This is a genomic window from Mesorhizobium sp. M1307 (genome assembly GCF_040318155.1).
GTDB lineage: Bacteria > Pseudomonadota > Alphaproteobacteria > Rhizobiales > Rhizobiaceae > Mesorhizobium.
The window spans coordinates 1-56,269 of sequence record NZ_JAMYLR010000008.1; the positions used below are offsets into that span (position 1 = coordinate 1).

Consider the following 56,269-nt stretch of genomic DNA (forward strand, 5'->3'; position numbering starts at 1 on the left):
GTTCCCATCAGCCATCGCATCAAGAAATGCGCCTGGAACGACGACTATCTCATCAATGCCATCACTCATATGCGATAGCCCTGCCCTCAAGGGGGAGATTGGCAGCTTCGTTCTTGGCACCTTTCTTGCACCGTTAGAGATTGGCGAAGGCATTCGCGAAATCCAATCTCCCCCTTGCGGGGGAGATGTCCGGCAGGACAGAGGGGGTGCTGTCCCGCCAGCGTTAGCAAAGATCCTGCACCGCAACGACGCTCTTGCGTTACTCCCGAGCCGAGCGCAGGCGCAGCGCCCCTGAAAGCTCCCCTCAGTGGCGCTTCTTGGCCCTGCCGGCGAACGGGTTGTCCGAGGTGCGCAAGGCGATGCGGATCGGCACGCCGGGCATGTCGAAAGCCTCGCGCAGGCTGTTCGAGAGATAGCGGACATAGGATTGCGGCATCGCATCGGGGCGAGAGCAGGAGACGACGAAGCCCGGCGGCCGCGTCTTGGCCTGCGTGACATATTTGATCTTCAGCCGACGCCCGTCATCGGCGAGCGGTCTCTTGCTTCAATGAGGTTTTTCGGTGGCGTGCTGCGGTCAGGGGCTAATTCCCCGAGGGCCCCGGCGTAGCTGAATCTGGCGGGTACCGCAGCATTTCTTGAACTTCATACCTGAACCGCAAGGACATTGATCATTGCCGCCGCGTTGCAGCCGGCCGACCAGGGGCAGCAGCGCTGCGGAAGGCAGGAGCGCTGCCGCAAGGGCAGCCAACTTGGCCGAGATCCCCGGTACGACGAGGCGACGACCGGATTTGAACCCTCGCCACGCCCGTTCAGCCACATACTCCGGATCCACCTTGGGCAAGATGTTGAAGAGCACCGTCTGATTGGCGCCTGACCTTGCGAGAAACTCCGTCGACACCGGGCCTGGTGCAACGCATGTGACCGTCACACCGGTTCGGCGCAATTCCTGGTGAAGCGCCTCTGAGAAGAAGCGCACGAAAGCTTTGCTAGCGAAGTACAGAGCCATATAAGGCCCGGGAACGAACCCGGCCACGGAACTGAGATTGAGCACCCCGCCCCGTCGGCGCGCCACCATTCCCGGCAGAAAATGGAGGGTCAGTTCTGTGAGGGAATGTATGTTGAGATCGATGATGCCGAGTTGACCATCAATAGGCAGCGCCGTCGTCGCGCCCCGCAGGCCATAGCCGGCGCTGTTGACCAGGACATCACAGACCAGGCCGTGTGCGGACAGGAAGCCCTCCAGGCGCGTTGGCGCATCGCCTGCCACGAGATCCAACTCGAGCGTGAATGCCTCGCCACCCCTCTCCCGAACCTCAGACGCCGCAGCGGCCAAACCCTCGGGCGAGCGGGCAACCAGCACAACCGCACCGCGCTCCCGTGCAGCGACGCTCGCAATTGCCCGGCCAATTCCACCCGAGCCGCCAATCACGACGACGGCTGGCCGGAATTCACAGCGCGAAATCATGTCGCGTTCCTCTGTCCTGCAGGAGCGGCAACACTTTGATCGAGCAGCATCACTTCATTGGCGACAATGCCGTTCAGGATCTTTTCGAATCTCTCCAGTGCTCGTGCAACGTTCGCTCCATCCATGACCCGGTGATCGTAGTGGATGCGGACATTCACCGATCCGTCTTTGCCGATGGGACCGTAGTTGAGAAGCGTGGTCAATGGTGTCAGCGGGTTGAGTGATTCCGCACCGAGACCAGAATAGACGGACAGTTGGAAGGTACCGAAGTAATTTGACCTTTGCCGGGCGATGTTCAACCCTAGCCACATAAGCAGCCACCTGACTGGCGCGGGCGCACCTGCCATGCGCAAGGCACGCCGGAACTCCGGGACCTCCAGGATCGGCCGTGATCGAGCCGCGTGGATGGATCCCTCAAGTTCCGTGATGGAGTAGCGTTCCGGGCGCTTGATGCAGCTCAGCAGAACGGCCGGCTCGCCATCATATTCGCGCTCGTGGGCAATCGAGGCTACGCTTGCCGGATACTCGTAAAGCTGCGGCCAGGGCAACTTGACATAGGCGCGCCGCAGCTCCGGCATCTCTAGGGCGAGAAGCGCATATCCTTTCAGGAAGATCGCGGTCCACGAGGGCCTGGCCTGCTGCGCCATCCTAGCCCTTACGAGTGGGCCGAGGTTCATCTGACGCTGCACCGCGACCCGTGGCACGCCGATCGAAAACCTCATCAGATCGCCAACAAGGCGCCGGGGCGCGGAAAGCTTGAGGGCTCGGCCTCGCATCAAACGTACCTCTAATAAAGATAAGGGAATATTCGCTTGGTCTTTTCCATATAGGCACGGTATTGCGGACCGAAATTCTCCAGCATCATACGCTCTTCCTCGTCCACTCTCAGCAGGAAAAGGACTGCGAACCCAATCAAACCCGATATGCCCGCAATCCAGTTCGGCAGCAGAAAGACCTGGCCGAGCCCCATAAGCAGGAAAGAGGTGTACATAGGGTGACGGACCAAGGCGTATGGCCCGGCGCTGACCAGTTCATGCCGTTCGCGGATCTCCAGCGTAATCGACCAGTTCCGGCCAAGTTCCTTGTGGGACCTGCGAAAAACCCATAGCGCGGAGCAGAAGATGATTGTGCCGAGAGCCACGGCCCACGCGCTGGCCGGGTGGTCAGCCGCTGCGGGCATGCCGGTGACAACATAGAAGGCAGGCAGGATTGCGAGGCCAAACAGAGCAGATGCAAGCCCGACGATGTCGGAACGTGAGCGGTAGCCAGTTACAATTCGCACGCGCCTTGCCCGGCGCTCGAAGGGATACCGGATCACGTACCAAGCAACGATGCCGATTACCCAAATGACCTCGCCAAGTGAGGCTGCCGCAATGCTCACTTCAGGTCACCAGCGCCCTTTCTGCGATCGCGACTGTAGCAGCTGCCCCTGAGTATGGCCAGTTCACCCATCGCCTCGATTTCGTCACCGGCCGACCTTCAGGCGCAGCGATCCTCTCCGAGTTAGTCCGCAGACGCGAAAGCCGGAGGGGCAGTACCGATCGCATTCGGTCCCATTCATCCCTCGAATCTTGGTTATGTATTCATCTCCCGAAGCTCGGTTATGAATTGTTGCGGCCGGAGCTGAATGGCGGGAGTCTTATATCCCATGGAATGAGCGATGTCCGCCACGAAGCCGTTGCAGTTCAAGACCGTCGCCTGCCAGACATGCGAGCTCGCCTGCAGCTTGCGGATGTAGGCAACGACTTTGTCGTATTCGGCCCGGGTCAATATGATTTGCCAGCTTGCGGATCTGTATGGTTCTTCCAGATCACCGTCGCTCCACCCGGTTTCGGCTGGCACCGGCACGATATGGCCCAGAACATAGGGAACCGCACTGTTCGAAGCCGGGTGAAGGCCCGCGACTTGGGGATCGATCATTCTCCCGGCCCGGTCCAGGCGCCCAAAAACTGCGTAGGTGTGGCCGTAGCTTAGGGCGTAGCGGGAGCGGAACTCGATGAAGTACCGCTCGTCGTTTTTTTGAGGCGCAGCTCCGCCATTGGCATAAGATACGAAATTCGGCTGGGGCGGCAGGTCTTTCGTCTGACATGCCGCTGCCGGGAGGGCCACCAACGCCACAAGCAAGAGACGGCTACTTACAAGCGTCATCGCCGCGTCCATTCCCGAACTTCACGAAGCACAGACCTAATAACGGCCTATGCCCGCCAACCGCGCCGTATGCTATGAAGCCGGCCAAAGCCCCGGCTGCGTATGTATGGGGAAGGGCTTGGCACCCCTTCCCCATACAAGCCGGTCCTTACTTAATCACTGGTTCCTCTACCGGAGCGGGTGCCGGAGCCTTACCCTTTCCTTTGCCGATCCAGTCGTTCGCGCAGCCGCTCAGGCTGGCAACGGCGAGCACAGTAACCATTGCAATCAATATCCTGTTCATCAAGCAATCCTTTCCCCGGGGGCGGAATAGCCTATAGAATCGCCACAACTAGAACGATATGCAGCCCCACCAAGTTAGCTGCGATCTACACCAACGCCTAGTGCAGAAATGACACAGTTGGCACCCGGTTGCCGGCGGCACCTTTGCGGTGACGTGCTGGCAGGGTTCACCATCCAACGGAGATCAAGCCTGCCCACCATCAAACAACCACCACCGTCGTGCCCAAAGGAGTACGGTCGTAGAGGTCAATGACGTCGTCATTTATCATACGGATGCACCCGTTCGATACCGCTGTGCCTATCGTCCATGGCTCGTTTGTACCATGTATCCGGAAGTGGGTGTCGTGCCCGTCGCGATAGAGATAAAGGGCACGCGCACCAAGCGGGTTGTTTGGTCCGCCAGGGACCCCCCCTGCATACTGCACCAGGCGCGGCTTGCGCTTCATCATGCTGGCGGTGGGTGTCCACGACGGCCAGTCCGCCTTGCGGCCGACGGTCGCTGTACCCTTGAACGAAAGTCCCTGCTCGCCGACGCCGACGCCGTAGCGCGTCGCCCACCCGTCCGTCTCGACGGCATAGAGAAAACGTTGCGAAGTATCGACGACGATTGTTCCGGCCGGCTCGTTTCCGTCGTACCGCACATGCTGCCGTCGGTAACGAGGATTCAGGCCACGCCTTGGTCCGAACGCGGATGAAATCGACGTACATCCGGAGACCATCAGAGCCAGACTACCCAGCACGAGCCCCCGGCGCGCAATGTGGTGTTCTTCCATTTCTACCTGCTAGGAAACTGGTCATCTACCGCCGCCCTCGTCTCTACCATTCCAAGGGCTGCGGGCCAAGTCTCGCTGTGTGGTGGCAAAAATGAATTCACAGGATTGACAAGCGAATTGGAGCGAAACTTCTTGCGATAACCGTCTGCCTCTGTTTCGGTTATGTCAAAATGGGCATAGGACAGAGACGATGAAGCCTGACTTCCATAGTAAAGTCGCGATTGTGACCGGCGCAGGCTCCGGAATAGGAGCCGCTGTTTCACGGCAACTCGCGCAAGGAGGAGCCGAGGTTGTTGTCGCCGACCTTGACGCCGAGGCCGCGCAGTGCAAAGCCGCCGAAATAAGCTCGCAAGGAGGCAGGGCCTACGACTTTGCGGTAGATGTCACGGATGCAGCAGCCGTGGAAAAGCTGATCGAGTTCACTGTCCAGAAATGCGGCGGACTGGATATGGCGGTAAACAATGCAGGTATCGACGGCGTTCGAAAAGCAACGGCAGACTATCCGCTCGACAACTGGCACAAGCTGATAAACGTCAATCTTAATGGCGTTTTCTACAGCATGAAGTACGAAATCGCCGCGATGCTGGATCGAGGCGGAGGCGCCATCGTGAACATGTCCTCCGTTCTCGGTTCCGTCGGCTTGCCAACTGCGTCCGCATACACGGCAGCGAAACACGGAGTCGTTGGACTAACCAAAGTTGCGGCGATCGAATATGCCAGGATGGGCATCCGGATCAATGTAGTCGGCCCCGGCTGGATCGAAACGCCTCTTTTATCGGAGCAAATGGAGGCATTAGCCAGCCGGCGCATGGCAGGTCTTCAGCCGATGGGCAGGCGCGGGAAACCGGAAGAGGTAGCGGCTCTTGTATGCTTCCTCTTGTCCGACCAGGCCAGCTTTATCACTGGGAGCTACCATCTGGTGGACGGAGCTTACACCGCCCATTAGGTGCAGAGGCTGCCCCCACTCGCGCCGGCCACCGTCAGGGCGATGACGCCGGAGATCGCCGGGCTGCCCGCACTGCCTGAGATGGGCCTGTTGCCGCATCGCAAGGAAGGCCGAGCCAGACCCGGTGGCGGCGCGACTTGCCGACATCCTGCTGCAGGTGTCGGTGGAATCGCCTTCCCGAAAATGTGCAGGCGCTGCCCGCGAGCGGCCTGCGGAGCGTAGCCTGATGCTGGCGCCCAGAAGACGCGCAGCTCAGCGGCGCTTCTTCGCCCTGCCGGCGAACGGGTTGTCCGAGGTGCGCAAGGCGATGCGGATCGGCACGCCGGGCATGTCGAAAGCCTCGCGCAGGCTGTTCGAGAGATAGCGGACGTAGGATTGCGGCATCGCATCCGGCCGTGAGCAGGAGACGACGAAGCCCGGCGGCCGCGTCTTGGCCTGCGTGACATATTTGATCTTCAGCCGACGCCCGGCGACAGCGGGCGGCGGATGATGCGCCAGGATGCCTTCCAGCCAGCGGTTGAGCTTGCCGGTCGACACACGGCTGTTCCAAACTCGATGCGTCCGGATGACGGCATCCATCAGCTTGTCGAGGCCACGCCCGGTCTCGGCCGACACCGGCACCGCCTGCATACCGCGCGCCTGGGGAAGAAGCCGCTCGGTTTTTTCGCGCAGCTCGGCCAGCAGCTCCTGGGGATGGTCGACAAGATCCCATTTGTTGAAGGCGATCACCGGGGCACGGCCCTCGCGGATGATCAGGTCGGCGATCTGCAGATCCTGCTTCTCGAAGGGAATGGTGGCGTCGAGCACGATGATGACGATCTCGGCAAAGCGGATGGCGCGCAAGCCGTCCTGCACCGACATCACTTCGAGCTTTTCGTGGATCCTGGCCTTGCGGCGCATGCCGGCGGTGTCGAACAATTTTAAGCGGCGGCCATGCCAGTCCCAGTCGACCGAGATGGAATCGCGAGTGATGCCGGCCTCAGGGCCGGTCAACAACCGCTCCTCGCCGATTAGTGCGTTGATCAGCGTCGACTTGCCGGCGTTGGGGCGGCCGACGACGGCGATGCGCATCGGTTTGGTGTCGTCATAGCTCGGCTCTGCGTCCGGGTCGGTAACATCCTCGCCGATCAGCACCTCGCTGGCGGCGACCTCCTCCTCGCCGGCCTCTTCGTCCTCGCCGAAGGCGCGCGCCTCGCCCAGTGCCGCGATCACCGCGTCGCGCAAATCGGGCAGGCCCTGGCCGTGTTCGGCCGAGACCGGGATCGGTTCGCCAAGGCCGAGCTCCCAGGCCTCCAGCATGCCGCCCTGGGCGCCGCGCGCCTCGGCCTTGTTGGCGACGACGACAACCGGCTTGCCGGACTTGCGCACGATCTCGGCGAAGGTCTTGTCGTCGGGCATCAGCCCGGACTTGGCATCGATCGTGAAAAAGATCAGGTCGGCTTCGCGGATGGCGATCTCGGTCTGGGCGCGCATGCGGCCGGGCAGCGTCGAGGCGGCCGCATCCTCGAAGCCGGCGGTGTCGATGACGTCGAAATGCAGATCGTAGAGTTTTGCGGCATGGACGCGGCGATCGCGGGTGACGCCGGGCGTATCGTCGACAAGCGCCAGCTTCCTTCCCACCAGCCGATTGAAAAGGGTCGATTTGCCGACGTTAGGCCGGCCGATGATGGCGACTTTGAAGGTCATGGACTATCACGACACGCCGCCCGAGCCACGGATCAGCTCGGACATCAAAGTCGCCCGCTCGCGCGTGTTGCGCGGGGCGCCGTCATCCGCGGCGATCTGGTCGAACAGCTTCAATGCATCCGCCGCCTTGCCTTCCTTCCAGGCGGCAAGGCCAAGCGCCTCGCGCGCCGTATGGCGCAGCGTGTTGGTGTCGGCGGTGAGCGCCTCGACGCGGCTGGAGACATCGGCGAAAGAGCCGTGGTCGACCAGAAGCAGCGCTGCCCTGAGACGAGCCATGTCGCGAATGCCGGAGGGGATCTTGGTGTCGGCGGCGACCTCGTCGAAATCCTTGACGGCGGCGTCGACGTCGCCCTTATCCGCCTTGACGGTTGCCGCGCGCATGCGGGCGAGCAGCGGATAGGCGCCGTAGCCGTCCTTCTCCAACGCCTCCAGAGCGGCAAGCGCCTCGTCGTTCTTCCCGTCATTGGCAAGCTTGAGCGCCTGCGAAAAAGCATCGCCCGAGCGGTTGGCGCGAGTTTCGTCCCAATAGCGGTAGCCGACGACAGCAGCAGTGCCGAGCACCACCAGCACGGCCAGCACGATCAAGGCGGGACCGAAACGGTCCCACAGCGCATGCGCCTGGTCGCGACGAATCTCTTCGTTGACTTCGCGGATAAAACTGTCGTCCGACATGGATCAAAACCATTTCCTGCCCCGGGCGGGGCGGTTGATGAGCCCGCGTTTTAGCGAAATTTTGCCGGCATGGAAGGGGTTCGGCAGGAAAATCGCCTATTCACGAGGCAGTCACCGCCAACGGCGGCCGTACAGGTCGATCGTACCCGTGCCATATTTCACCGGTAGGCGTCGCTTCTACATTCCTTGATCCGGTCAGATGCCTTTGCCCCGTTTGTCCCGCGTTGTTGCGTTTTCGATTGCCGCGCTTGCTACCGGCGCGGCTTTTGCCGACCCGCCGGCGCCGCCGGCAAAACCGAAGCAGATCGTCATCATCTCATTCGACAGCGCCCGCGACATTTCGCAGTGGCAGCGCAGCCGGGCGCTGGCCCGGCGCACAGGCGCGCATTTCACCTATTTCGTCTCCTGCGTGTTCCTGCTGTCGCCCGAGACGCGCAAGCAATACACCGCGCCCGGCAAGACAGAAGGCAAATCGAATATCGGCTTCGCCGCCTCCAAACAGGAAGTCGCCGAGCGGCTCGAGCAGATCAACCTCGCCGCCTCGGAAGGCCACGACATCGGCAGCCATGGCTGCGGCCATTTCGACGGCAAGGACTGGAGCAAAGCCGACTGGCTAAGCGAGTTCGGCTCCTTCAGGCATGTTCTCGAAAACGCCTATTCGATCAACGGCATCGCACCCGAACCAACGGGCTGGCGCGATTTTGCGCGCAAGTCGGTGGTCGGGTTCCGCGCGCCTTATCTGTCGGCAAACAAGGCGCTCTACGAGGCGCTGACGGCGGCCGGTTTCCTGCTCGACGCAAGCGGCGTTTCGCGCGGGCCGGTCGAGCCGCCGACTGTCAACGGCATCACGCGCTTTTCGCTGCCGCAGATCCCGGAAGGGCCGAGCTCAAGGCGGGTGATCGCCATGGATTACAATCTCTATGTCAGACATTCCGGCGGCTTCGAGCGGCCGAGCAGGGCAGAAGAGTTCGCTGACCGGACCTATAACGCGTTCCGCGCCGCCTTCGATGCGCAATACCAGGGCAAGCGCATTCCGCTTGAGCTCGGCTTCCATTTCACGCTGATGAACGACGGCGCCTACTGGAACGCGCTGGAACGCTTTGCCGGCGAGGTCTGCACCAGGTCCGATGTCGAGTGCATCAGTTTTCGCGACTACGTTTCGCGGCGAGGCGAAAGACAGGCAGCTGTGGGCGGCTGAGCCGCAAGTGATCGCCGCTGCCCCATCTCAGCTTGCCGGCTGATCCTCCGGACGCAAGCCGGCTTGCTCACGTTCGAGATAACGCTGGTCGATTTCCGGCAGCGGCTCGCCTTCGAGCGTGGCCTCGAAGGCGCGCAAGCGTTTGTAGATCGAGATCAGTTCCACGACCGTCGGCCAGGCATTGACCAGATACTGAAATGAAGATCGGACCTGCTCAAAGGAGTTGAGAATCTGGTTCAGAGCGCCGAGCTTGATCTTTCCCGCGACCATCGTAGGGACAAGAACAATATATGGAAATATATTGTCGATCTGTAGATAGAATATTCTAGCGACGTTAAAATATAAGTAGTGGAAGTATTTACGAAAATAGATGCTTCTTACACTTCTAAAAAGGTCAGCGACAGTTGGCGGTTGGGCGCGATCTGCATCGTCCTCACCATAGACCAATTCTTTGCGGTAGGCTGCCTCGACACGTTGGGTGCGGAATTCGAGACCCGGCAGTTTGATTCCTACCGCAGCTAAGAAGGTAGTTCCGAAGGCCGACCAAAGGATTGCTACAACGACCAGGGAGTAAGGCACCGTGCCGACAATCGGCAGTTCCGTGACGTTTTCAGAGAGATGCAGCAGCACGGGAAGGAACGCTATCAGTGTCATGATGGACCCGACTAAGCTTACGCCCAGATCCTCCATCGTGCTGGAGAAGCGCATCGTGTCTTCTTGAACACGCTGGGACGCACCTTCGATGCGCCTCAATCTTTCCCAGTTGGTCATGTAGTATTCGTTCATTGCGGTGCGCCAACGAAATATCCAATGACTTACAAAAAACCGGTTGAGGGCGCCAACGGTCACAGCCAGAAGCGCAATCCACATGATTGTCAGCAGTTGGATATAGAAGTCCCACGGCGTCGTAGAGTACGGTGTGCCTAAAGCCTTCTGAATAAGATCGTAGAAAGGGCCATACCAGTCATTGAAGGCGACATTTACCTGCACCTGGTAATAGATCACAAAGAGAATCAGTGAGGTGCCAAGGATCGACCAATTCCGCCATGGATGAGGTCGGTACCAGGCCCAAAAGCCGTAGAAGATGAGGACGACAGCCGCAAAATATATATAGAACCAGAGAAATGGCTTCGACCAAAAGAGCGACACGCCAATGATCTTGTCGACGCCGGCGGCCATCGGGGGCAGTCCAAACACTGCTCCAAGTTGCTCTCCTCCAAAAAACCAAAACAGAACGGCCGCGAGGCTCCAGACGGCGACCGAACTGAAGAACAGCTTCGGCTGCGGAAAAAACGATACGAACACTGTGGCGAAATCCTCGGTCGATGCGCAAATCAGCGGGTTCAGCGGGCATAAAGTCACACATTAGCGGGAAAGAAAATGCCCGTGCCCAACGCCCGGCGCCGAGCAAGACCATAATCATGGCGATTTTGGCGCAGCCGACCAGGCGATCGCACCCGAGGCGAGCAGGACGGCGGCGGCCACGATCGAGGCAAGGAAAAAGTTACCCGAGGCCTGCGCAAGCAGACCGGCGACGATCGGGCCAATGATCTGGCCGAGGCCGAAGGCGGCCGTCATCACCGCCAGCATCCGGCGTGGTGCTTGCGGGGCAAGCTGCCGTCCGGCCTGGAGGCCAAGCGCGGTTATGGCGATGAAGGTGCCGCCGACAAGAAGGCCGCCGAGCAGCGGCCCGGTGCGCCCGCCCATGACGACACTGGCGCTGACGCCGACCACCTCGACCAGGCACCCCAGGGCGTAGGTGGCATAGAGCCCGATTTTAGCCGTAAGCTTCTGCCACAGCCAGACCGATGGGAAACCGGCAAGTCCGGTGACCATCCAGACCACGGCCTCGAAGACGCGGCCGCCGCCGCCCTGGCGGACGATGGCGACCAGGAACGTTGCCGTGACGATGTAGCCGAAGCCGAACAGGCCGTAGGCGACGATGATCTTCACCAGCGACCGGTCTTTCGGCAGTGCCGGCTCGCTCCCGGTGGTGCTGTTCGCGGCCGAGGTGCCGCCGGCCAGCAAGGCGACGACGGCAAAGCCGCAGGCCGAAATCACCGCGGACCACAGCCAGCCCGCCGCCCAGCCGGCATGTTCGGTGACGAGGACTGCCAACAGCGCCGAGGACGCCGCGATGCCGAGGCCGACACCGCCGAAATACAGCGCCTGCAGGTCGTTTCGCCCGGCCGCGGCGAGATGACCGAAAACGATGCTGGTCATGAAGACCAGCACGAAGGCGCTGGCGAGGCCGGCAAGAAAGCGGATGAGGAGAAAGCCGGGCATGGTGCCGCTCAGGCCCATCAGGCCGGCGAGGATCGCGGTGGCGGCAAGGCCGGCCAGCATCAGCTGGCGCTCGCGGCCTTGCGCCCAGCCGCCGGTGGCGGCAAGCGCGCCGACGAGATAGCCGAGATAATTGGCCGATGCGATCCAGCCGGCATCAGCCGGCGACAGGCCGAGCTCTTCCATCATGCCAGGCAGGATCGGCGTATAGACGAAGCGGCCGATTCCCATGGCGACGGCCAGGGCAATCATGCCGGCGATTGCCAGGCGCAAGGGCGAAGCGGCTTTCATCGCGATGCACAATAGGTGCGCCTGCCGGTCAGACAATCCGCCTTTTGTTGGGCCAGAAGGGTTGCGCAGCCGCGTCGGCGGCCGGCTCACCTGAAGTGCCAGCAAGTCCTTGTTCAGCCGCAGCAGGTCCTTGGCGCCGTCTCGAAGCGGGTACGACACGCGGTCAGCCTGAATGGCATGTCGGCGAGTTCGCGCTCCGACATGGTGTCGAGCACCGGATGCGACAGCGGATCGGTCACCCAGCTGGTGGCCTGGCTGTCATCCCGGTGCGGCTGCGCCCCGATCGGGGAAAAGGCGCCAAGCCATGACAAAATCTTCATCGGATTTGCCTCCTCACTCTGAGTAGCCCACTTAGAATCCGCCGTTCCTTAGCGTCTGGCAATTGAGATTTCAGCCGCTCCAGTTTAGAAAAACTGTATGGCTACTCTGAACCGCGTCCATCTCAACGGCTTGCGCGCCGTGGAAACTGTTGCCCGCCTGGGCTCGCTCGCGGCGGCGGCCGGCGAGCTCAACGTCTCGGTCAGCGCCGTCAGCCAGCAGATCAACCGAACAGAAAAGCAGCTCGGCCGGGCGCTATTCGAACGAACGCCAGCTGGCCTGGTGGCGACGGAATTCGGCACCGTCTTTACCGCGCGGCTCAGCGCAGGCTTCCGCGAACTCGCACAGGCGGTGGCGCTTGCCGATGAAAGCTCGGAGTGCACGCTGGTGGTTTCGGTGGCGCCGGCTTTCGCCTCGAAATGGCTGCTGCCGCGGCTGTCGCGGCATTTCGCCCGGCATCCGAACGTGCTTCTGCGCATCGATGCCTCGGTGCGGCTTGCCGATCTCGATCGTTCGGACATCGACGTCGCCATTCGGCTCGGCGACGGCAAATGGCCGGGCGGGCGGGCCGAATTGCTGCTGGCGCAGGAGGTGTTTCCGGTCTGTGCACCGGTGATCGCCAGCAAGCTGAAATCGATCGAGGACCTTGCTTTGACCTGTGCGATCACGGACGAAAGATCGATGATCAGTTGGGAGAGCTGGTTCGAAGCGGCCGGAGTGGAGCCTGTCACCTTCATGAAGGGCGCGCGCTTCACCGATCCGATGCTGTGCCTGGAATCGGCGATTGCCGGCCACGGCGTCATGCTCGGCTGGCAGTTGCTGGCCGCCGACGCGCTGGCTGACGGCCGTCTCGTTGCGCCGTTCGGCATACGCGCCCAGAGCGGGCTCGGCTATTGGCTGGTGACCTCGGCCAGCAAGAGCGAAAGCCGTAAGGTCAGGGATTTCAAGACCTGGATCCGCGAAGAGATCGAGGCGACGATGGCGCAGTTCAGGTCGCTCGAGAGCGCGCGCTAAACCTGCCGGCACATCACAGTGGAAAGGTCGGCAGCGCCGGTCTATGTAAGAAACAGTCCCCAATCACGGCAGGCAGGATCATGACCACACATTCGCGCGGCGTTTCCGCAAGCATCGACCCGGTGAAGCTCGACAGGCTGGCGGAGGTCGCCGTCAAGGTCGGGCTGCAATTGCAGCCGGGGCAGGATTTGGTGCTGACCTCGTCTATTGCCGCGCTGCCTTTGACGCGGCGGATCGTCGAGCACGCCTACAAGGCAGGCGCGGGCCTGGTGACGCCGATCTTCAACGACGATGAGATCACTCTCGCGCGCTTCCGCTACGGCGCCGACGCCGGCTTCGACCGCGCCGCCGGCTGGCTCTATGAAGGCATGACAAAAGCCTTCGCCAACAATGCGGCGAGGCTTGCCGTGCGCGGCGAGGATCCGTCGCTGCTTTCGGCGCAGGACCCGGCAAAGGTGGCGCGTGCCAACAAGGCGAATTCGATGGCTTACCAGCCGGCGCTGGAGAAGATCACCGGCTTCGACATCAACTGGAACATCGTCGCTTATCCCGATGAGGCCTGGGCCAAGCAGGTATTTCCGGACGATGCCGAAGACGTCGCCGTGGCCAAGCTCGCCGACGCTATCTTTGCCGCCTCGCGCGTGGATGTCGAAGACCCGATCGGCAACTGGACGGCGCACAATGCGGCGTTGAAGAGCCGCACCGAATGGCTGAACGGCCACAATTTCCACGCACTGCATTTCACCGGCCCCGGCACCGACCTGACCGTCGGGCTGGCCGACGGCCACGAGTGGATGGGCGGCGCCTCGACCGCCAAGAACGGCATCACCTGCAACCCCAACATCCCGACCGAAGAGGTTTTCACCACGCCGCATGCAAGGCGCGTCGAAGGCCATGTCACCAGCACCAAGCCGCTGTCCTATCAGGGTACCCTGATCGACGGCATTGCGGTGCGTTTCGAGGCGGGCCGCATTGTCGAGGCCAAGGCCACGAAGGGCGAGGATGTGCTGCAAAAGGTGCTCGATACCGACGAAGGCTCGCGCCGTCTCGGCGAGGTGGCGCTGGTGCCGCATTCCTCGCCGATCGCCAAGAGCGGGCTGCTGTTTTTCAACACGCTGTTCGACGAGAACGCCGCCTGCCACATCGCGCTCGGCCAGTGCTATTCGAAGTGCTTCGTCGACGGCGCCTCGCTCAGCCAGGACGAGATCGCGGCGCGCGGCGGCAACAAGAGTTTCATCCACATCGACTGGATGATCGGCTCGGACAAGATCGACATAGACGGTGTCCATAAGGACGGCAGCCGCGTGCCGGTGATGCGCAAGGGCGAGTGGGTTTAGGCCCGGGATCTCTAAACGAAGGCCAGCAAGCAGCGGCGCCTGCTGGCCCATGCGGAGTTGGCAATGGAGCTCGCGGTCAAGCGCATCTATGAGCCGCCGGCGCCCGATGACGGGCAGCGGGTGCTCGTCGACCGCATATGGCCTCGCGGCGTCCGCAAAGAGGACGCGGCGCTGACGCTCTGGCTAAAGGACATCGCGCCAAGCAATGGGTTGCGCAAATGGTTCGGCCATGAGCCGGCGCGCTGGGCGGAGTTCCAGCGGCGATACCGCGATGAGCTCGACCGGAACGGCGAGGCGGTGGCGGAACTACGTGCCTTGCTCCGTGAAGGCAAGGTGACGCTGCTCTACGGCGCCCATGACGAGGCGCACAACAATGCGGTGGCACTGGCGAGCTATTTACGTGGGATCAATTAGCCACGCCGGCGGGACAGCGCCCCCCTCTGGCCTGCCGGCCATCTCCCCCTCAAGGGGGTGTTTGGACCGGAGACATCGCGAACAGGTGTGCGAGGACATCGCGAACAGTGCTCCATGCTATCTCTCGACGAGGTTGAGGTCGATGGTTTGGATTTTCTGATGGCGGAAGAAGACGTTGAAGACGCCGTCCTTGTCGGTCGCACGGAAGGCGACGGCGCGCCCGGCGAAGGCATTGCAGATCTTGAAGTGGCGGCCGAACAGCGAGGTCGCGCCCTTCTGCTGGATCTTGCGGATATGGTCGCCGGGCGCATAGTCGAAGGGCTGCGGGGTCTCCCTGAAGTCGCGCGGGGAAGACCGGTAGCGGTCGAGCGGCACGGCGCCGGCGATCGCCTCGTGCGGGCGCTCTGCATTGTAGATGTGGCGCCAGCGGTCGAAGGCCCGCTGGGCCGCCGCCAGGTTCTCGAACGGCGGTCCCTGCAGCGCCTCGGCCTTGAGCGTGCGGTGAAAGCGCTCCTCCTTGCCCAGCGTCTGGGGATGATACGGCCTGGAATGCCCGATGGCGATGCCGATTTCGATCAGCCAGACGCCGAGCAGGGTAAAGTCGTTGCGGCCGCCATCGCCCCAAGGCGGGCCGTTGTCGGTGGCGATACGAAAGGGCAGGCCATAGCGGCGGAAGGCCGTGATCAGGCGCGTTTTCACGGTTTCGGTGGTCTGGTCGGAGCAGGCCGACAGCACGATCGAGAACCGCGAATGGTCGTCGAGCACGGTCAGCGGATGCAGGCGCCCGGCGCGCAACGGCACATAACCCTTGAAGTCCATCTGCCACAGATCGTTGGGCGCGTCGTGCTCGAAGCGGATGAAGGGCTTTGCCCCGCCGCCCAGCGCCCCGAGCTCGACGCCGTTGCGACGCAAGATGCCGGTCACCGTCGAGGGCGACGGACAGCCAATCCCCTGGCGCGCCAGGACCCGGGCGATCTTGCGCCCGCCCCAGGCCGGATGTGCCGCCCGCACCGAAAGCGCCGCTGCTTCGACCTCCCAGGCGCTGCGCCTGGGACTCGAGAGCGGTTGGCGCGAACGCTCCAAAAGCCCGGCCTCGCCCTCCGTCCGATAGCGCGCGATCAACTTGTGAGCCACGGTCCGACCGATCCCAAAGCGCCGGCACAACGCGCTCACATTCGCCCCCGGCGCGCTCGCCAATCTGACAAATTCCAGCTTCTGTTTCATCGCGCTCGTGTCCTCGAATGGCATCCCGAACCTCCCGGCGCAAAGCGCGCCAAACTGTTCGCGATGTCCTCGCACACCTGTTCGCGATGTCTCCGGTCCAAACACCCCCTTGAGGGGGAGACGGCCGGCAGGCCAGAGGGGGGTGCTGTCCCGCCAGCGTGGAAGCGATCATCTCAATTTCCCTCGAACACCGGCTTCTCCTTAGCCACGAAAGCCGTGTACGCCCGCTCGAAATCGCGGGTCTGCATGCAGATCGCCTGCGCCTGCGCTTCCGCTTCGATCGCCTGGTCGAGACCCATCGACCATTCCTGGTTCAGCTGCGTCTTGGTCATGCCATGGGCGAAGGTCGGGCCGGAAACGATGCGCGCGGCCATGTCGAGCGCGTCGGCCTCGAGCGCCGCGGCATCGACCAGCCTATTATAGAAGCCCCAGCGCTCGCCTTCCTCGGCACTCATCGTGCGGCCGGTATAGAGCAGCTCGGCGGCGCGGCCCTGGCCAATGATGCGCGGCAGGATCGCGCAGGCCCCCATGTCGCAGCCGGCAAGGCCGACGCGCGCAAAAAGGAATGCTGTCTTGGCTTGAGGCGTGGCGATGCGGATATCGGAGGCCATGGCGATAATCGCGCCGGCGCCGACCGCCACGCCATCGACCGCCGCAATAATCGGCTTGCCGCAATTCAGCATCGCCTTGACGAAATCGCCCGTCATGCGGGTGAAGGCGAGCAGCGCCTTCATGTCCATCTTGACCAGTGGGCCGATGATTTCGTGGACATCGCCGCCCGAGCAGAAATTGCCGCCATTGGGCAGGAACACCACAGCATCGACATCATCGGCGTAGACAAGGTCGCGAAATATGTCGCGCAATTCGGCATAGCTGTCGAAGGTCAGCGGGTTCTTGCGCTCCGGTCGATCGAGCCGGATCTTTGCGATCTTGCCTTCGACCTGCCAGAGGAAATGCTTCGGCTTGCGGCCGGCCAGCTTCGTCATTCCCGTCCCTCCCAATTGCTGCGGAAGGAGGTCAGCATGCCGGTCAGCCGGCGCGCCTCATCCTCGCTCACATTGCCCAGCAACTCGCCGACCCATTTTTCATGCGCGGCGGCGATCACGGCGAAAATCTTCGATCCCTCTTCCGTCAGCCGCACCATCGAGGTGCGGCGGTCGCCATTGCGTCGGGCCCGCATCACCAACCCTTCCGAGACCAGCCGGTCGATGATGCCGGTGACATTGCCGTTGGACACCAGCAGGAAGCGCGAAAGATCGCTCATCAGCATGCCCTCCGGCGCGCGGTAGAGCGCGGCCATCACGTCGAAGCGTGGCAGCGTTGTGTTGAACTCTTGCCGCAGTCGTTCGCGCAGCTCGGCCTCGATGGTGCGCGAGGCGCGCAGCAGGCGTATCCACAGCCGCAGGCGGTCCTTGCCGGGTCCGGACGGGGCGGGCAGGGGACCGGCTACCATGTCTCACCTCCGGAGATCGAAATCGTCTGCCCGGTAATCGACCGGGCGGCGTCGCCACACAGATAAAGTACCGCGGCCGCAATTTCTTCCGGCTGGATGAAGCGGCCTTGCGGGTTGGTCGCGGCTAGGCTTGTCCGTGCCTGCTCGGACGAGCGGCCGGTCGTTTGGACGATGCGCTGGACGGTGCTCCCCAGCATCTCGGTTTCGACAAACCCTGGGCACACGGCATTCACTGTTATGCCGGACTTGGCGGTCTCGACGGCGAGTGCCCGCATCAGGCCGACGACGCCATGCTTGGCGGCAACGTAAGCTGCGACATAGGGATAACCTTTCAGTCCGGCGGTGGAAGCGACGAAGATGATACGGCCAGTCTTGCGCACTGCCATGCCGGCCAACGCCGGCTTCACCGTCAGGAACGCACCGGTCAAGTTGACGTCGAGCGTGCGCTGCCAGTCTGCCAGCGAGGTCCGCTGCGCCGGGGCACTGCCGGACATGCCGGCATTGGCAACGACGATGTCGAACGCTCCGCGTGCCGCTTCCGCTGCCTCGTAGAGCGACGCCATCGACGTCTCGTCGGTGACGTCGGCGGCAATGGCGAAGATGGACTTGTTCTCCGCGGCGACCTCGGCAAGCGGCTCCACGCGCCGGCCGCAGATGGTCACGTCAATGCCCGCGCCGGCCAGCGCCAGCGCGATCGCGCGGCCGACGCCGGAGCCGCCGCCGGTGACCAGCGCATGACGCCCCGAAATCGTCGCCGCGGCACTCATACTTTCAACCCCGCTGCCGCTTCGCGTTCGGCCAGCCGGTAGAGCTGGTCGCGGCCGGGCAGATAGGGATCCGGCCATTTGACGCCGCGATCGCCAAGCGTGACGGCCGCGTGCAGCGTCCAATACGGATCGGCAAGATGCGGCCTAGCCAGTGCGACGAGATCGGCGCGGCCCGCCATCAGGATCGAGTTGACGTGGTCCGGCTCATAGATATTGCCGACCGCCATCGTCGCCATGCCGACCTCGTTGCGGATGCGATCGGAAAACGGCGTCTGGAACATGCGGCCATAGACCGGTCTTGCCACGGCCGAAGTCTGGCCGGCCGATACGTCGCAGATGTCTACGCCGGCCTCATGCAGCAGCCGCGCGATCTCTACGGCATCGGCCGGCGTCACGCCTTCGATGCCCAGCCAGTCATTAGCGGAGATGCGCATCGAGATCGGCTTCTCGGCCGGCCACGCGGCGCGCACCGCATGAAAGATTTCCAAGGGGTAGCGCATGCGGTTTTCCAGCGAGCCGCCATAGGAGTCGGTGCGCCGGTTGGTCAAGGGCGTGATGAAGGAGGACAGGAGATAGCCGTGCGCGGCGTGGATTTCGAGCATGTCGAAGCCGCAGCGCGCCGCCATCTCGGCCGAAGCGACAAACTGGTCGCGCACCATATCCATGTCGGCGCGGTCCATCGCCTTCGGCACCTGGTTTTCCCGCGACCACGGCACGGAAGACGCTGCCATGACGGGCCAATTGCCTGAGGGCAGCGGCACGTCGGTTCCCTGCCAGCCGAGCCTGGTCGACCCCTTGGCACCGGAATGGCCGATCTGGGCGCAGATCTTGGCCTCGGTTTCGGCATGGACGAACTCGACCAGCCGCTTCCAGGCGACCTCATGCTCGGGCGCATAGAAACCGGGGCAGCCAGGCGTGATGCGGCCCTCCGCGCTGACGCACGTCATCTCGATATAGAGGAGACCGGCGCCGCCCTTGGCCCGTTCGGCGTAATGGGCGAAATGCCAATCGGTCGGACAGCCGTCGACCGCTTTGTACTGCGCCATCGGCGAGACGACGACGCGGTTCTGCAGCGCCATGCCGCGCAGCCGGAACGGCGCGAACATCGGCGCGCGACGCAGATTGTTGCCCCCGGCGCCGGCCTGGCGCTGGAACCACTCCTCGGCGCCGGCCAGCCATTCGGCATCGCGCAGCCGCAAATTCTCGTGACTGATGCGTTGCGAACGCGTCAGCAGCGAATAGTTGAACTGCACCGGATCGAGGCCGAGATAGCGCTCGACCTCCTCGAACCATTCGAGCGAATTGCGCGCCGCCGACTGCAGCTTCAGCACTTCGGTGCGGCGGGCGTCCTCATATTTGCTAAAGGCGGCCTCGAGGTCTGGCTCGGACTCGACATAGTCGGCCAGCGCCACCGCGCTTTCCAGCGCCAGCTTGGTGCCGGAACCGATCGAGAAATGCGCGCTCGCCGCCGCGTCGCCCATCAGCGCCAGGTTCTTGTAGGACCAGCGTTCGCACAAGACACGCGGGAAATTGATCCACGCCGAGCCGCGGATATGATTGGCGTTGGTCATCAGCGCGTGGCCGCCGAGATGGCGGGCAAAGATGCGCTCGCAGACGGCAATCGATTCCTGCTGCGACATCGCGCCGAAGCCGAAGCGCTGCCAGGTCTGCTCGCTGCATTCGACGATGAAGGTCGCGGTGTCGCTGTCGAACTGGTAGGCATGCGCCCACACCCAGCCGTGCTCGGTCTTTTCGAAGATGAAGGTGAAGGCGTCGTCGAATTTCTGGTGGGTGCCGAGCCAGACGAACTTGCATCTACGGATGTCGATATCGGGCTTGAACACGTCGACGAAGGCGCTCCGCGCTTTCGAGTTCAACCCGTCGGCGGCGACAACCAGGTCGTGCGTCTCCATATATGGCTTGGGATCGGCGATGTCGGTTTCGAAGACCAGCTTGACGCCGAGTTCGCGCGCCCGCCGCTGCAGCAACGTGAGCAGCCGCTTGCGGCCAATGCCGCAAAAGCCGTGACCGGTCGAGACCGTGCGCACGCCGTCATGGATGACGGCGATATCGTCCCAATAGGCGAAATGCTTGCGGATCCAGACGGCGCTGACCGGGTCGTTTTTGGTCAGGTTCTCCAGCGTTTCGGCCGACAGCACGACGCCCCAGCCAAACGTATCATCGGCACGGTTGCGCTCGAACACCGTGACCTCATGCGCGGCATCCCTGAGCTTCAGCGAGATTGCAAAGTAGAGCCCGGCTGGTCCGCCGCCGAGAACCGCAACTTTCATCGTGCGATCTCCTCTTCGCTTCTGTTTGTCGAGTTTACGCCTGAGACGGATTAATTCAAGCTTGAAGTTTCAGGATTGAAACAATCCGCCCCAGAAATCCAGCTTGCCGGCAGTCGGCTTGCGCAGGCCAGGGACGCCCCGGGGCTATTTTTCCGGGTTCTTCGGGCTCCACAGCACCGTCTCCGCATCTTTTTCATAGGCCATGCCATTGGGATAGCTGATCGCTTCCAACTGCAAGCCCCAGGGCGCCTGGAAGTAGAGGATGGTCTGGCCGGCGGCCGGGCCTTCGGTAACCGGCAGCGGTCCCATCCGCGTCTTGACGCCCTTGCCGTCAAGATAGGCTTTTGCGGCGGCGATGTCGTCGACATAGAAGGCGATATGGAAGCCGCCTATGTCGCTGTTGCGAGGCCTCAGGTCCTTCTGGTCCGGCGCGGTGTATTTGAACAACTCGATGTTCGACCCGTGTCCGCAGCGGACCAGGGTGATCTCCTCAATCACCGCCTTGGGATCGACGCCCAGCAGATCCTGCATGAATGTGCCCTTGTCGTCGGCGAACGGGCCGAACGACATCGCCTTCTTGCAGCCAACCACCTCGGTGAAGAAATCGACCGCCTGCTCCATGTCGGGGACGGTGACGCCGGTGTGGTCGTGGCCACGCATGCCGGGAATGGAACTGGCGTAAGCCGTGCCGATGCCTCCCAGCACGGTGGCGGTGAGCGCTGCGTAGCGGATTGCATTCTTCATGTCAGTCATCCTCAATCGCGGGACATTTTGCCGGGTGCACGCCCGAGGCCCGCTCTTTAGCGTGCGAATAGGATTGTGTTTCATGCCGGCGCCTTTGCGGCGGGAAGTAGCCAGGCATCATCGATCTCGGGCAGCGGAATGGCGGCGAGCAGATCGCGCGTGTAGCCCTGCTGCGGCTGCTCGAACAAAGCGTCGGTCGCACTGGCTTCGACGATCGCGCCTTCGCGCATGACGATCACTTGCCGGCAGAGCCGCCGGATCACCGACAGGTCATGGCTGATGAAGGCAACGGTCAGGCCCATTTCGGCGGCGAGTTTTTCCAGCAGCGTCAGGATCTGTGCCTGCGTCGACACGTCGAGGCCTGAGACGATTTCGTCGGCCAGCACGAATTTCGGCGACAGCGCCAGCGCGCGGGCAATGCCGATGCGCTGGCGCTGGCCGCCCGACAATTCATGACGATAGCGGCTGGCGAAGCCTTGCGGCAGGCCGACGCGCTGCAATGCCTCCGCGACACGCCCCTTGAGATTGTCGCCAAGCCCGTTCTGCTTGAGCGGTGCTGCGATGATGCTGAAGATGGTGCGGCGCGGGTTGAGCGACGACATCGGATCCTGGAAGATCATCTGCAGATTGCGGCGCAGCGGCCGGAGCTCGGCCTCAGGCAGATGTGTGATGTCGCGGCCGTCGAAGATGACCTTGCCGGCGCTCGGCTCAAGAAGCCGCACTAAGGCGCGGCCAAGCGTCGATTTGCCGGAGCCGGATTCGCCGACGATGCCGGTCACCGATCCCTTTGGCAGGTCGAAATCCAGCCCTTTCAGGATCTCGGCCAAGGGCGCGCGGCCGATCAGCGGCTTGCGCGTCATGTCGGGCAGCGCGACCTTCAGCCCACGCACGGAAAACAGCGGCTCAGCCATGCGGGCGCCTCCAGGCCTGATCGGCGGCGGCGATCTCCGAAGCAAGCCCGGCCAGCACCGCCTCGTCCACCGGCTTCAGCGAAGCGAAGGGGTCGGTGTAGCGTGGCGTCGCGGCCATCAGCGCTCGCGTGTAGGGGTGCTGCGGAGCGGCGAAGAGAGCGGCCGTTTCGGCCTCCTCGACCACCTTGCCGGCATAGAGCACCGAGACCTTCTGGCTGATCTTGGCGACGACGCCGAGATCATGGGTGACGAACAGGATCGCCGTGCCGTGCTCGCGCTGCAGCTGCGCGATCAGCCGCAGGATCTGCTTCTGCACGGTCACGTCGAGCGCCGTGGTCGGCTCGTCGGCGACGATCAGCCTTGGTTCGGCCGCAAACGCCGCGGCGATCAGCACGCGCTGGCGCATGCCGCCGGACAGCTCGTGCGGATAGCATTTGAGGACACGCTCGGGGTCGCGGATCTGCACCTCGTCCAGCAATTGGCGAATGCGTGTATCGGCCTTCTCACCGCTCCAGCCGAGGATGCGCACCAGCCGGTCGGTCATCTGCGGGCCGATGCGGCGTGACGGGTTGAGCGCGGTCAGCGGGTCTTGCGGGATCAGCGCGGTGCGCGCGCCGATCAGCGTGCGCCTTGCCTTTGGCTGAAGCTTGCCGAGGTCCTCGCCCTCCAGCAGCATGTCGCCTTCGACGATGCGCACGCTCGAGGGCAGCACGCCAAGCACCGCCTTGCCGATCATCGTCTTGCCGGCGCCGCTCTCGCCGACCAGCGCGCGCACCTCGCCGGGCTCGACGGCGAGCGACACCGAGCGCAGCACGCGCAAGCCATTAGGCAGCACCGCGCTAAGGCTGCGTATGTCAAGGCAGGGTTTCGCCAGCGCGTTCATCGCAGCACCGGATCGAAACGTGCCCTGAGACCTTCGCCGAACTGGCTGAACGACAGCACTGTCAGGATCAGCGTGACCAGCGGGAACACCAGCACCCACCAGGCCTGATGGATCGACAGGCGGCCCTCGGCGATGATGCCGCCCCAGGTTGGGTCGTCGGTCGAGATCGACAGATTGACGAAGGACAGGATCGCCTCGACGATGACGGCAATGCCCATCTCCAGCGACAGCAGCGCGACGATCGACGGCACCACATTGGGCAGCACTTCGCGCAGCATGATGCCGATGCGGCTGTAGCCGGCGATGCGGGCGTTCTCGACATAGTCCATGCGCGACTGGCCCAACGTCTCGGCGCGGATCACCCGGCAGAAGCGCGTCCAGTCGATGACGGCAATGGCAATGATAACCGAGCTCAAGCCGGTGCCGAGCACTGCGACCAAAAGGATGGCAAACAGCACCGGCGGAAACGCCATCCAGACATCGACGATGCGCGAGATGATGCGGTCGGCCCAGCCGCCGAAATAGCCGGCGATCAGCCCCAGCGTCGAGCCGACCAGGCAGGCGGCAAGGGCTGCCGCGAAGGCGACGATGAAGGCGATGCGGGCACCGAAGATCAGCCGTGACAGAAGATCGCGGCCGAGGCTGTCGGTGCCGAGCCAGTAGCCGGGCTCAGCACCGCTCAGCCAGAACGGCGGCAGCCGCTCCAGCATCAAATCCTGCGCCAGTGGGTCCTGCGGCGCGACCAACGGCGCAAAAATCGCGGCCAGCAGCGCAATCAGCAGCCAGCCGCCGGCCAGCCACAGGCGTGCCCGCGAGCCATGTCTCGAAATGCGGGCCTCATCCATGGCGCAGCCTCGGATTGAGCAGGGCGTACATCATGTCGACGGCAAGGTTGATCAGCACGAACAGCAGCGCGAAGACCAGCACGATGCCCTGGATCAGCGGCAGGTCGCGGTTGATGACGGCATCGATCGCCATGTTGCCGAGACCTTCATAGGAAAACAGCCGTTCGACGATGACCGTGCCGCCGATGAGGAAGGTGAACTGCACGCCGACCAGCGTCAGCGTCGGCAGGGCCGCGTTCTTCAGCGCCTCGCGCAGGATGACCTGCGTTTCCGAAAAGCCCTTTACCCGCGCCAGCACGACGTAGTCGAGGTCGAGCACTTCCTTCAGCGACTGTTTCAGCAGCTGCGAGATGATCGCGGCCAGTGGCAGCGCCAGCGCAATCGCCGGCATCAGCATGTGTGCCAGCAGGTCCCTGGTCAGGTCGAAGCGCAGCCGTACGATGCTTTCGAACAGATAGAATTGCGTGACGAAGGGCAGATCGAGTTGCGGCGACACCCGGCCGGAAATGTCGAAAACCGGCACCAGCACGCCGAACAAAAGGATCAGCACCAAACCCCACAGGAAATCGGGAATCGAGAGCGCCGCACCGCTGGCGATGTCGATGCCAGCTTCGACCGCGGTGCCGCGTTCGCGCGCGCCGAGGATCGCCGTCGTGCCGCCGATCGCCAGCGCCATCACAAGCGCGACGATCGCGAGTTCCAGCGTCGCCGGCAGGCGGTTGAAGACCAGGCCCAGAACATCCTGCCGGAGCGAAATCGAAGTGCCGAAATCGCCCCTGACGACACCTGCCAGCCAGATGAAAAATTGCTGGACGATGGTCTTGTCCAGCCCGTAAAGCGCGCGCAGACGCGCGATGTCGGCATCGGTTGCACCGGGCGGCAGCATCATCGCGATCGGATCGCCTGGCGCGACACGGATGACGACGAAGACGACGACGGCCACGCCGAACAGCGTGATCGCCATCGTCAGAAGACGGATCAGGAATCTTTGCAGCAGCATGGTCGCCCGTGGCGGAAAATGCGCGCCGTCATTCCGGACGGCGCGCGACAAGCCGAAGACTGTCTCAGGCCGGGCTCATCAGCGCCGGCAGAAGTGCGCCCGACACATGCTGCACGACATTGACGCCCTTGGCATGCACGATCGGCTGCGCATACTGGATCAGCGGCAGCACATAGGCCTGTTCGGCGATGTATTTGTCGACGGCCTTCCAGCCGGCAATGCGCTTGGCCTCGTCCTTCTCGCCCCATAGTGGATTGATCATGTCGATCAGATCCTGACTGTCCCACACCGAATGCGGGCTCGGGCCATACATGGCAAAACCGGTCGAGGTGGTCGGGTCGCCGATGGCGTTGCCCCAATTGTAGAAGGCCGCCGGCGCCAGCTTGTCGGCGGCGCGCAGCTCGTAGTGCTTGGCGATCTCGTAGACCTCGATCGTCGCCTCGATGCCGACCTTGCGCCACATGCCGACGATCGCCTGGATCATCTCGTAGTCCTTGGGCTTGAAGCCCTTGGTCGTCTGTATCGTGAACTTGACCGGCTTTTCCGGCGAATAGCCGGAGGCGGCCAGCAGTTCCTTGGCCTTGTCCGGATTGTGCTCCACCTTGATCGACGCATCGTAGGCCGCGTATTCCGGCGTCTCCAGCGTATCGATGGGCTGGCCGTAACCGCGCAGCAGCCGGTCGACCAAAAGCTTTTTGTCGACGGCCATCACCGCTGCCTGGCGCACGTTCTTGTCCAGCATCACGTCGATGTCGTTGAAGAAGATCATGCCGATGTCGGAAACGTTCTTGCACGAGCCGGCAAGTCCATCCTTGGCGATCAGGCGGTCATATTCCTCATAGGGGATTTCCAGCGTCACCTGCGAGGAACCGGACTCGATCTCGGCGACGCGGCTCGCCGCATCGGTGACGAACTTGATGGTTACGTTTTCGAAGGCCGGCTTGCCGCCCCAGTAGTTCGGGTTGGCCTTGAGCCGCAGGAAGGCGTTGCGCTCGAATTTGTCGACCATATAGGGCCCGGTGCCGATCGGGGCTTTCTCAAAACCCTCGGCGCCGACCTTTTCGTAATAGGTCTTCGGCATGATGTAGCCGGTCAGGAACGACATCCACTTGAAATACACCGGGTCGAATTGCACGACGTCGCCGGTGATCTTGTTGCCGTCGATCTTGAAGTTGTTGACGTTCTTCCAGACGAACTGGATCGGGTTGCCGGTCTTTTCATCGCCCGCCCGCTGCAGCGACCAGACCACGTCTTCGGCCGTGAATGGCGAGCCGTCATGCCAGGTGACGCCCTCGCGCACCGTCATCATGATCTTGCTGCGACCCTCGTTCCAGCCCCATTCGGTGAGCAGGCCGGGCGCGAAAGAAAGATCCGGCTTCTGCGGGATGAACTGGTCGAACACCGACTGGTACAGACCCTGGATGGTCGGGTTGACCGCCGAAGGCCCGGTGGTCGGGTCCCAGGACGGCAAATTGACATTGTAGGCGATGGTCAGTTCGCCGGCAGCCTTGGCGATTTGCGGCAGGCCGAGCGCCGTGGCGCCAAGTGCGGCCGCGCCATATCCGAGCAATTCTCGTCTGTTGATTGTCATGGTCGTTCCCCTGTTGCTTTTATGCGCGGTGTCGTTGTCAATCGGTGGGTTCAGGCTCCTTGGGCAACCGCGCCTTGTCCTCCTTCACCCTAGATGAAAAATGGAGCCTACCTCCCGCCAAGTTGTTGCGCGAGCATGAAGCCCGACGCCGCCCCGGTGCCGGCGCCGGGCCATGTTGCCGCCCCGGTCAGATGCAGATTGCCGACCGGCGTGTTCCAGCCGGCGTAACCGCGCACCGGCCGGAACAGGAAATTTTGCGCCAGATGATGGCTGCCACAGATCTGGTCGCCGCCGACAAGGTTCGGGTTCTCGCGTTCGAGGTCGATGGGCGAGAATACGGCGCGGCCGAGGATCTTCCGACGAAGGCCGGGCGCATAGCGCTCGATAATGTCGAGGACGCGCCCGGCGTAGTGCTCCCTAGCCTCGTCCCAGTGAGCCGCCGCGATCGTGCCCGCCGCATCGCCTGCAATCTCGGCTGGCAGCATGCGCACCTGCACCCAAAGTACGTGCTTGCCGTCCGGCGCGCGCGAGGGATCGACGGCCGTCGGCTGGCCGACGACCAGCACCGGTTCGTCCGGCAGCATGCCTGCCATCGCCTGCTGGTAGGTCAGCGACATGGCGTCGAGCGACGGCGAAAGGTGCACATAGGCGAACTGCCGAAGCTCGGCGCCGGCGCGCCAGTCCGGCAGATCGTCGAGCGCCAGATGGATCATCAACGTCCCCGGCGCGTGGCGGAATTTTTTCACGGCCGTGTCGAAGCCGGTGTCGCCCGATCCGCTAGGCAACAGTTTCCCGGTCAGCGCCTTGGGCGCGACACCGGCGATGACGGCCTTGGTGGCTGTGTGGGTCTCGCCGGAAGCGAGCCGCACGCCGGTCGCTTTGCCGGCCGAAACCGTGATCTCGGCTACATCAGCCCCGGTGACGATCTTGCCGCCGGCGGCCGTGAGCATGCCCGACAAAGCGCGGATAATCGTGTCGGCGCCGCCTCTGCCGAGCACCATGCCGAAGCACTGGTTGGCCATGGATTCGAGGTAAGGGAACACCGCGCCACCGGCGATATCGGGGGCGAAGTCGAGATGCATGCCCCAGGTGGCGAGCGTCGCCCTGACATGCGGTGACTGGAAAGTCTCCTCGAGCCAGGCGCGGGGTGACGAAAGCAGCAACCGACCAGTATCGAGCGCGCCGGCAAAACCCTTCTTGCGCCAGAGGTTCCAGGCGGTGCCGGCGAGCGCACGGCCGCTCATCGGCGAGCCCAGCAGCCGGAACAGATGCTCGGCCTCCGCCGGGAATGCCGCAACCAGACGGCGCCATGTCTGTGCGTCGGCGTCGGAAAAAGCGGCCGTGCGCGAGGCGGTCTTTTCCAGGTCGCTGCTGACGCCGAACCAGCGACCGTCGGGGAAGGCGCTGGCAAAACAGTCGGCCACCGGCACGAATTCCAGCCCGTGGGTTTTCAATTCATTTGCATATTTCTTGTGAAAGGCCGAGCCGGCGAACAGGCTGAGATTCATCGCGCCGAAATCGTGCCGGAAGCCCGGAAGCGTCAATTCGCGCGTCTGGACGGCGCCGCCGATCGTTGCATTACGCTCGAAAACTGCCGTTTTCCAGCCTTTGAGCGCCAGATGCGCGGCGCATGCCAGACTGTTGTGGCCTGCCCCGACAAATATGGCGTCGAACTCGCTCACGCCCCGTCCCATTTCCTTTACGCTTAAAGATAATTGCAGATGCATATGTTTTCGTCTAGTAGGATATTAAGGGCCGCGAGAGCCTTCAGCACCATCGAGAAAGAGGGAACAGAGACCATGGACACACAACAACTTCTAGGCGAAGTCGCCGGCCAGCTGCTTTCAGGCGCCATCCAGGTGGTCGACCTGACGGCGCCGCTCGGGCCCGACACGCCGCTGATCAAGCTGCCGCCGGAGCTGGCGGTGGACACGCCGAAGGTCGAGATCCACGCCATCTCCGCCTATGACAAGAATGGCCCGTGGTGGGCGTGGAACTGGCTCAAGCTCGGCGAGCATTCGGGCACGCATTTCGACGCACCCAACCACTGGATCACCGGCAAGGATTATCCGGACGGCGCCACCGACACCATTCCGGCGCAGAACTTCGTCGGCCCGGTCAACGTCATCGACTGTTCGAAGCAAGCGGCAGCCGATCACGATTTCCTGCTCACCGTCGATCACATCAAGGCATGGGAAGCCGAACATGGCGCTATCAACCCCGGCGAGTGGGTGGTGATGCGCACCGACTGGTATAAGCGCAACGGCTCGGAAGCCGAGTTCCTTAACGCCAACGAGACCGGACCGCACACGCCTGGCCCGACCGCCGAAGCCATCCAGTATCTGATTAGCAAGGACATCAAGGGCTGGGGCAGCGAGACGATCGGCACGGATGCTGGAAAAGCAGGGGGAATGGAGCCGCCGTTCCCGGCGCACAGCCTGATGCACAAGGCCAACCGCTACGGCCTCGCCAGCCTCTGCAACCTCGACCGGCTGCCGCCGAAAGGCGCGATCCTGATCGCGGCGCCGCTCAAGATCGAGCACGGCACCGGCAGCCCGATCCGCGCGTTGGCGTTGGTGCCAAGGCAATAGGGTAGCTGCGGTCTTCGGGAGAAGATCATGTGCGGAAGTGGCACTGTGGTGACGGAGTGGGAGCGGCAGCCTTGCAAAGCTGCGGCTCTACGGCGCCGTAGAGCGCCAATCTCTGCAATTGAACTCCTGCCGGCTAGGAGCACGCATCGATGAGCGCTCCCGATCACATCGTCGTCGGCAGCGGCATCAACGCGCTGGTCTGCGCGGCGATGCTTGGCGGCAAGGGGGCGAAGGTGCTGGTGCTCGAGCGCAACGACCGCATCGGCGGCTGCATGCGCACCGAAGAAATCACCGCGCCCGGCTTCATCCACGACGTGATGGCGACGACCTTTGTCCTGTTCATCACCTCGCCTGCCTATGCGGCGCTGGGCAAGGATCTGGCGCGGCACGGCCTGGAGTTTTGCAACACCTCCACGCCGACCGGTGTGCTGCGCCCGGACGGCAGCCATGCCGTCCTGCGCACCGATCGTATCGCCAATGTAGCGGCGATCAATGCGCTTGCCGCGGCCGACGGCGACCGGCACGCAAACGATGTCGGCGAGATCGAGCGCAACGCCGGTCTGCTGTTCGGACTGCTCGGTGGCAGCCTGTGGTCCTACCCGACGGCCAGGCTGCTGGCGGGTGAAGCCTGGCGGCGCGGCCCGCGTGGCCTTGCCGCCTTTCTCGGCAGCGCGCTGGTTCCGGCGCGCGGTTGGCTGGAAAGCACCTACCAGTCGGAAACCATGCGCGCGCTGTGGGCGCCCTGGGTGCTGCATGCCGGCCTCGGGCCTGAGGACGCGTTCTCCGGCCAGATCGCCAAGGTCATCGCTTTCGCGCTTGAGGCGGCCGGCGCGCCGATCGTCAAGGGCGGTGCCAGGAATCTGCTGGCCGCCTTCGAAGCCCTGATCAGGGAACGTGGCGGCGAAATCCGCACCGGCGCCGACGTCGCGGCTATTGTCCAAAGCGGAGGCCGCGCCGCCGGCGTGCGGCTGGCTTCGGGCGAAACGATCAACGTGAACAAGAGCGTCATCTGCTCGGTCACGCCGACCCAGCTCTACGAGCGGCTGCTCGGCGACGCGGCGCCGAAAGCCGACGTCGAGGCAGCGCAAAAATACCGCTACGGCAAGGGCAATTTCCAGATCCACTATGCCTTGGACAAGCCGCCGGCATGGCGCGGCGAGGGCCTGGACAAGGTCGCGCTGCTGCATCTGACGCCGGGGCTCGACGGCGTCTCGAAGGCCTGCAACGAAGCCGTGCGCGGCATGCTGCCGGAGGTGCCGACCATCTGCGTCGGCCAGCCGCACGCGCTCGACCCATCGCGCTGCCCGGACGGCAAGGCGGTCCTGTGGCTGCAACTGCCCGAGGCGCCACGGCATATCAAGGGCGATGCCGCCGGCAAACTGCAAACACCGGCAGACGGTCGCTGGACCGAGGCGCTGCGCGAAGCCTATGCCGACCGTGCCGAAGCGATCCTCGCCAGCCATATCGATGGGTTCAAGGACAGCGTCATCGCACGCCGCGCCTGTTCGCCGGCCGACCTGGAAGCGATGAACATCAATCTGGTCGGCGGCGATCCCTATGGCGGTTCCTCGGCCATCGACCAGTCGTTTCTGTGGCGGCCGTTCAAGACGAGCCGCAATCACGCCACCGGGGTCAGGGGTCTCTACCACATCGGTGCCTCGACCCATCCGGGTGCTGGCTTGGGCGGCGGCTCCGGCTTTCTCCTGGCGGGGAGGCTGTGATGGAACAGAAGGTTGAAAAGCGCCAGCGCATCTCGACTTTGGGCCAGATCGGCCTGCAGCAATTCGCGCCCTATCTGATGAACCGCATCATGGGCCGCTACAACGCCACTTTGCGTGACAATTTCCGCAGGCAGGGCCTGACCATTCCGCAGGTGCGCACGCTGGCCGTGTTGTCGGTCACCGATGGCGTCACCGTCAACGATCTCTCGGTCTATACCGTCATCGAGCAGTCGACCTTGAGCCGGACGCTCGACACGCTGGAGGGGCAAGGGTTTGTGCGGCGCGAGCAGGGGGTCACCGACAGCCGTATCCGCCATGTGTTCCTGACCGACGATGGCCGCGCCGAGTTCGCGCGCGCCTGGCCGGCCATGCACGACGCTTTCGAGGCAATGTTCGACGATGTCGACGATGCCGAATACGCGGCGCTGATCGCGACATTGCAGAAGATGCTGAAGAACATTCGCAAGCACGACATCTGATCTTACGCGCCGCCATCGGGGCGGTAACGGAAGGAGCCCAAAATGGCCGAACGGTCTTTTGCCAAGGAAGTCGAAAAGCTCAGGCTCGGCGCCGGCGAGGAGTTTTCCGGCGAAGGCATTCTCGCCATCACCAAGGCGCTGCTGCAATGCGGCGTCGGCTATGTCGGCGGCTATCAGGGCGCGCCGATCAGCCATTTGATGGACGTGCTGGCCGACGCGCAGGATATCCTGGGCGAGCTCGGCGTGCATTTCGAGGCGAGCGCCTCGGAAGCGACCGCCACCGCCATGCTGGCGGCATCGGTGCACTATCCGATCCGTGGCGCGGCCACCTTCAAGTCGACGGTCGGCACCAATGTCGCCTCCGACGCGCTCGCCAATCTCGCTTCCGGCGGCGTCACCGGCGGTGCATTGATCATCGTCGGCGAGGATTACGGCGAAGGCTCCTCGATCATGCAGGAGCGCAGCCACGCCTTTGCCATGAAGAGCCAGGTCTGGCTGCTCGACCCGCGACCGAACCTGCCGTCGATCGTCAAGGCGGTGGAGGACGGCTTCGAGCTGTCCGAGGTTTCCAACACGCCGGTCATGCTGCAGGTCCGTATTCGCTGCTGCCATGTCCACGGCCATTTCATCGCCAAGAACAACAAGCGCCCGGCAATGACTGTGGCCGATGCGCTCGAGGCGCCGCGCCGCGACACCGGCCGCATCGTGCTGCCGCCCGCGTCCTTCCTGCACGAGAAGGAAAAGGTGCAGAAACGCTGGCCGGCGGCGGTGGATTTCATCCGCACCAACAAGATCAACGAGTTTTTCGGCCCGGAGCACGGCTCGGTCGGCATCGTCATGCAGGGCGGCATGTACAATTCGGTCATCCGGGCGCTGCAGCGGCTCGGCCTCGCCGACACTTATGGCGACACCGACGTGCCGCTCTATGTGCTCAACGCCGTCTATCCCTTAGTCGACGACGAGTTCCTGTCTTTCTGCGAAGGCAAGGACGCCGTCCTCGTCGTCGAGGAAGGCCAGCCCAACTACATCGAACAGGCCTTTGCCGCGATGCTGCACAAGGCCGGCCGCGGCACCAGGCTCGTCGGCAAGGAACATCTGCCTATGGCCGGCGAATATACCGGCCAGGTGATGCTCGACGGCATCGGATCGTTTCTGCGCGCCACCATCCCGCATCTGCTGCCAAGCGAGGTCCGCGCGCCGAACAAGATCGGCGACGGGCTCGACACCGCCGACCTGATCAACGTCGTCCCGGGCCGGCCGCCCGGCTTCTGCGTCGGCTGCCCGGAGCGGCCGATCTTCGCCGCCACCAAGCTGGTCGAGCAGGAGCTGGGCAAGCACCACATCGCCTCCGACATTGGCTGCCATCTGTTCTCGATCATGCCGCCTTTCGAGCTAGGTGCCACTACCATGGGCTACGGGCTGGGGCCGGCCTCGGCTTCGGCGTTCAATTCGCCGGACGCCAAGCGCCGCTCGATCTCCTTCGTCGGCGACGGCGGCTTCTGGCACAACGGCCTGACCTCCTCGGTCGGCAATGCCGTGTTCAACAAGAACGACGGCGTCATCGTCATCGTCGACAATTTCTATTCGGCCGCGACCGGAGGGCAGGACATCCTGTCGTCCCGCGCCGGCAACAAGACCAAGTCGACCAAGCACCCGATCACCGAGGCGGTGAAGGGCATGGGCGTCAAATGGCTGCGCCACATCGACCGCACCTATGACGTAACCAAGATGCAAGACACGCTGCGCGAGGCGCTGACGACGGACGAGAAGGGCCCAAAAGTCATTGTCGCCTCGTCCGAATGCATGCTCAACCGGCAGCGCCGCGAAAAGCCGCTGGTCGACAAGGCGATCAAGGGCGGGACGCGCATAGTCAAGCCGAAATTCGGTGTCGACGAGGATATCTGCACCGGCGACCATGCCTGCATGCGGCTGTCCGGCTGTCCGTCGCTTTCGGTGAAGTCGCTCGACGATCCGTTGCGCGACGATCCGGTGGCGCATATCGACCAAAGCTGCGTCGGTTGCGGCAATTGCGGCGAGGTCGCCGATGCGGCGGTGCTCTGCCCGTCCTTCTACCGCGCCGATGTCGTGCACAATCCGAGCCGCTGGGACCGTTTCCTTGGAGCCGCGCGTCGCGCCACGATCAGTCTCTTGCAGCGGCGCCGTGAAAGCCGGCGCCTGATATTCGCCGATGCTTGACGCCGTTCCATCAACCCGTTCAAAGGCCGGCGCGCCGGACGACGAGCGCGTCATCAAGCTTGCCGTGCTGGCGGTCGGCGGCCAGGGCGGTGGTGTGCTGGCCGACTGGATCACCGACGTCGCCGAGCGCAACGGCTACGTCGCGCAATCGACCTCGGTCGCCGGCGTCGCCCAGCGCACCGGCGCCACCATCTATTATGTCGAAATGTGCCGCGACACCGGCCGCCTGCCGGTCTTCGCGCTGTCGCCGTCGCAGGGCGACGTCGACATCCTGATCGCCGCCGAACTGATGGAAGCCGGCCGCGCCATCATCCGCGGCTTCGTCACGCCCGAGCGCACCACGCTGATCGCCTCGTCGCACCGCATCGCCGCCGTCTCGGAGAAGATCGAGCCCGGCGATGGCCTCGCTTCGTCCTCGAAGGTGCATGCCACGGCGGAAGCCGCGGCCAAGCGCTTCATCGCCTTCGACATGGAGAAGATCGCCGCCGACAATGGCTCGATGATCTCGGCCAGCCTGCTCGGCGCGCTGGCCGGCTCCGACGCCTTGCCGTTCAGTCGCGAAAGCTATGAGCAGGCGGTCAGTGCCGGCGGCCGTGGTGTCAAGGCCAGCCTCGCCGCCTTCGGCGCCGCCTACGATCGGGCGCGCGGCATCGCGAGTGCGCCTTCGGGCGACAAGACTGCAGGGCCGGCGGCCGCTGAAACCGGCTCGGGCGCCGCGACAGAAGTCAGCGGCCCGGAAAGCCTGTTGAAGGGCTGGCAACAATTGGCGTCGCGCGTCGCCACGCTGCCTGTACCCGTGCGCGACATGGCGCTTCGCGGCCTGAAAAAAGTGGTCGACTATCAGGACGTTGCTTATGGCGGCGAGTATCTCGATAGGCTCGACCGGGCCGTCGCTCTGGACGATGCCGAACACGCCTACGCGCTGTCGATTGCCGCCGCCAAGCATCTGGCCAACGCGATGTGCTACGACGACATGATCCGCGTCGCCGACCTGAAGACGCGCTCGAGCCGCGACCGACGCGTACGCCGCGAGGTCGGCGTCAAGGACGGCTCGGTCCTGCAGGTGACCGAATATTTCCATCCGCGCATCGAGGAATTCTGCGGCACGCTGCCGGCCGGGCTCGGCAACTACATCGAAAGCCGGCCGAAGCTCGCCGCCTTCCTCGACCGCCGCATCAATCGCGGCCGTCACATCCGCACCGACAGCTTTGCCGGCTTTGCCGCATTGTGGTTCATCGGCGGCCTGCGCCGCTGGCGCCGCCGGCTGCTGCGCCACAAGGTCGAGACCGCGCATCTCGAGCGCTGGTATGCGCTGGCGCTGGGCCAAGTCGGCCAGGACTACGCGCTTGGTACGGAGATCCTCAACTGCCGCCGGCTGATCAAGGGTTACAGCGACACCCACGCCCGCGCCCAGTCGAAATTTGACCGGGTGCTGTCGGCGCTCGACCTGGTCAAGGGCCGTCCGGACGCCGCCGACTGGATCCGGCGCCTGCGCGAAGCAGCACTGAAGGACGAGAAGGGCGACATGCTCGACGGCGCGCTGAAGACGGTGGCGTCGCTGGGTGACAATCGGGTGAGCTGAGGCGCTCGTTCAACCCCGGCTGCAACTCAGTCTGTCGTCCGTGTCGCCTTCGACGCGGCAGTCTGCACGGCAATTCTCAGGCCAATGATCTCGGCGATCGCCGCCTCCAGCACCAGGACGATCGTTTCCTTTGCCATATCATCGAAATTTTCGGCGACATAGCTCAGGTCGCTTAGGACATCGTCTTCCTTTTCCATTTTTCTCCCCTGTTGAACGTCAGGCCGGAACCGCCGACGATGAGATGTTCGCCGTGAGTCAAGATCGCAGCGCGGAAAGCGGGCGTATTTCCTTATTTAGCATTCAAGCCCAAATAAGTTTCTGCGGGGCGGGCCCTACGCAAGCGATTCTAAATGCTGGGAAATTGTTGGTGCCGCTTAGGTGACTCGAACACCTGACCCCATCATTACGAATGATGTGCTCTACCAACTGAGCTAAAGCGGCCCGGGAAGCCGAGCTTCCAAGATGGGCTGCGTGATAGACGCAACCGGCCGCGAATTCAAGATGGCAGTCGCGATTTCAGGACGAGGCAATTCGTGCCGCCTCCGGCCGGGCGCAAGGGCCGCCGCCGCGCGGATCTACCATTGGCCGCGTGATGCCGCATCGGCACGCCGCGCGACCGCCACGTTGGCCGTGACGGGAAAATCAGCGAAAAATGTTGATTCCTTTACCGAAAACCGCCGAAATGAGCTTTGTGCCCCTCGGCAAGGCAGAATGCGGCCGCTCGCTTGTTGATTGATTGGTCGCCTGCGGCTAACGATCATGACAAAGTGAGTGAAATTGCAGAGGGAATTCGCTTGGACGCGATCGAAAAAGCGATCCGCAATGCCTTCGAGAAAGGCAATGCCGACGACCGGGCGTTTCGCGAGCGGGTCTATCGATCGGCTTTCGCGGCACTCGACCGTGCCCTGCAGGCCAATCCAAACGTCACCGTGGAAGTCGCCATCAAGCGCCGCAAGGCGGTCCAGGCGAAGATCACCGAAATCGAATCGGAATTCCTGCCGGCGGTTGCCGACGTCGCCGCGCCGACCGACAGTTTGCAGGCAGCACCGGCGGTGGAGCCTCCGGCCGAAGCCGAAGCCGAAGCCGAGCCCGCGCCGTCGCCCGATGTCGTCGTTGAGGGTCCGGCGCAGCCGCCCGAATCCGATGCGCCCCGGTCGCGCGTCTTGCCGGTCGTCCCCGACATCATGCCCGACGCGCCTGTTGCCGAGGCGCCGGTGATCGACATGGGGGCCTCGGTTCCGACCGAAGCCGACGTCGAAACCGACGACGCGGAAGTGACGCCCGACCGCGACGACCGGCGGGCGAGACGGCGGCGCCTGCCCTTGACCGCGATCTTCTTCGGTGTGACGCTGCTCGCAGCCGCCGGCATCGGCCTTTATTTCGCCAACCAGACCGGCGTCTTCAAATCGGCGACCGAGCTCGACACAGCCCCACCGGAAGCGCCGCCAACGGTCGACGGCGAAGATTTCACGCCGGACGACACCGCTTCGCCGCCGAAGCAGGGCGAGCAGGACGAGGCGCGCGACTGGATCAACGTTTTTTCGCCGGGTGACCCGACGCAGGTCAATGCACCGTCGGACGCCAAGGCCGACGTCATCCAGGACGAAAGCGGTTCCTTCCTGCGCATCCGCTCGGGGGCATCCGGCTCGGCCATCAGCTTCGACGTCGGACAAGGCGTGTTGGAAAAACTAGCCGGCAAGCATGCCACATTCGACATCATCGCGCGCTCCGAGGAGGGGCAGGAGACGCAGATTTCCGTCGATTGCAATTTCGGCGAACTCGGCGACTGCGGCCGCAAGCGCTATGCGGTCGGTCGCGAGCGCAATGAATATCTGTTCGACGTGCGCTTTCCCGACAAGCGTCCGGGTGCTGCCGGCACCATCGCCATCAATTCCGACTTCGACAAGCAGGGCAAGTCGGTCGACATCTACGAGATCCGCGTTTCAGTCGTTCCCTAAAGCACGTCGCATTCGGACCGGCCTCATGCGACGCACTTTAGGTTCTTGTTTTGATGCATGTCGTTACCGCAAAACCGCTGCACACTTTTTGCGCGACATGCATTAACTATCGAGCAGCGCCTGCAGCGTCTCGATGCGGTCGGCTTCGGCGGCCGGCTTGTCCCAGCGCAGCCGCGAAATGCGCGGAAAGCGCATGGCAACGCCGGATTTGTGCCGCGTCGAGCGGTTGAGCCCTTCGAAGGCTACCTCAAGCACCAGCCCGTTCCTGCGGTCGGCACGCACCGAGCGGACCGGGCCAAAGCGCTCGATCGTATTGTCGCGGACATATTTGTCGATCTGCCTCAGTTCCTCGTCGGTGAAGCCGAAATAGGCTTTTCCCACCGGCACCAGCTCCTCCGATCCTTCCGGCCCGGACCAGACGCCGAATGTGTAGTCGGAATAGAAGCTCGAACGCTTGCCGTGGCCGCGCTGGGCATACATCAGCACCGCGTCGACCGTGTGCGGATCGCGTTTCCATTTGAACCACGGGCCCTTCGGCCGCCCGGCCACATAGGGCGAATCCCAGCGCTTCAGCATGACGCCTTCGATGACAGGATGCAGCGGCTTGCGGCGCAATTCCTCCAGCGCCTGCCAGTTGGTGAATTCGACCAGCGGCGACAGATCGAAGCGGCCCGGATCGAGCGTCCTGACGAAGGCCTCGAGCCGGCCGCGCCGTTCGCGGAAGGGAAGTCCGCGCACATCCTCGTCACCAATCTGCAGCGCATCGTAGCAGCGCATGAAGGCGGGGTATTGCTGCTGCATCTTGGGTGACACGCTCTTGCGGTTCAGCCGCTGCTGCAGGTCCGAGAACGTGCCCGTCGCCTGCCTGGGGTCTCCCACCAGAAGCTCGCCGTCGAGGGCGCCGGAAAAATCCATCGCCTCCGCAAGGTCCGGAAAGGCACCCGAGACATCGTCACCGGTGCGCGAATAGAGCCGACGAATGCCGCCTTCGCAAACCGCCTGGACGCGGATGCCGTCCCATTTCCATTCGGCCGCGTAGTCGGCCGGGTCGAGCTTTTCGAGGTCGCCGTCGCCGACGGCATTCGACAGCATCACTGGCCTGAACAGCGCCAGCGCCGTCTTCCTGGGTTTTTCTGCCTTGCCCTCCAGCCAGGCGAACAGAGCCGTATAAGGCGGCGTCAGTCCGTGCCAGAGTTCCTCGATCTCGGCGATATCGACCTTGCCGAAATCGGCCAGCGCCTGCTTGGCGAGCCGCGCCGAGACACCGATGCGCAGGCCGCCGGTGACCAGCTTTATGATGGCAAAGCGCGCAGAAGTGCTGGCGCTGTCGAGCAGCCGGGCCAGCACCTGCGGCCCGTCGGAACGGCTCGCCGCCTGCAGCTTGGCCACCACCTCGGCCAGCGTCGGCTCGTGGTTCGCAATATCGAGAGGCGATTGCGGCCAGACCAGCGACACGGTCTCGGCCAGGTCGCCGACATAGTCGTAGGAATAGCCGAACAGCACCGGATCCATGCGCTCGATCACCAGAGTGCGCAGCATCGCCGGCTTGACCGCGGTGATGGACAGATCGCCGGTAATGGCCGCCAGCGCCAGCCCGCGGTCCGGATCCTCGACGCTGCGAAAATAGTCGGTCAACAGCGTCAGCTTGCCGTTGCGCGACGGCGTCAGCACCAGCCGGTCGAGAAGCTCGGCGAAGCGGTTCATGGGAGGGGCGACGCCAATGGGAAAGGCTTGCGTTCTGTCGCGCCCCCCTCTGTCCTGCCGGACATCTCCCCCTCAAGGGGGGAGATTTGCTGTCGCGACTGCTTTCGCCAATTTCCAACGTTGCAGGATGAGCGGCAAAACCAAAGCTGCCGATCTCCCCCCTTGAGGGGGAGATGTCCGGCAGGACAGAGGGGGGCGCCCCAGAGCGCCGTACCGGCGATTGCTGGATCCAAAGACACCATCAATCGCCCTCGTCCTCATAACCAACCAGATGCAGCGGCCGAGCCGCAATGCCTTCGAGTTCGCACCAGCGCACCAGCGCCTCCTCGCGGCCATGCGTCACCCAGATTTCTTCCGCGCCGGTCTCCTTGATCGTCGCCGTCAGTTCGTCCCAGTCGGAGTGATCGGAGATGATCAGCGGCAGTTCGACGCCGCCCTGCTTGGCGCGCTGGCGGATGCGCATCCAGCCTGAGGCGAAGCACGACATCGGATCGGGAAAACGCCGCGCCCAGCGATCGGCGAAGGCGGATGGCGGGCCGATGACGATGGCGCCGGCAAAGTCGCTTTTTTGGCCGGTCTCGACGGTCGCCGGTTCCAATGTGCCGAGATCGATATTCTGGCTCTGGTAATACTCGCTGAGCTTGGCCAGCGCGCCGTGGATGTAGATAGGCTTTTCGTAGCCGGCATCGCGCAGCAGCCGCATGACGCGCTGCGCCTTGCCCAGCGCATAAGCGCCGACCAGATGCGTTCGCTCGGGAAACTGTTCGGTCGATTTCAGCAGCCGGGCGATCTCTTCGGAATCGGGCGGATGCCGAAACACCGGCAGGCCGAACGTCGCCTCGGTGATGAAGACGTCGCATTTGAGCGGCTCGAACGGCTCGCAGGTCGCGTCCTTCTGGCGTTTATAGTCGCCGGACGCGACGATGCACGTGCCCTGATGCGCGACCTTGATCTGCGCCGAGCCCAGCACATGGCCGGCCGGGTGAAAGCTGACGGTGACGCCTTCGAGCGCAATCGTCTCGCCGAGCACGGCGGCTTGCGTCGTTCCGGCAAAACTGTCGCCGTAGCGCAGCCCCATGATGTCGAGCGTCTGCTGCGTCGCCATCACCGAGCGGTGGCCGGAGCGGGCATGGTCGGAATGGCCATGTGTGATCAGCGCCCGGTTGACCGGCCGCACCGGGTCGATGAAGAAATCGCCGGGCGGGCAATACAGCCCTTCCGGCCGGGGATGAAGCAGGTCGCTGGCGCGCATGGCCCCAAGATAGGCGCTAATTCCGGCGCGGGAAGCCTGTTGTAAGTCACTGCTGACTCCAGCATAGAGCGCAAGCCGGCTGCAAACACCCGGCGGAACCGATCGCATGAAACCGCTCCAGACCTCGTCCGGCGATTTGACCGCCGACCGCCGCGCCGACTATGCCGAAATGCTCTATGCGTCCGGCGATCATGCGGCAGCCGCGGAATTGCTGCTCGGCGCGCTCGAACTGGCGCCGCAATGGCCAGCCGGCTGGTTCCGCCTCGGCGAGATGCAGGAAGCGGCAGGCGCGCCCGATCGTGCCGCGCAGGCCTGGACGACGGCACTGCGGCTCGACCCGGCGGACAGGCTCGGCGCGGTGCTCAAGCTGCAATTGATCGGCAGGGCAGCGGCGGCCCAGGCGCCGCCCAGCGCCTTTGTCGAGACGCTGTACGACCACTATGCCGGGAGTTTCGAGGCTGAACTGGTCGACAGGCTCGGCTATTGCCTGCCCGAATGTCTCGACCGCAGTATCCGGGCGGCACGGCCGGGCCGGTTTTCGCTGGTGCTCGATCTCGGCTGCGGCACCGGCCTCATGGGCCAGAAGCTGCGGCCGATCGCCGACCGGCTGGAGGGTTACGACATCTCGGCCGCCATGCTGAGGCAGGCGCGCGCCAAAGGCGTCTACGATCTGCTCGTCAAGACGGACCTGCAGGATTTTTGCTATTCTGGCCCGAAAGCCGATCTGGTGACGGCGGCCGATGTGTTCATCTATGTCGGCGCACTCGACACGGTGGTGAACAAGATTGCCGGAATGCTTGCCGGAGGCGGTCTGTTTGCGTTCTCCGTCGAGACGCTCCTTGGCGGCCACTCGTCTGGCAGCGGCGATTTCGCCTTGCTGCCGTCCCGCCGCTACGCGCATTCCCAAAGCTATGTAGAGCGGGTTCTGGACGCCAACGGCTTTTCGGTCCTGTCGCTGCAGGCAACAATCATCCGGCAGGATCGCCGCCAACCGGTCGAAGGGCTGGCCGTAGTGGCAAGCTTGCTTTCCGGCAGCGTAAAATCTGGCTAAGACTCCTGCCGCTGCGCATGAGAAGCCGCAGCTGCGAAAGACAAGGAGCACGTTCATGCGCTGGAACATGATTGTCTTGGCATCTTGCCTGGCGATGGCCGGCTGTGTCGGCAATTCGATGTCCGAACGGCAGGACGAAAACGTCCAGTCCTCGCTGCAGTATGACAAGGTGCCTTGCGATCAATTGCTGGCGCAACGAAACGGCCTGGCGCAGCAATATCATCTGCCGGTGGACGCCAAGCCGTCCTTCTCCAACCCGGCGACGGGCTTTGGCCCGTTCACGCCGGATATGCGCTCGAAAGCCAAGCGCGACGCCGACCAGGCAAGCGGCAAGATCGACGCCATGAACCGGTCGATCAGCCGGCGCGAATGCGGCAAGCCGGCCAAGCAGAACAAGCTCGGCCTGACCTGACCGGATCCTAATCCGCCACCTTCCACTGCTCGCGCGAGGCGCTGGCGGGATAGACGCCGAGGATGCGCATTTCGCGCGAGAAAAAGCGCAACTCGTCGAGTGCCAGCTTCACCAGCGGATCGTCGGGATGGCCCTCTATGTCGGCGTAGAACAGCGTCGCCGTAAACGCGCCGAGCTGGTAGCTTTCCAGCTTGGTCATGTTGATGCCGTTGGTGGCAAACCCGCCCATCGCCTTGTAGAGCGCCGCCGGCACGTTGCGCACGCGGAAGATGAAGGTCGTCATCATCCTGGCGTCGGCCGAGGGGCGCTCGGCCCATTGCTTGTTCTTGGTCAGCACGACGAAGCGGGTGACGTTGCTGTCGGTGTCCTCGACATTCTCTTCGATGATGTCGAGCCCGTAGAGCGTCGAGGCCAGCGCCGGCGCCAGCGCGGCCATGGTGCGGTCCTTCATCGCGGCGACCATCTTGGCGGCGCCCGCGGTGTCGCCGGCCACCGTCGCCTTCCAGCCGTTCTTGCGGATGTATTTGCGGCATTGGCCGAGCGCGTGGATGTGGCTGTGCACGGTCCTGATCTCGTCGCGCCTGACGCCGCGCAGCACCATCAGCTGGAAGTGGATCGGCAGAAAGTATTCGCCGATGATGTGCAGCTTCGATTCCGGCAAGAGGTGATGGATGTCGGCGACGCGGCCGGCAATGGTGTTCTCGATCGGGATCATGGCCAGATCGGCCTTGCCGGTCTCGACGGCGTTGAAGGCGTCCTCGAAGGTCGGGCACGGCAACGGCTCCATCGACGGGAACATGTTGCGGCAGGCGGTGTCGGAATTGGCGCCCGGCTCGCCCTGGAAGGATATTTTGTTGGTCTTTTCAGGCATGCGCGGAGTCTCGGGAATTGGGGGAAGAATTTCTTAGTTGGAAAGGAGCGCCCTGGCGCGTTCGAGATCGTCCGGCGTATCGACGCCAAGCGGCACCGACTGGACGATCTCCGCATCGATGCGCATGCCGGCCTCCAGCGCCCGCAATTGCTCCAGCCGCTCGCGGCGCTCCAGCGGCGACGGCCTCAGCGCAACGAAGCGTTCGAGTGCGGCGCGGCGATAGGCATAGAGGCCGATATGATGGTAGAGCGGGCCTTCGCCCCAGGGGGCGGTGGCGCGGGTGAAATAGAGCGCCCTGAGCCGTGTCGCCGAGAGTGGCGAGCCGACCAGCTTGACGACATTCGGATTGGTCTTTTCCTCGTCGCGGACGATCTCGACGCAGAGCGTGGCGATATCGACCGCTGCGTTCTCGAAAGGCTTCAGCGCGGCGCCGATAACAAGGGGGTCGATGGTCGGCAGATCGCCCTGCACATTGACGATGGTCTCGACGCTGTTGCCAGGGTCGAGAATGGTCAGCGCTTCGAAGATGCGGTCGGAGCCGGTTTCGTGGTCCGCCCGCGTCATCACCGCCTCGAAATCATGCGCGCGCACGGCATCGGCGACGCTCTGCGTATCGGTGGCGACGACCACCCGGCCGAGCCCGGCCTCGGCAGCGCGGCGGGCGACGTGGACGATCATTGGAGTGCCGGCAATGTCGGCGAGCGGCTTGCCCGGCAGGCGGGTCGAGGCCATGCGGGCCGGGATCAGGATGAGCGTGGACATGAGGCGGGCAAAGGGCTCGAAAAAGAGGAGGACAAAGTGGCAAAAGGTCTCACTGGCAGCGCCCTTATAGGTGTTGCAACGCCGGAGCAAAAGACCTAGTTTCCGCGCGATTTGGCCGGTTCCACCGGGTGGATCACGATACCGACGGACGGAGTGGACGGATCGGTCCGCCGGAAAAGGGAGCCTGGGGCGTATGGATGCCAACGAAGTCAACAAGCTGCTCGCCGGTCTCCTCGGCACCGTGTTCATCGTCTTTTCCGTTGGCATCGTGTCCGACGCGCTGTTTGCCTCGCCGGCACCGGAAAAGCCCGGCTTCGCCATCGAGGCGACCGAGCCCGCCGAAGGCGGCCCGGCCGCTCCCGCCGCGGCCGTGAAGCCGATTGCCGAGCTGCTGACCACTGCCAACGCCGAAGCGGGCGCCGCCATCTTCAAGAAATGCCAGGCTTGCCACTCCGGCGAAAAGGGTGGCCCCAACAAGGTCGGCCCCGATCTCTGGGACATCATCGACCGTCCGGTCGCCGAGCATGAGGGCTTTGCCTATTCGGCCGGCATGAAGGAGTTCTCCAAGGGCGGCAGCGAGAGGTGGACCTACGACAATCTCAACCACTTCATCACCTCGCCGAAGAAGTTCGTGAAGGGCACCGCGATGGGCTTCGCCGGCCTGCCGAAGGATGAGGACCGCGCCAACGTCATCGCCTATCTGCGCACGCTGTCGGACAATCCGAAGCCCCTGCCGGCGCCCGGCGCCTCGGCCGAAAATGAGCCCGCCAAGCCGGCCGAAGGTGCGGCCCCTGCCAAGCCGGCAGAAGGCGCGGCGCCAGCCGCTCCGGCCGCACCCGCAAAATAACAAAACCGTAATGACATAATCCTTGAAAAAGCCGGGTTCAGCCCGGCTTTTTCGTTAGGAAAAATGCATATGCGACGACAAAGCCGCTCGGTTGCGGTTTTCAGCGCCGCCAAATGATCTAGATTGGGCCCAGACGCTATGGTGACGGCGCTATATCGCGAAGAGGAGAACGCATGACGGTTGGCCGAGCGCGGGCGCTTCTGAAATCAGTGCTGTTTGTGGCTGCTTTTGCCGGCGGCCTGCAGGCGGCCTTCGCGGACGAATGGCGCACGACCTCGTCGCTGATCGGCGAATCCAAATACGGCGACAATTTCCAGCACTACGACTACGTCAATCCGGATGCGCCGAAGGGCGGCACAGTGAACTCAGTCGTGCTCGGCACGTTCGACAGCTTCAACCCCTATATCGTGCAGGGTTCGCCGGCCGCCGGCTTCGCGCAGTTCGGCGGCGGGCTGCTCTACGACACGCTGATGGAGCAGGCGACGGATGAGGGCAGCGTCAACCATCCGCTGATCGCCGATGCCTACAAATACCCGGCCGACTATTCCTCGGCGACCTACAGGCTCGATCCGCGCGCGAAATGGCATGACGGCCAGCCGATAACGACCGACGATGTGATCTGGTCGTTCCAGGTGCTGAAGGCCAACAGCCCGATGTACAGCCGTTATTTCGAGAACGTCACCGACGCGGTTGCGATCTCCGACCGCGAGGTGGAGTTCCATTTCAACCAGAAGGGCAACCGGGAGTTACCTCAAATCCTCGGCGGTCTCGTCGTGCTGCCCAAGCACTGGTGGGAGGGCACCGACGCCAACGGCAAGAAGCGCGACGTCACAAAGCCGACGCAGGAGCCGCCGCTCGGCTCCGCCGCCTACAAGATCGCCAGCTTCAAGCCGGGGTCCGAAATCATCTGGCAGCGCGTGCCGGACTACTGGGCGGCCAAGCTGCCGGTGAAAGTTGGCCGTGAGAATTTCGACAGGCAGCGTTTCACCTATTTTCTCGACGACAATGCCGCCTGGCAGGCCTTCACCAAGGGCGGGCTGGACGACATCAAGCCGGAGAACAGTTCGAGGCGCTGGAACACGGCCTATGACTTCCCGGCAGTTCAGGCCGGCGACGTCATCAAGAAGGAATTCAAGACCGCGTCGCCCGAACCGATGCAGGCCTTCATGCTCAACACCAGGCGCCCGCTGTTTAGGGATCGCCTGGTGCGCGCCGCGTTGATGTATCCGTTCGACTTCGAGACGATGAACCGGACCCTGTTCTTCGGATCCAACACCCGCACCAGCAGCTATTTCCAGGGCACTGAGCTGGCGTCGAGCGGCCTGCCGCAAGGCAAGGAACTGGAAATCCTCGAGCAGTACCGCGACAAGCTGCCGCCTGAAGTCTTCACACAGGAATTCAAGCTGCCGGTCTACGACACCGCCCAAGCGGAGCGCAAATACCTGAAAACCGCGGTCGATCTGTTCGCCAAGGCTGGCTGGGTGATCAAAGGCGGCAAGATGGTCAACGCCAAGACCGGCGAGCCATTCAAGTTCGAAATCCTCGGCTGGAACGACACCGACCAGGTCATCGCCAGCCCCTACATCGCCAATCTGCGCAAGATCGGCGTCGACGCAACGCTGCGCCTGATCGACCAAACCCAGTATATCAACCGAGTCACTCACTTCGACTTTGACGTGGTCACTTCGATACTCGGGCAGTCGGACTCTCCTGGCAATGAACAGCGCGATTTCTGGAGTTCCAAGGCCGCCGATTCGCCGGGATCGCGCAATTACGCCGGCATCAAGAATCCGGTCGTCGATGCCTTGGTCGACCGGGTCATCTTTGCCACCGACCGCGACGATCTGGTTGCCGCCACCCATGCGCTCGACCGGGTGCTGCTGTGGAACTACTATGTCGTGCCGCAATATTACCGTGCCGTGGTCTGGCTGGCCTACTGGAACAAGTTCGGCATGCCGGAGAAGCAGCCCGCCTATAGCGGCGTCGACCAGAATTCCTGGTGGATTGATCCGGTCAAGGAAAAGGCGCTGGCGGCCAAATACAAGAGTGGCAATTGATGACGGCGCTGCCCCGTCGCGACTTCCTCGCCCTGGGCGGTGCCGCCGCGGCCGCGGCGCTGCTGCCCGGCCGGGCTTTCGCCGCCATCCCGACCGGCGTGAAGCTGCACGGCCTGTCGGCCTTCGGCGATCTCAAATATCCTCCGGATTTCGCGCATTTCGACTATGTCAATCCGGACGCTCCCAAGGGCGGCCGGATGAATTTCGCCCCGCCGAACTCCACCCTCAATCAGAGCTTCCTGACTTTCAACACGCTGAACTCGCTGGTGTTGAAAGGGGATTCGCCGCCGCGCACCGAGCTCTGCTTCGATTCCCTGATGGCAAGGGCAGTCGATGAGCCGGATGCGGTCTACGGCCTGCTTGCCGAATCCGTTACCTTGTCGCAGGACCGCAACGGCTTCCGCTTCAGCCTGCGGCCACAAGCGCGTTTCCATGACGGCTCGCCGCTGACCGCCGAGGACGTTGCCTTCGCCTTGAACCTCTACAAAGATCGGGGACATCCGAACCTTTCCCAAGCGCTGCGGCACATGACGGATGCGGTCGCAATCGATCCGCTTACAGTCAGCCTTACCTTCAACGGCCAACAGTCGGCGCAGAATATCCTCGCGATCGTCGTAATGCCGATCGTGTCCAAAGCCTTCTACACGGCCAATGATTTCGACGCCTCGACGTTAACCCCACCGCTCAGCTCCGGACCATACAGGGTGGGACGGGTGGTGGCCGGGCAGACTGTCGAGTATGAACGCGTCGCCGATTATTGGGGCCGCGATCTGGCCGTGAACCACGGCCTTAATAATTTCGACCGCATCCGTATCGATTTCTATCTCGATCGCCAGGCGGCCTTTGAAGCGTTCAAGAAAGGCGATACGCATTTTCGCGAGGAATTCACCGCGCGGGTATGGGCGACCGGTTACGACTTTCCGGCCCTGAAGGACGGCAGGGTCGTCAAACGCGAATTTCCCGGCGAGAAATCGCCCGACATGCAGGCTGTCGCGCTGAACCAGCGCCGGCCGCAATTCCGCGATGTGCGCGTGAGACAGGCGATCGCCTATTGCTTCGATTTCGAATGGACCAAGCGGGTACTGTTTTTCGGCTCTTACGAGCGCTCGCAATCGAACTTCGAACGATCGGACTACAAGGCCGAGGGCCTGCCCTCGCCTCAGGAACTGAAACTGCTTGAGCCGTTTAGAGCCGAGTTGCCGCCGGAAACCTTCGGCGAACCGGTGGTGCAACCCGTCTCGGACGGTTCCGGTCACGACCGTAAGGTGCTGCGCGAAGCTTCGAGACTGCTTGCCGAAGCCGGCTGGAAGCGAGCGGGCAATTTCGTCGTCAATGAGAAGGGCGAGCGACTGCGGGTGGAAATGCTGGCCGAGGACGAGGGTCTCGTTCGCATTTTCGCGCCGTGGTCCGAGAATATGAAGGCGATTGGCATCGACGCTTCGATCCGGCAGGTCGATTCGACGCAATTTGAAGCGCGGCAAAGCAACTACGATTTCGATTTCAACATGCTACATTGGTTGATCGGGGCGACGCCTACTGCCGACGGCCTGGAAATCCTCTACAATTCCCGGATGGCGAAAACGCCGGGGATGCGCAACTATCCGGGCACGGAAAGCAAAGCCATCGACGCGCTGATCGAGGCAGCCGGCAAGGCGCAGAGCCGGATCGAACTCGTCACAGCGCTCAACGCGCTCGATCGGGTCTTGCGCGCGCGGCTAGACTGGATTCCAACATATCATCTGGCGAATCACCGGGCAGCCTTCTGGGATATGTTCGGCTTTCCCGCTCAAAAGCCGGATTACGACTTTCCGGTCGAGACGCTGTGGTGGTTCGACAAAGACAAGGCGGCAAAGATTGGCAAAGCCTGAGATTTTTGCACAAGCGAGGCAGGGAACCTGATGGGCGCCTATATACTGCGCCGCATCCTGCTGATGATCCCGACCCTGTTCGGCATCATGGCGGTGTCGTTCGCCGTCATCCAGTTCGCGCCGGGCGGGCCGGTCGAGCAGGTCATCGCCAGGCTGACCAACCAGGGCGGCAGCGATCGCCTCGGCGGCGGCGGCGGTGATGCTGGCGGCGCCAATTTCGACGTCGCCGGCGACGTCGGCTCGAAATACCGCGGCGCGCAAGGGCTCGACCCGGAATTCATCAAGAAGCTGGAGAAGCAGTTCGGTTTCGACAAGCCGCCGCTCGAGCGCTTCGGCATGATGCTGTGGAACTATCTCCGCTTCGATTTCGGCGACAGCTATTTCCGCGACATCTCGGTGCTCGACCTGATCCTGGAAAAGATGCCGGTGTCGATCTCGATCGGGCTGTGGATCACGCTTTTGTCCTACCTGATCTCGATCCCGCTCGGCATCCGCAAGGCGGTCAAGGACGGCTCCACCTTCGACGTCTGGACCAGCGGCGTCGTCATTGTCGGTTACGCCATTCCTGGGTTCCTGTTCGGCATTTTGCTGATGGTGCTGTTTGCCGGCGGCTCGTTCTGGGACTGGTTTCCGCTGCGCGGCATCACCTCCGACAATTGGGACCAGCTGTCGTGGCCGGCGCGGATCGTCGACTATTTCTGGCATATGACCTTGCCGCTGACCGCGCTGGTATTATCGGCCTTCGCCACGACGACGCTTTTGACCAAGAATTCCTTCCTCGAGGAAATCCGCAAGCAATATGTGGTCACAGCCCGCGCCAAGGGCCTGTCGGAGCGGCAGGTGCTTTATGGCCACGTCTTCCGCAACGCCATGCTGATCGTCATCGCCGGTTTTCCCGGCGCCTTCATCTCGGCCTTCTTCACCGGCTCGCTGCTGATCGAGAACATATTTTCGCTCGACGGCCTCGGCCTGCTCGGCTTCAACTCGGTGGTGCAGCGCGACTATCCGGTGGTGTTCGCCAATCTCTTCATCTTCTCGCTGCTTGGCCTGTTCGTCGGGCTTTTGTCCGACCTGATCTACACCTGGGTCGACCCGCGCATCGATTTCGAGCGGAGAGACGTCTGATGGCGCAGGCCTCAGCCGAAACGGCGCCGGCACGGATCGCGCGGCCCTTTCTGTCGCCGCTCAACCAGCGGCGCCTGCAGAACTTCAAGTCCAACCGGCGCGGCTACTGGTCGTTGTGGATATTCCTGTTCCTGTTTGTGCTATCGCTGGTTTCCGAATTGATCGCCAACGACAAGCCGATCATCGCCTCCTACAAGGGCGAGATCCTGTTTCCGGTCCTGGTCGCCTATCCCGAGGAGAAGTTCGGTGGCTTCTATGCCGTCACCGACTATCGCGATCCGGTGATCCAGGACGAGATCAATGCCAATGGCTGGATGATCTGGCCGCCGGTGCGCTACTCCTACCAGACCGTCAACAACGCTATTCCCGAAGCAGCACCGACCAAGCCGTCCTGGCTCTACGACAAGAAGACGCGCTGCAACCAGTATCCGAAAGGCGAGGCAGACCCCAATTGCAACGTCGGCAACTGGAATTGGCTGGGCACCGACGACCAGGCCCGCGACGTGCTGGCGCGCGTCATCTACGGCTTCAGGATCTCGGTGCTGTTCGGCCTGATCCTGACCGCCGGCTCGGCGCTGATCGGCGTGGCGGCCGGCGCTCTGCAGGGCTATTTCGGCGGCTGGACCGACCTCCTGTTCCAGCGTTTCATCGAGATCTGGTCGGCGATCCCGGTGCTGTACCTGCTCTTGATCGTCGCCGCCATCCTGCCGCCTGGCTTCTTCATCCTGCTCGGATTGATGCTGCTGTTCTCCTGGGTGGCACTGGTCGGCGTGGTGCGGGCCGAGTTCCTGCGCGCCCGTAACTTCGAATATGTCAATGCGGCGCGCGCGCTCGGCGTATCCAATGTCACCATCATGTTCCGGCATCTGCTGCCCAACGCCATGGTGGCGACGCTGACCTTCTTGCCCTTCCTGCTCAGTGGCTCGATTTCGACGCTGACCTCGCTCGACTATCTCGGCTTCGGTCTGCCGCCCGGCGCCGCGTCGCTGGGTGAGTTGCTGAAGCAGGCACAGCGCAATCTCAACGCGCCATGGCTCGGCATTTCCGGCTTCGTCGTCATCTCGCTGATGCTGTCGCTGCTGGTCTTCGTCGGCGAGGCCACGCGCGACGCCTTCGATCCGCGCAAGACGTTCAGATGAGCGACACCCCGCTGCTTTCGGTCCAGGATCTCAGCGTCGCTTTCACGCAAGGCGGCAACCAGTCGATCGCCGTCGACCATATTTCCTTCGACCTCGCCAGGGGCGAGACGGTGGCGCTGGTCGGCGAATCCGGCTCCGGCAAGTCGGTCACCGCGCTGTCGGTTCTGAAGCTGCTGCCCTATCCGACCGCCAGCCACCCGTCGGGAAAGATACTGTTCCTCGGCGCCGACCTGCTTGCCGCCGACGAGAGAGACCTGCGCCGCGTGCGCGGCAACAAGATCACCATGATCTTCCAGGAGCCGATGACCTCGCTCAACCCGCTGCATACGATAGAGCAGCAGATCGTCGAGGTATTGAAGCTGCATCAGGGCCTGGGGGATCGCAAAGCCAAGGCGCGCACGCTGGAACTTCTGCGCGAGGTCGGCATCCGCGAGCCGGAGAAGCGGCTCGACGCCTATCCGCACCAGCTTTCCGGCGGCCAGCGCCAGCGCGTCATGATCGCCATGTCGCTGGCCAACGAGCCTGAACTTTTGATCGCCGACGAGCCGACGACGGCGCTCGACGTCACCGTCCAGGCGCAGATCCTCGAGCTACTCGCCGGCCTGAAAAGCCGCAAGAACATGTCGATGCTGTTCATCACCCACGATCTCGGCATCGTCAGGAAGATCGCCGACCGGGTCTGCGTGATGACCAAGGGCAAGATCGTCGAGACCGGCCCGACCAAGGAGATATTCGCCAATCCGCAGCACGCCTACACGCGGCATCTGCTTGCCGCCGAGCCGAAAGGCAAGCCGCCGGCGGCCAACCAGGCCGCCAAGCCGGTGATGGTCGGCAAGGACGTCAAGGTCTGGTTTCCGATCAAGAAGGGCTTCTTCCGGCGCACCGTCGACAATGTGAAGGCGGTCGACGGCATCGACGTCACCGTGCGGGCCGGCCAGACGCTCGGCGTCGTCGGCGAATCCGGCTCAGGCAAGACGACGCTCGGCCTGGCGCTGGCCAGGATGATCTCGTCGACCGGGACCATCCAGTTCAACGGACGCGGCATCGATCAGCTGTCCTTCAACGAAATGCGGCCGTTGCGGCGCGCGTTGCAGATCGTCTTCCAGGATCCGTTCGGTTCGCTCAGTCCGCGCATGTCGGTCGCCGAGATCATCGAGGAAGGGTTGAAGATCCATGAGCCGAAGCTGTCGCCCGATGAGCGCGACAGCAGAGTCGTCGACGTGCTCGGGGAAGTCGGCCTCGATCCGGCGACGCGCAACCGCTATCCGCACGAATTCTCCGGCGGCCAGCGCCAGCGCGTCGCCATCGCGCGCGCCATGGTGCTCAACCCGCGTTTCGTCATGCTGGACGAGCCGACCTCGGCGCTCGACATGAGCGTGCAGGCGCAGGTCGTCGACCTCTTGCGCAGCCTGCAGGCCAAGCACGACCTCGCCTACCTCTTCATCAGCCACGATCTGAGGGTCATCCGCGCGCTCGCCAACGAAGTCATCGTCATGCGCAACGGCAGGATCGTCGAGGCCGGTCCTTCCGAACAGATTTTCGGCAGCCCGCGGACCGACTATACAAAGGCGTTGATCTCGGCCGCCTTCAAGATCGAAACGGCGCCGGTCGGCATCGTCAGCGAGTAGATTTTCGCCAGAGATCATGCACAAAATCAAAACGCTGCCGCGCCTTGCGCGTCGGGACTCGAACGCTGTTGGTAAAAAGGGAAAAACAATCCGCAATGGAAAAAGGCCGCATCCTGCTTGCCCTCACCGGTATTCATCCGCTGCGCTGGCGCGAACTGCTGTCGGCGGAGCGCGAGGTGGTGCTCGAGCCGAATGGCGCCGGCGATCCCTCGATTACCTATGCTGTGGTGTGGAAACAGCGGCCGAACCTGTTGTCGTCGCTGCCCAATCTGCGCGCCATCTTCTCGATCGGCGCCGGCGTCGACCACATCTTCGCCGATCCCACCTTGCCCGACGTACCGGTCGTCAAGGTGGTGGCCGACAACCTGACCCAGTACATGACCGAATACGTCGTCTGGCGGGTGCTCGACCACCATCGCCAAGGCATGCTCTACCGCGCCCAGCAGCAGAAGAAGATCTGGCATGAACCGCAGCAGCGGCCGGCCAGCGACATCTCGGTCGGCATTATGGGGCTCGGCACGCTTGGCCGCGCGGCGGCATCGGTGCTGTTGTCGCTCGGCTTTCCCGTCAATGGCTGGTCGCGCAGCGATCGGCCGATGCAAGGTGTCTCGACTTACGCGGGCGAGGCCGGCCTGATCCCGTTCCTCAACGCCACCGATATCCTGGTGGTGCTGCTGCCGCTGACGCCAGAGACGCACGGTATCATCAACCACGGCGTGCTGAAGGAGCTGCGGAAGCGCAACGGCCTCGGCGGCTCAGTGCTGATCAATGCCGGGCGCGGCAGGCTGCAGAAGGACGCCGACATTTTGCGCGCGCTGGACGACGGCACGCTGAAGGAAGCCAGCCTCGACGTGTTCGAGGTCGAGCCGCTGCCGAAGACCAGCCCGCTATGGAGCCACCCCAAAGTGTTCGTGACGCCGCACGCGGCGGCAACCTCCGATCCGGTCCACCTGGCGCCGATCATGCTGCGTCAGATGGATGCTTTCGAGCGCGGCGAAGCGCTGGAAAATGTGGTGGATCGCGACGCCGGGTATTGATTTGTTAGAGCGCCGCTTTCCAGTCTCAGCCCCAGCCGAGCGGCACGTAGTCGATCTCCATAAACGCCTCGACTTCCGGGATCCAGCGGTCGCGGACGAAGGCGACGTGGTCGGGATGGTCGTTGTAGCCGGAATAGGCCCGCTGATCGGCGAACTCCATCGAGAAGCCGAAGCGGTAGTCGTTCTTGGGACTGACCTGCCGCAACTGCTCGAAATGCGTGACGCCCTTTATCGCCGTGAGAATCCTCTTGGCGTCGGCGAGGAACCGTTTTTCCTCGAGCGAATGCGGCGGGTGTTTCAGCGTGAACGCGACGGTATGACGGATCATTTTTTGCTCCTGCGATGTCTTCGTGTCACGCGCTGTCAGCCCAGGCGCGGATCAGGTTATAGGCGATCGCCCCTTTCGGCGGCGTCACCAGGCCGCCCGGATGCTCGCGGGCCAGCATCGAGAGCACCTCGTCGTGAAAGAACCAGCGGCAATCTTCCAGCTCGTTGAGGTCGGGCTGGATATCGTCGTTGAGCGGTTCGCCGAAGCAGCCGATCATCAGCGAATAGGGAAACGGCCAGGGCTGGCTGGCGTGGTAGACGACGCGGCCGAGCCGGATGCCGGCTTCCTCCTGCGTTTCGCGGCGCACCGCCGCCTCGATCGTCTCGCCCGGCTCGATGAAACCGGCGAGCGCCGAATACATGCCGGGCCCGAAATGCCGGCCGCGGCCGAGCAGGCATTTTTCGCGTGTTGCCGTCAGCATGATCGCCACCGGGTCGGTGCGCGGAAAGTGCTCCGTACCGCAGGCCGGGCAATGCCGCTTGTAACCGCCCGCCCGCATCTCGGCTTCGGTGCCGCATTTGCTGCAGAAGCGATGGCTGGCATGCCAGGCGAGCAGCGCCGCCCCTTGCGCCAGCGCGCCGGCCGCCGCTTCGTCGATCAGCCCCTGCATATAGACCGAGCGATAGTCGATCGCCTTGATCGTCTCGGGAAGCTGCTCGGGCTCGACCCCGGCCGGCACCGCCAGCACCGGGCCGCTTTCGGAAAAACCGAGCAGGACGCCGTTTTCGAGCGATGCTTCGAGCGGCCGGCATTCGGCCACGCCGAACCAGGGGTCGAATGCGCCTTGCGCAAGCTTCAGATAGAGCCGGCCGCCACGCATCAGCAAAAGCCGCGCCGAGGGATCGGCGAGTGCCTTTTCGACGGAATCGTCGGCGCGGTTTTCGGACTGCCGGTCGATAATGTTGCCGGCGAAGCCGACGAACTGGCTCGGCTCGCGCAAGGGCGCGTCAAACAGGCGAAAGCTCATGCAGACTCGGGAAGGTTCAAGGTGGACACGGGAGAGGCTTATAGCGCTGCCTTGATCTTTTCCGCAAACTTGCGAAGGTCGGAGCGCTGATAGGGCTCGCGCAGGCCGTGCCCCCACACCGGGCCGGGCCAGCCGGGATCGCCTTCCGAGCGCGCAATGACGTGTACATGCAGCTGGCGCACGATGTTGCCGAGTGCGCCGGTGTTGATCTTGGTGCAGCCGGTCACCCGCTTCAGCGCCAGCGCCACCATGTTGGTCTCGAAGGTCAGCATCGCCTGGTCCAGCGGCGTCATGTCGTGGATTTCCTCGATGCCCGGCCGCTGGGGCACCAGCAGCAGCCATGGCCAGCGGCGGTCGTTCATGACGCGCAATTCGCACAGGCCGAGCCACATCAGCTGTTCGCTGTCGGCTTCCAGCTGGGCGTCAAGCGTGAATCCGGCCTTGAGGCCCGGCAGCATCGGCGTTTCCCTCACTTTTTGACGTTTTTTGAACTCCATCGACGCTAGAGCGGCTTCCGGAGGGCCGCAAGGGGCAGCAAGCAACATCGGCCGTCGCGGCGCTGATTGTGCGCGAAGAAGTGAGGGCCCGGGCAAATTGCATCAGCTTGGCGCTGCCCCGCCGAGGTCAACGATTTTGATCGCGGCCACATGTTGTTCTTGCTTTGTGCCCGCAGCTATGCTATTAATCTCGGTATGGTGATTATTCGCACCAACGACCCGCCCGCCGAGGCGGGTTTTTGGTTTCAGCTTTCGCCGTCGCTCAAGGCCCCTATCATCCGCACTTGCATTTCATCGCCGGATTGCCGATATGGAGGCTGGGAGGTTGGTGGTGGACGGTCCACTCGCCAACCGGGTCAGGTCCGGAAGGAAGCAGCCCTAACGAGCCCGGAACGGGTCATTGTTCCAGCCTCCCGCCTCTTCGCCTTTTGCCCCGACATTGACGGCGCCAAGCCGTGCGGGCGAAACTATGCGCAGGAATCGGCCGCCTCCAGTGGCAGCCCTTGGAGCTTAACGGGCGAATGAGCGAAGCCGGAAACGAGGCCGGGAAATTGGACAAGCCTGCCGCCTACCGCGTGCTGGCGCGCAAATACCGACCGTCGAATTTCTCCGAACTGATCGGCCAGGAGCCGATGGTCCGCACGTTGACCAATGCCTTTGCCACCGGCCGCATCGCCCAGGCCTGGATGCTGACCGGCGTGCGTGGCGTCGGCAAGACGACGACCGCGCGCATACTCGCGCGGGCCCTGAACTACAAAACATCGACCGTCGACCAGCCGTCCGTCGACCTTGCCGTGCTCGGCGAGCATTGCCAGGCGATCATGGAAGGCCGGCATGTCGACGTCATCGAGATGGACGCCGCCTCGCATACCGGCATCGACGACATCAGGGACATCATCGAGCGCGTGCGCTACGCCCCGGTGGCGGCGCGCTACAAGGTCTACATCATCGACGAAGTGCACATGCTTTCCAACCAGGCCTTCAACGGCCTGCTGAAGACGCTGGAAGAGCCGCCGCCGCACGTCAAGTTCATCTTCGCCACCACCGAAATCCGCAAGGTGCCGATCACCGTCCTGTCGCGCTGCCAGCGCTTCGACCTCAGGCGCATCGATGCGGCAATGATCAAGGCCGACCTTGCCAGGATAGCCGGTCTGGAGGGCATCGAAGTCGAAGACGATGCGCTGGCGATGATCGCGCGCGCGGCCGAAGGCTCGATGCGCGATGCGCAGTCGATCCTCGACCAGGCGATCGCCCATGGCGGCGGCGCGGTCAGCGCCGAAGCGGTGCGTGCTATGCTCGGCCTTGCCGACCGTGCCCGCATCGTCGACCTGTTCGAACATGTCATGAAGGGCGACGTCGCCGCCGCACTTGCCGAATTCCGTGCCCAGTACGATACCGGCGCCGATCCTGCCGCGGTGCTGACCGACTTTGCCGAGTTCAACCATCTGGTCACCCGTCTGCGTTTCGTGCCGGCTGCCATCGACGACGCCTCGCTGTCCGAGGACGAGCGCCGGCGCGGCGCCGATTTCGCCAGCACGCTGTCGGTCAAGGTGCTGTCGCGGACGTGGCAGATGCTTTTGAAAGGTATTCCCGAGGTGCAGACCTCCAACCGCCCGGTCAGCGCCGCCGAGATGGTGCTGATCCGGCTGGCCCATGCCGCC

The 56,269-nt window shown here is 63.4% G+C and carries 52 protein-coding genes, 1 tRNA gene, 1 other RNA gene and 1 pseudogene (1 of these 55 cut by a window edge); 22 read left to right on the forward strand and 33 right to left on the reverse strand.

Annotated features, from left to right (window positions below; genetic code table 11):
- Positions 1–304: 304 nt before the first annotated feature.
- The 7 genes and pseudogenes from NKH16_RS12095 to NKH16_RS12125 all read right to left on the reverse strand — a co-directional run.
- A pseudogene (locus NKH16_RS12095) lies at positions 305–535 on the reverse strand (ribosome biogenesis GTPase Der); the annotation flags it as partial.
- A 39-nt stretch (positions 536–574) separates the two neighbouring features.
- Positions 575–1,465, reverse strand: a complete 891-nt coding sequence (locus NKH16_RS12100; RefSeq protein ID WP_352449937.1) for an SDR family NAD(P)-dependent oxidoreductase — start codon at positions 1,463–1,465, stop codon at positions 575–577.
- A complete protein-coding gene (locus NKH16_RS12105; protein WP_352449938.1) occupies positions 1,462–2,241 on the reverse strand; it encodes a hypothetical protein in 780 nt (259 codons plus the stop codon). The genes NKH16_RS12100 and NKH16_RS12105 overlap by 4 nt, the downstream gene beginning before the upstream one ends.
- A gap of 11 nt (positions 2,242–2,252) precedes the next feature.
- The gene (locus NKH16_RS12110) at positions 2,253–2,840 is read right to left on the reverse strand and encodes a protein-S-isoprenylcysteine O-methyltransferase (RefSeq protein ID WP_352449963.1); all 588 of its coding nucleotides are present in this window, start codon (positions 2,838–2,840) and stop codon (positions 2,253–2,255) included.
- A gap of 200 nt (positions 2,841–3,040) precedes the next feature.
- Complete coding sequence (locus NKH16_RS12115; protein ID WP_352449964.1) at positions 3,041–3,613, reverse strand: hypothetical protein; 573 nt, start codon at positions 3,611–3,613, stop codon at positions 3,041–3,043.
- 148 nt (positions 3,614–3,761) lie between these two features.
- Positions 3,762–3,896, reverse strand: a complete 135-nt coding sequence (locus tag NKH16_RS12120; protein ID WP_352449939.1) for an ABC transporter — start codon at positions 3,894–3,896, stop codon at positions 3,762–3,764.
- Between the two features lie 199 nt (positions 3,897–4,095).
- Positions 4,096–4,668: a L,D-transpeptidase gene (locus tag NKH16_RS12125; RefSeq protein WP_352449940.1), complete on the reverse strand. Its 573-nt coding sequence runs from the start codon at positions 4,666–4,668 to the stop codon at positions 4,096–4,098.
- Positions 4,669–4,858: 190 nt separating this feature from the next.
- Between NKH16_RS12125 and NKH16_RS12130 the strand changes: the two genes are divergently transcribed.
- Positions 4,859–5,614, forward strand: a complete 756-nt coding sequence (locus NKH16_RS12130) for an SDR family NAD(P)-dependent oxidoreductase (protein WP_352449941.1) — start codon at positions 4,859–4,861, stop codon at positions 5,612–5,614.
- Positions 5,615–5,866: 252 nt separating this feature from the next.
- Here NKH16_RS12130 and der read toward each other — a convergent pair whose 3' ends face one another.
- A complete protein-coding gene (der, locus tag NKH16_RS12135) occupies positions 5,867–7,300 on the reverse strand; it encodes a ribosome biogenesis GTPase Der (RefSeq protein WP_352449942.1) in 1,434 nt (477 codons plus the stop codon).
- 6 nt (positions 7,301–7,306) lie between these two features.
- On the reverse strand, positions 7,307–7,972 hold the full coding sequence (locus NKH16_RS12140) for a tetratricopeptide repeat protein (protein WP_352743418.1): 666 nt from the start codon (positions 7,970–7,972) through the stop codon (positions 7,307–7,309).
- Positions 7,973–8,177: 205 nt separating this feature from the next.
- On the opposite strand from NKH16_RS12140, the gene NKH16_RS12145 reads away from it, so the two are divergent.
- A complete protein-coding gene (locus NKH16_RS12145; RefSeq protein ID WP_352899745.1) occupies positions 8,178–9,170 on the forward strand; it encodes a polysaccharide deacetylase family protein in 993 nt (330 codons plus the stop codon).
- A 27-nt stretch (positions 9,171–9,197) separates the two neighbouring features.
- Here the strand turns inward: NKH16_RS12145 and sbmA are convergent, their stop codons facing one another.
- From sbmA to NKH16_RS12160, 3 genes are all read right to left on the reverse strand, one after another.
- A complete protein-coding gene (gene sbmA, locus NKH16_RS12150; RefSeq protein ID WP_031211034.1) occupies positions 9,198–10,475 on the reverse strand; it encodes a peptide antibiotic transporter SbmA in 1,278 nt (425 codons plus the stop codon).
- A 114-nt stretch (positions 10,476–10,589) separates the two neighbouring features.
- On the reverse strand, positions 10,590–11,705 hold the full coding sequence (locus NKH16_RS12155) for a YbfB/YjiJ family MFS transporter (RefSeq protein ID WP_036237967.1): 1,116 nt from the start codon (positions 11,703–11,705) through the stop codon (positions 10,590–10,592).
- Between the two features lie 152 nt (positions 11,706–11,857).
- A complete protein-coding gene (locus NKH16_RS12160) occupies positions 11,858–12,064 on the reverse strand; it encodes a hypothetical protein (protein ID WP_023674059.1) in 207 nt (68 codons plus the stop codon).
- 97 nt (positions 12,065–12,161) lie between these two features.
- Here NKH16_RS12160 and NKH16_RS12165 point away from each other — a divergent pair, with 97 nt between their 5' ends.
- From NKH16_RS12165 to NKH16_RS12175, 3 genes are all read left to right on the forward strand, one after another.
- Complete coding sequence (locus NKH16_RS12165; RefSeq protein WP_352899547.1) at positions 12,162–13,076, forward strand: LysR substrate-binding domain-containing protein; 915 nt, start codon at positions 12,162–12,164, stop codon at positions 13,074–13,076.
- Between the two features lie 80 nt (positions 13,077–13,156).
- Positions 13,157–14,413, forward strand: coding sequence for an aminopeptidase (locus NKH16_RS12170; protein WP_352569432.1), 1,257 nt, complete (start codon positions 13,157–13,159; stop codon positions 14,411–14,413).
- A 57-nt stretch (positions 14,414–14,470) separates the two neighbouring features.
- A complete protein-coding gene (locus tag NKH16_RS12175) occupies positions 14,471–14,827 on the forward strand; it encodes a DUF488 domain-containing protein (protein ID WP_352569431.1) in 357 nt (118 codons plus the stop codon).
- Between the two features lie 117 nt (positions 14,828–14,944).
- On the opposite strand, the gene NKH16_RS12180 is transcribed toward NKH16_RS12175, so the two are convergent.
- From NKH16_RS12180 to NKH16_RS12235, 12 genes are all read right to left on the reverse strand, one after another.
- Entirely contained in the window at positions 14,945–16,075 is a 1,131-nt protein-coding gene (locus NKH16_RS12180; RefSeq protein WP_352899549.1) for an IS481 family transposase, read from the reverse strand.
- A gap of 149 nt (positions 16,076–16,224) precedes the next feature.
- Positions 16,225–17,037 carry an enoyl-CoA hydratase family protein gene (locus NKH16_RS12185; protein ID WP_352899552.1) on the reverse strand — a complete coding sequence of 271 codons (813 nt, stop codon included), beginning with the start codon at positions 17,035–17,037 and terminating at the stop codon, positions 16,225–16,227.
- Positions 17,034–17,504: a MarR family winged helix-turn-helix transcriptional regulator gene (locus NKH16_RS12190; RefSeq protein WP_023676834.1), complete on the reverse strand. Its 471-nt coding sequence runs from the start codon at positions 17,502–17,504 to the stop codon at positions 17,034–17,036. The genes NKH16_RS12185 and NKH16_RS12190 overlap by 4 nt, the downstream gene beginning before the upstream one ends.
- Entirely contained in the window at positions 17,498–18,271 is a 774-nt protein-coding gene (locus NKH16_RS12195; protein ID WP_352777315.1) for an SDR family NAD(P)-dependent oxidoreductase, read from the reverse strand. The genes NKH16_RS12190 and NKH16_RS12195 overlap by 7 nt, the downstream gene beginning before the upstream one ends.
- Entirely contained in the window at positions 18,268–20,562 is a 2,295-nt protein-coding gene (locus NKH16_RS12200; protein WP_352899555.1) for a bifunctional salicylyl-CoA 5-hydroxylase/oxidoreductase, read from the reverse strand. The genes NKH16_RS12195 and NKH16_RS12200 overlap by 4 nt, the downstream gene beginning before the upstream one ends.
- Before the next feature lie 144 nt (positions 20,563–20,706).
- On the reverse strand, positions 20,707–21,306 hold the full coding sequence (locus NKH16_RS12205; RefSeq protein WP_352899558.1) for a VOC family protein: 600 nt from the start codon (positions 21,304–21,306) through the stop codon (positions 20,707–20,709).
- 80 nt (positions 21,307–21,386) lie between these two features.
- Positions 21,387–22,217, reverse strand: coding sequence for an ATP-binding cassette domain-containing protein (locus NKH16_RS12210; RefSeq protein ID WP_352899561.1), 831 nt, complete (start codon positions 22,215–22,217; stop codon positions 21,387–21,389).
- Positions 22,210–23,100 carry an ABC transporter ATP-binding protein gene (locus NKH16_RS12215; protein ID WP_352836859.1) on the reverse strand — a complete coding sequence of 297 codons (891 nt, stop codon included), beginning with the start codon at positions 23,098–23,100 and terminating at the stop codon, positions 22,210–22,212. Before NKH16_RS12215 ends, NKH16_RS12210 begins: the two co-directional genes overlap by 8 nt.
- Positions 23,097–23,945, reverse strand: a complete 849-nt coding sequence (locus tag NKH16_RS12220; RefSeq protein ID WP_352899564.1) for an ABC transporter permease — start codon at positions 23,943–23,945, stop codon at positions 23,097–23,099. Before NKH16_RS12220 ends, NKH16_RS12215 begins: the two co-directional genes overlap by 4 nt.
- The gene (locus NKH16_RS12225; RefSeq protein ID WP_352448553.1) at positions 23,938–24,945 is read right to left on the reverse strand and encodes an ABC transporter permease; all 1,008 of its coding nucleotides are present in this window, start codon (positions 24,943–24,945) and stop codon (positions 23,938–23,940) included. The genes NKH16_RS12220 and NKH16_RS12225 overlap by 8 nt, the downstream gene beginning before the upstream one ends.
- A 64-nt stretch (positions 24,946–25,009) precedes the next feature.
- On the reverse strand, positions 25,010–26,536 hold the full coding sequence (locus NKH16_RS12230; protein WP_352448554.1) for an ABC transporter substrate-binding protein: 1,527 nt from the start codon (positions 26,534–26,536) through the stop codon (positions 25,010–25,012).
- Between the two features lie 107 nt (positions 26,537–26,643).
- Positions 26,644–28,218: a phytoene desaturase family protein gene (locus NKH16_RS12235; RefSeq protein ID WP_352899567.1), complete on the reverse strand. Its 1,575-nt coding sequence runs from the start codon at positions 28,216–28,218 to the stop codon at positions 26,644–26,646.
- A 117-nt stretch (positions 28,219–28,335) separates the two neighbouring features.
- Here NKH16_RS12235 and NKH16_RS12240 point away from each other — a divergent pair, with 117 nt between their 5' ends.
- The 5 genes from NKH16_RS12240 (at position 28,336) to NKH16_RS12260 (ending at position 35,105) form a co-directional block, all read left to right on the forward strand.
- Entirely contained in the window at positions 28,336–29,127 is a 792-nt protein-coding gene (locus tag NKH16_RS12240; RefSeq protein WP_352614544.1) for a cyclase family protein, read from the forward strand.
- A gap of 149 nt (positions 29,128–29,276) precedes the next feature.
- Entirely contained in the window at positions 29,277–30,848 is a 1,572-nt protein-coding gene (locus NKH16_RS12245) for a phytoene desaturase family protein (RefSeq protein WP_352899571.1), read from the forward strand.
- Positions 30,848–31,327 carry a MarR family winged helix-turn-helix transcriptional regulator gene (locus tag NKH16_RS12250; protein ID WP_023676846.1) on the forward strand — a complete coding sequence of 160 codons (480 nt, stop codon included), beginning with the start codon at positions 30,848–30,850 and terminating at the stop codon, positions 31,325–31,327. Before NKH16_RS12245 ends, NKH16_RS12250 begins: the two co-directional genes overlap by 1 nt.
- Positions 31,328–31,369: 42 nt before the next feature.
- Complete coding sequence (locus NKH16_RS12255) at positions 31,370–33,523, forward strand: thiamine pyrophosphate-dependent enzyme (RefSeq protein ID WP_352899574.1); 2,154 nt, start codon at positions 31,370–31,372, stop codon at positions 33,521–33,523.
- On the forward strand, positions 33,516–35,105 hold the full coding sequence (locus NKH16_RS12260; RefSeq protein WP_352899576.1) for an indolepyruvate oxidoreductase subunit beta family protein: 1,590 nt from the start codon (positions 33,516–33,518) through the stop codon (positions 35,103–35,105). The genes NKH16_RS12255 and NKH16_RS12260 overlap by 8 nt, the downstream gene beginning before the upstream one ends.
- 26 nt (positions 35,106–35,131) lie before the next feature.
- Here the strand turns inward: NKH16_RS12260 and NKH16_RS12265 are convergent, their stop codons facing one another.
- Entirely contained in the window at positions 35,132–35,302 is a 171-nt protein-coding gene (locus NKH16_RS12265) for a hypothetical protein (protein WP_352743150.1), read from the reverse strand.
- A gap of 168 nt (positions 35,303–35,470) precedes the next feature.
- Positions 35,471–35,546: transfer RNA gene (locus NKH16_RS12270), tRNA-Thr, on the reverse strand.
- 353 nt (positions 35,547–35,899) lie between these two features.
- On the opposite strand from NKH16_RS12270, the gene NKH16_RS12275 reads away from it, so the two are divergent.
- Positions 35,900–37,063 (forward strand): hypothetical protein, encoded by a 1,164-nt coding sequence (locus NKH16_RS12275; RefSeq protein ID WP_352899578.1) that lies wholly within the window; start codon positions 35,900–35,902, stop codon positions 37,061–37,063.
- Positions 37,064–37,165: 102 nt separating this feature from the next.
- Here the strand turns inward: NKH16_RS12275 and NKH16_RS12280 are convergent, their stop codons facing one another.
- Both NKH16_RS12280 and NKH16_RS12285 read right to left on the reverse strand, forming a co-directional pair.
- Positions 37,166–38,767, reverse strand: coding sequence for a cisplatin damage response ATP-dependent DNA ligase (locus NKH16_RS12280; protein ID WP_352899580.1), 1,602 nt, complete (start codon positions 38,765–38,767; stop codon positions 37,166–37,168).
- 241 nt (positions 38,768–39,008) lie between these two features.
- The gene (locus tag NKH16_RS12285; protein ID WP_352899748.1) at positions 39,009–40,019 is read right to left on the reverse strand and encodes a ligase-associated DNA damage response exonuclease; all 1,011 of its coding nucleotides are present in this window, start codon (positions 40,017–40,019) and stop codon (positions 39,009–39,011) included.
- Positions 40,020–40,125: 106 nt separating this feature from the next.
- Here NKH16_RS12285 and NKH16_RS12290 point away from each other — a divergent pair, with 106 nt between their 5' ends.
- Positions 40,126–41,070: a class I SAM-dependent methyltransferase gene (locus NKH16_RS12290; RefSeq protein WP_352899582.1), complete on the forward strand. Its 945-nt coding sequence runs from the start codon at positions 40,126–40,128 to the stop codon at positions 41,068–41,070.
- 55 nt (positions 41,071–41,125) lie between these two features.
- Positions 41,126–41,482, forward strand: a complete 357-nt coding sequence (locus tag NKH16_RS12295) for a hypothetical protein (RefSeq protein WP_352899584.1) — start codon at positions 41,126–41,128, stop codon at positions 41,480–41,482.
- A 7-nt stretch (positions 41,483–41,489) separates the two neighbouring features.
- Here NKH16_RS12295 and NKH16_RS12300 read toward each other — a convergent pair whose 3' ends face one another.
- Together NKH16_RS12300 and NKH16_RS12305 are read right to left on the reverse strand one after the other, a co-directional pair.
- Entirely contained in the window at positions 41,490–42,353 is an 864-nt protein-coding gene (locus NKH16_RS12300; RefSeq protein WP_023676855.1) for a prephenate dehydratase, read from the reverse strand.
- Between the two features lie 33 nt (positions 42,354–42,386).
- A complete protein-coding gene (locus tag NKH16_RS12305; protein WP_352899586.1) occupies positions 42,387–43,115 on the reverse strand; it encodes a 3-deoxy-manno-octulosonate cytidylyltransferase in 729 nt (242 codons plus the stop codon).
- Between the two features lie 193 nt (positions 43,116–43,308).
- Between NKH16_RS12305 and NKH16_RS12310 the strand changes: the two genes are divergently transcribed.
- The 7 genes from NKH16_RS12310 to NKH16_RS12340 all read left to right on the forward strand — a co-directional run bounded on the left by NKH16_RS12310 (position 43,309) and on the right by NKH16_RS12340 (position 52,816).
- Positions 43,309–43,962: a c-type cytochrome gene (locus NKH16_RS12310; RefSeq protein ID WP_352899589.1), complete on the forward strand. Its 654-nt coding sequence runs from the start codon at positions 43,309–43,311 to the stop codon at positions 43,960–43,962.
- Between the two features lie 173 nt (positions 43,963–44,135).
- Positions 44,136–46,019, forward strand: a complete 1,884-nt coding sequence (locus NKH16_RS12315) for an extracellular solute-binding protein (RefSeq protein ID WP_352899592.1) — start codon at positions 44,136–44,138, stop codon at positions 46,017–46,019.
- Complete coding sequence (locus NKH16_RS12320; RefSeq protein WP_352899594.1) at positions 46,019–47,887, forward strand: extracellular solute-binding protein; 1,869 nt, start codon at positions 46,019–46,021, stop codon at positions 47,885–47,887. Before NKH16_RS12315 ends, NKH16_RS12320 begins: the two co-directional genes overlap by 1 nt.
- Positions 47,888–47,917: 30 nt before the next feature.
- On the forward strand, positions 47,918–49,012 hold the full coding sequence (locus NKH16_RS12325; protein ID WP_352570300.1) for a microcin C ABC transporter permease YejB: 1,095 nt from the start codon (positions 47,918–47,920) through the stop codon (positions 49,010–49,012).
- Positions 49,012–50,151: an ABC transporter permease gene (locus NKH16_RS12330; protein WP_352899596.1), complete on the forward strand. Its 1,140-nt coding sequence runs from the start codon at positions 49,012–49,014 to the stop codon at positions 50,149–50,151. The genes NKH16_RS12325 and NKH16_RS12330 overlap by 1 nt, the downstream gene beginning before the upstream one ends.
- Positions 50,148–51,779, forward strand: a complete 1,632-nt coding sequence (locus NKH16_RS12335; protein ID WP_352899599.1) for an ABC transporter ATP-binding protein — start codon at positions 50,148–50,150, stop codon at positions 51,777–51,779. Before NKH16_RS12330 ends, NKH16_RS12335 begins: the two co-directional genes overlap by 4 nt.
- Before the next feature lie 95 nt (positions 51,780–51,874).
- Positions 51,875–52,816: a 2-hydroxyacid dehydrogenase gene (locus NKH16_RS12340; RefSeq protein WP_352448574.1), complete on the forward strand. Its 942-nt coding sequence runs from the start codon at positions 51,875–51,877 to the stop codon at positions 52,814–52,816.
- A 25-nt stretch (positions 52,817–52,841) separates the two neighbouring features.
- On the opposite strand, the gene NKH16_RS12345 is transcribed toward NKH16_RS12340, so the two are convergent.
- The 3 genes from NKH16_RS12345 to NKH16_RS12355 are packed head-to-tail and all read right to left on the reverse strand — an operon-like array spanning position 52,842 to position 54,569.
- Positions 52,842–53,144, reverse strand: coding sequence for a Dabb family protein (locus NKH16_RS12345; protein WP_352448575.1), 303 nt, complete (start codon positions 53,142–53,144; stop codon positions 52,842–52,844).
- A gap of 25 nt (positions 53,145–53,169) precedes the next feature.
- Complete coding sequence (gene nudC, locus NKH16_RS12350) at positions 53,170–54,111, reverse strand: NAD(+) diphosphatase (protein ID WP_352899603.1); 942 nt, start codon at positions 54,109–54,111, stop codon at positions 53,170–53,172.
- A 38-nt stretch (positions 54,112–54,149) separates the two neighbouring features.
- A complete protein-coding gene (locus NKH16_RS12355; RefSeq protein ID WP_023676868.1) occupies positions 54,150–54,569 on the reverse strand; it encodes an HIT family protein in 420 nt (139 codons plus the stop codon).
- A 359-nt stretch (positions 54,570–54,928) separates the two neighbouring features.
- On the opposite strand from NKH16_RS12355, the gene ffs reads away from it, so the two are divergent.
- Positions 54,929–55,025: signal recognition particle sRNA small type (ffs, locus tag NKH16_RS12360), an RNA gene on the forward strand.
- A gap of 104 nt (positions 55,026–55,129) precedes the next feature.
- A protein-coding gene (locus tag NKH16_RS12365) for a DNA polymerase III subunit gamma/tau (RefSeq protein WP_352899606.1) crosses the window boundary here: on the forward strand, positions 55,130–56,269 show its 5' portion. 705 nt of this gene lie beyond the right edge of the window; only the first 1,140 of its 1,845 coding nucleotides appear in the window; its start codon is at positions 55,130–55,132; its stop codon lies beyond the right edge, outside the window.

Excerpts from the sequence above, each read along its gene's own strand:
- NKH16_RS12125 (WP_352449940.1), bottom strand. The coding sequence starts at position 4,668 with ATGGAAGAACACCACATTGCGCGCCGGGGGCTCGTGCTGGGTAGTCTG.
- NKH16_RS12245 (WP_352899571.1), top strand. The coding sequence starts at position 29,277 with ATGAGCGCTCCCGATCACATCGTCGTCGGCAGCGGCATCAACGCGCTG.
- der (WP_352449942.1), bottom strand. The coding sequence starts at position 7,300 with ATGACCTTCAAAGTCGCCATCATCGGCCGGCCTAACGTCGGCAAATCG.
- NKH16_RS12210 (WP_352899561.1), bottom strand. The coding sequence starts at position 22,217 with ATGGCTGAGCCGCTGTTTTCCGTGCGTGGGCTGAAGGTCGCGCTGCCC.
- NKH16_RS12115 (WP_352449964.1), bottom strand. The coding sequence starts at position 3,613 with ATGACGCTTGTAAGTAGCCGTCTCTTGCTTGTGGCGTTGGTGGCCCTC.
- NKH16_RS12195 (WP_352777315.1), bottom strand. The coding sequence starts at position 18,271 with ATGAGTGCCGCGGCGACGATTTCGGGGCGTCATGCGCTGGTCACCGGC.
- NKH16_RS12305 (WP_352899586.1), bottom strand. The coding sequence starts at position 43,115 with ATGTCCACGCTCATCCTGATCCCGGCCCGCATGGCCTCGACCCGCCTG.
- NKH16_RS12290 (WP_352899582.1), top strand. The coding sequence starts at position 40,126 with ATGAAACCGCTCCAGACCTCGTCCGGCGATTTGACCGCCGACCGCCGC.
- NKH16_RS12330 (WP_352899596.1), top strand. The coding sequence starts at position 49,012 with ATGGCGCAGGCCTCAGCCGAAACGGCGCCGGCACGGATCGCGCGGCCC.
- NKH16_RS12255 (WP_352899574.1), top strand. The coding sequence starts at position 31,370 with ATGGCCGAACGGTCTTTTGCCAAGGAAGTCGAAAAGCTCAGGCTCGGC.
- NKH16_RS12205 (WP_352899558.1), bottom strand. The coding sequence starts at position 21,306 with ATGAAGAATGCAATCCGCTACGCAGCGCTCACCGCCACCGTGCTGGGA.
- NKH16_RS12265 (WP_352743150.1), bottom strand. The coding sequence starts at position 35,302 with ATGGAAAAGGAAGACGATGTCCTAAGCGACCTGAGCTATGTCGCCGAA.
- NKH16_RS12220 (WP_352899564.1), bottom strand. The coding sequence starts at position 23,945 with ATGGATGAGGCCCGCATTTCGAGACATGGCTCGCGGGCACGCCTGTGG.
- NKH16_RS12310 (WP_352899589.1), top strand. The coding sequence starts at position 43,309 with ATGGATGCCAACGAAGTCAACAAGCTGCTCGCCGGTCTCCTCGGCACC.
- NKH16_RS12300 (WP_023676855.1), bottom strand. The coding sequence starts at position 42,353 with ATGCCTGAAAAGACCAACAAAATATCCTTCCAGGGCGAGCCGGGCGCC.
- NKH16_RS12165 (WP_352899547.1), top strand. The coding sequence starts at position 12,162 with ATGGCTACTCTGAACCGCGTCCATCTCAACGGCTTGCGCGCCGTGGAA.
- nudC (WP_352899603.1), bottom strand. The coding sequence starts at position 54,111 with ATGAGCTTTCGCCTGTTTGACGCGCCCTTGCGCGAGCCGAGCCAGTTC.
- NKH16_RS12100 (WP_352449937.1), bottom strand. The coding sequence starts at position 1,465 with ATGATTTCGCGCTGTGAATTCCGGCCAGCCGTCGTCGTGATTGGCGGC.
- NKH16_RS12200 (WP_352899555.1), bottom strand. The coding sequence starts at position 20,562 with ATGAAAGTTGCGGTTCTCGGCGGCGGACCAGCCGGGCTCTACTTTGCA.
- NKH16_RS12230 (WP_352448554.1), bottom strand. The coding sequence starts at position 26,536 with ATGACAATCAACAGACGAGAATTGCTCGGATATGGCGCGGCCGCACTT.
- NKH16_RS12325 (WP_352570300.1), top strand. The coding sequence starts at position 47,918 with ATGGGCGCCTATATACTGCGCCGCATCCTGCTGATGATCCCGACCCTG.
- NKH16_RS12130 (WP_352449941.1), top strand. The coding sequence starts at position 4,859 with ATGAAGCCTGACTTCCATAGTAAAGTCGCGATTGTGACCGGCGCAGGC.
- NKH16_RS12225 (WP_352448553.1), bottom strand. The coding sequence starts at position 24,945 with ATGCTGCTGCAAAGATTCCTGATCCGTCTTCTGACGATGGCGATCACG.
- NKH16_RS12320 (WP_352899594.1), top strand. The coding sequence starts at position 46,019 with ATGACGGCGCTGCCCCGTCGCGACTTCCTCGCCCTGGGCGGTGCCGCC.
- NKH16_RS12180 (WP_352899549.1), bottom strand. The coding sequence starts at position 16,075 with ATGCCATTCGAGGACACGAGCGCGATGAAACAGAAGCTGGAATTTGTC.
- NKH16_RS12185 (WP_352899552.1), bottom strand. The coding sequence starts at position 17,037 with ATGACGAAGCTGGCCGGCCGCAAGCCGAAGCATTTCCTCTGGCAGGTC.
- NKH16_RS12160 (WP_023674059.1), bottom strand. The coding sequence starts at position 12,064 with ATGAAGATTTTGTCATGGCTTGGCGCCTTTTCCCCGATCGGGGCGCAG.
- NKH16_RS12355 (WP_023676868.1), bottom strand. The coding sequence starts at position 54,569 with ATGCTGCCGGGCCTCAAGGCCGGATTCACGCTTGACGCCCAGCTGGAA.
- NKH16_RS12285 (WP_352899748.1), bottom strand. The coding sequence starts at position 40,019 with ATGCGCGCCAGCGACCTGCTTCATCCCCGGCCGGAAGGGCTGTATTGC.
- NKH16_RS12190 (WP_023676834.1), bottom strand. The coding sequence starts at position 17,504 with ATGGTAGCCGGTCCCCTGCCCGCCCCGTCCGGACCCGGCAAGGACCGC.
- NKH16_RS12345 (WP_352448575.1), bottom strand. The coding sequence starts at position 53,144 with ATGATCCGTCATACCGTCGCGTTCACGCTGAAACACCCGCCGCATTCG.
- NKH16_RS12335 (WP_352899599.1), top strand. The coding sequence starts at position 50,148 with ATGAGCGACACCCCGCTGCTTTCGGTCCAGGATCTCAGCGTCGCTTTC.
- NKH16_RS12250 (WP_023676846.1), top strand. The coding sequence starts at position 30,848 with ATGGAACAGAAGGTTGAAAAGCGCCAGCGCATCTCGACTTTGGGCCAG.
- NKH16_RS12105 (WP_352449938.1), bottom strand. The coding sequence starts at position 2,241 with ATGCGAGGCCGAGCCCTCAAGCTTTCCGCGCCCCGGCGCCTTGTTGGC.
- NKH16_RS12120 (WP_352449939.1), bottom strand. The coding sequence starts at position 3,896 with ATGAACAGGATATTGATTGCAATGGTTACTGTGCTCGCCGTTGCCAGC.
- NKH16_RS12280 (WP_352899580.1), bottom strand. The coding sequence starts at position 38,767 with ATGAACCGCTTCGCCGAGCTTCTCGACCGGCTGGTGCTGACGCCGTCG.
- NKH16_RS12155 (WP_036237967.1), bottom strand. The coding sequence starts at position 11,705 with ATGATTGCCCTGGCCGTCGCCATGGGAATCGGCCGCTTCGTCTATACG.
- NKH16_RS12170 (WP_352569432.1), top strand. The coding sequence starts at position 13,157 with ATGACCACACATTCGCGCGGCGTTTCCGCAAGCATCGACCCGGTGAAG.
- NKH16_RS12140 (WP_352743418.1), bottom strand. The coding sequence starts at position 7,972 with ATGTCGGACGACAGTTTTATCCGCGAAGTCAACGAAGAGATTCGTCGC.
- NKH16_RS12295 (WP_352899584.1), top strand. The coding sequence starts at position 41,126 with ATGCGCTGGAACATGATTGTCTTGGCATCTTGCCTGGCGATGGCCGGC.
- NKH16_RS12315 (WP_352899592.1), top strand. The coding sequence starts at position 44,136 with ATGACGGTTGGCCGAGCGCGGGCGCTTCTGAAATCAGTGCTGTTTGTG.
- NKH16_RS12240 (WP_352614544.1), top strand. The coding sequence starts at position 28,336 with ATGGACACACAACAACTTCTAGGCGAAGTCGCCGGCCAGCTGCTTTCA.
- NKH16_RS12340 (WP_352448574.1), top strand. The coding sequence starts at position 51,875 with ATGGAAAAAGGCCGCATCCTGCTTGCCCTCACCGGTATTCATCCGCTG.
- NKH16_RS12260 (WP_352899576.1), top strand. The coding sequence starts at position 33,516 with ATGCTTGACGCCGTTCCATCAACCCGTTCAAAGGCCGGCGCGCCGGAC.
- NKH16_RS12215 (WP_352836859.1), bottom strand. The coding sequence starts at position 23,100 with ATGAACGCGCTGGCGAAACCCTGCCTTGACATACGCAGCCTTAGCGCG.